This window comes from Alteromonas sp. 4NH20-0104 (assembly GCF_057547795.1).
Window position 1 is genome coordinate 1 of the sequence record NZ_BAAJLP010000016.1, and the last position, 57671, is coordinate 57671.

General features: G+C 50.3%; 50 protein-coding genes (1 of these 50 running past the window's edge). 26 read left to right on the forward strand and 24 right to left on the reverse strand.

Annotated features, from left to right (window positions below):
* Positions 1-40: 40 nt before the first annotated feature.
* Positions 41-2455, reverse strand: a complete 2415-nt coding sequence (locus tag AC27IB_RS12545; RefSeq protein ID WP_487121266.1) for a zinc-dependent metalloprotease — start codon at positions 2453-2455, stop codon at positions 41-43.
* 234 nt (positions 2456-2689) lie between these two features.
* Between AC27IB_RS12545 and AC27IB_RS12550 the strand changes: the two genes are divergently transcribed.
* Complete coding sequence (locus AC27IB_RS12550) at positions 2690-4150, forward strand: glutamate-cysteine ligase family protein (RefSeq protein WP_487121268.1); 1461 nt, start codon at positions 2690-2692, stop codon at positions 4148-4150.
* 2 nt (positions 4151-4152) lie between these two features.
* Positions 4153-5241, forward strand: a complete 1089-nt coding sequence (locus AC27IB_RS12555; RefSeq protein WP_487121270.1) for a M14 family metallopeptidase — start codon at positions 4153-4155, stop codon at positions 5239-5241.
* Here AC27IB_RS12555 and recD read toward each other — a convergent pair.
* Genes recD through recC form a run of 3 tightly spaced genes read right to left on the reverse strand, consistent with a single transcriptional unit; the run spans position 5231 to position 13952 of the window.
* A complete protein-coding gene (recD, locus tag AC27IB_RS12560; protein WP_487121272.1) occupies positions 5231-7099 on the reverse strand; it encodes an exodeoxyribonuclease V subunit alpha in 1869 nt (622 codons plus the stop codon). The two genes, AC27IB_RS12555 and recD, sit on opposite strands and share 11 nt — an antisense overlap.
* A complete protein-coding gene (gene recB / locus AC27IB_RS12565; RefSeq protein ID WP_487121274.1) occupies positions 7096-10668 on the reverse strand; it encodes an exodeoxyribonuclease V subunit beta in 3573 nt (1190 codons plus the stop codon). The genes recD and recB overlap by 4 nt, the downstream gene beginning before the upstream one ends.
* Positions 10665-13952, reverse strand: coding sequence for an exodeoxyribonuclease V subunit gamma (gene recC / locus AC27IB_RS12570; protein ID WP_296046667.1), 3288 nt, complete (start codon positions 13950-13952; stop codon positions 10665-10667). The genes recB and recC overlap by 4 nt, the downstream gene beginning before the upstream one ends.
* A 549-nt stretch (positions 13953-14501) precedes the next feature.
* On the opposite strand from recC, the gene AC27IB_RS12575 reads away from it, so the two are divergent.
* Positions 14502-15158 (forward strand): dUTP diphosphatase, encoded by a 657-nt coding sequence (locus AC27IB_RS12575; protein WP_296046665.1) that lies wholly within the window; start codon positions 14502-14504, stop codon positions 15156-15158.
* 50 nt (positions 15159-15208) lie between these two features.
* On the opposite strand, the gene AC27IB_RS12580 is transcribed toward AC27IB_RS12575, so the two are convergent.
* Together AC27IB_RS12580 and AC27IB_RS12585 are read right to left on the reverse strand one after the other, a co-directional pair.
* Complete coding sequence (locus AC27IB_RS12580) at positions 15209-15580, reverse strand: hypothetical protein (protein WP_487121276.1); 372 nt, start codon at positions 15578-15580, stop codon at positions 15209-15211.
* 14 nt (positions 15581-15594) lie between these two features.
* Complete coding sequence (locus AC27IB_RS12585) at positions 15595-17280, reverse strand: AMP-binding protein (protein WP_296046661.1); 1686 nt, start codon at positions 17278-17280, stop codon at positions 15595-15597.
* 239 nt (positions 17281-17519) lie between these two features.
* Between AC27IB_RS12585 and AC27IB_RS12590 the strand changes: the two genes are divergently transcribed.
* A complete protein-coding gene (locus AC27IB_RS12590; protein ID WP_296046660.1) occupies positions 17520-17987 on the forward strand; it encodes a (2Fe-2S)-binding protein in 468 nt (155 codons plus the stop codon).
* Positions 17984-20242 (forward strand): xanthine dehydrogenase family protein molybdopterin-binding subunit, encoded by a 2259-nt coding sequence (locus AC27IB_RS12595; protein WP_296046658.1) that lies wholly within the window; start codon positions 17984-17986, stop codon positions 20240-20242. The genes AC27IB_RS12590 and AC27IB_RS12595 overlap by 4 nt, the downstream gene beginning before the upstream one ends.
* Before the next feature lie 66 nt (positions 20243-20308).
* Here AC27IB_RS12595 and AC27IB_RS12600 read toward each other — a convergent pair whose 3' ends face one another.
* From AC27IB_RS12600 to AC27IB_RS12620, 5 genes are all read right to left on the reverse strand, one after another.
* Positions 20309-24538, reverse strand: coding sequence for an EAL domain-containing protein (locus tag AC27IB_RS12600; protein WP_487121279.1), 4230 nt, complete (start codon positions 24536-24538; stop codon positions 20309-20311).
* 279 nt (positions 24539-24817) lie between these two features.
* A complete protein-coding gene (locus AC27IB_RS12605) occupies positions 24818-26119 on the reverse strand; it encodes a ribonuclease J (RefSeq protein ID WP_296051549.1) in 1302 nt (433 codons plus the stop codon).
* A 285-nt stretch (positions 26120-26404) separates the two neighbouring features.
* The gene (locus AC27IB_RS12610; RefSeq protein ID WP_296051546.1) at positions 26405-26758 is read right to left on the reverse strand and encodes a DUF2750 domain-containing protein; all 354 of its coding nucleotides are present in this window, start codon (positions 26756-26758) and stop codon (positions 26405-26407) included.
* A 45-nt stretch (positions 26759-26803) separates the two neighbouring features.
* On the reverse strand, positions 26804-27646 hold the full coding sequence (locus AC27IB_RS12615) for a LysR family transcriptional regulator (protein ID WP_296051544.1): 843 nt from the start codon (positions 27644-27646) through the stop codon (positions 26804-26806).
* 100 nt (positions 27647-27746) lie between these two features.
* Complete coding sequence (locus AC27IB_RS12620; RefSeq protein WP_296051541.1) at positions 27747-27914, reverse strand: hypothetical protein; 168 nt, start codon at positions 27912-27914, stop codon at positions 27747-27749.
* A gap of 347 nt (positions 27915-28261) precedes the next feature.
* Between AC27IB_RS12620 and AC27IB_RS12625 the strand changes: the two genes are divergently transcribed.
* Both AC27IB_RS12625 and AC27IB_RS12630 read left to right on the forward strand, forming a co-directional pair.
* A complete protein-coding gene (locus AC27IB_RS12625; protein WP_296051540.1) occupies positions 28262-28618 on the forward strand; it encodes a MaoP family protein in 357 nt (118 codons plus the stop codon).
* Between the two features lie 221 nt (positions 28619-28839).
* Positions 28840-29514, forward strand: a complete 675-nt coding sequence (locus AC27IB_RS12630) for a PRC-barrel domain containing protein (protein ID WP_296051538.1) — start codon at positions 28840-28842, stop codon at positions 29512-29514.
* Here AC27IB_RS12630 and AC27IB_RS12635 read toward each other — a convergent pair.
* A complete protein-coding gene (locus AC27IB_RS12635; RefSeq protein WP_123323223.1) occupies positions 29511-29810 on the reverse strand; it encodes an ArsR/SmtB family transcription factor in 300 nt (99 codons plus the stop codon). The two genes, AC27IB_RS12630 and AC27IB_RS12635, sit on opposite strands and share 4 nt — an antisense overlap.
* 196 nt (positions 29811-30006) lie before the next feature.
* On the opposite strand from AC27IB_RS12635, the gene AC27IB_RS12640 reads away from it, so the two are divergent.
* The 10 genes from AC27IB_RS12640 to AC27IB_RS12685 all read left to right on the forward strand — a co-directional run bounded on the left by AC27IB_RS12640 (position 30007) and on the right by AC27IB_RS12685 (position 38858).
* Positions 30007-30354 carry a rhodanese-like domain-containing protein gene (locus AC27IB_RS12640; protein ID WP_487121283.1) on the forward strand — a complete coding sequence of 116 codons (348 nt, stop codon included), beginning with the start codon at positions 30007-30009 and terminating at the stop codon, positions 30352-30354.
* A gap of 75 nt (positions 30355-30429) precedes the next feature.
* Positions 30430-31341 carry a LysR family transcriptional regulator gene (locus tag AC27IB_RS12645; protein WP_296051530.1) on the forward strand — a complete coding sequence of 304 codons (912 nt, stop codon included), beginning with the start codon at positions 30430-30432 and terminating at the stop codon, positions 31339-31341.
* Between the two features lie 92 nt (positions 31342-31433).
* The gene (locus tag AC27IB_RS12650; protein WP_296051528.1) at positions 31434-32768 is read left to right on the forward strand and encodes a sigma-54-dependent transcriptional regulator; all 1335 of its coding nucleotides are present in this window, start codon (positions 31434-31436) and stop codon (positions 32766-32768) included.
* Between the two features lie 6 nt (positions 32769-32774).
* Positions 32775-33017 (forward strand): hypothetical protein, encoded by a 243-nt coding sequence (locus tag AC27IB_RS12655; RefSeq protein ID WP_296051526.1) that lies wholly within the window; start codon positions 32775-32777, stop codon positions 33015-33017.
* Positions 33014-34525: a sensor histidine kinase gene (locus tag AC27IB_RS12660; protein WP_487121284.1), complete on the forward strand. Its 1512-nt coding sequence runs from the start codon at positions 33014-33016 to the stop codon at positions 34523-34525. The genes AC27IB_RS12655 and AC27IB_RS12660 overlap by 4 nt, the downstream gene beginning before the upstream one ends.
* Complete coding sequence (locus tag AC27IB_RS12665; protein WP_296051523.1) at positions 34515-34967, forward strand: response regulator; 453 nt, start codon at positions 34515-34517, stop codon at positions 34965-34967. Before AC27IB_RS12660 ends, AC27IB_RS12665 begins: the two co-directional genes overlap by 11 nt.
* Positions 34968-34980: 13 nt before the next feature.
* Positions 34981-36933 carry a response regulator gene (locus AC27IB_RS12670; RefSeq protein ID WP_487121286.1) on the forward strand — a complete coding sequence of 651 codons (1953 nt, stop codon included), beginning with the start codon at positions 34981-34983 and terminating at the stop codon, positions 36931-36933.
* Between the two features lie 181 nt (positions 36934-37114).
* Positions 37115-37690 carry a CC0125/CC1285 family lipoprotein gene (locus AC27IB_RS12675; RefSeq protein WP_487121288.1) on the forward strand — a complete coding sequence of 192 codons (576 nt, stop codon included), beginning with the start codon at positions 37115-37117 and terminating at the stop codon, positions 37688-37690.
* A gap of 40 nt (positions 37691-37730) precedes the next feature.
* Positions 37731-38153 (forward strand): hypothetical protein, encoded by a 423-nt coding sequence (locus AC27IB_RS12680; protein WP_487121290.1) that lies wholly within the window; start codon positions 37731-37733, stop codon positions 38151-38153.
* Between the two features lie 168 nt (positions 38154-38321).
* Positions 38322-38858, forward strand: coding sequence for a DUF2569 domain-containing protein (locus AC27IB_RS12685; RefSeq protein ID WP_487121292.1), 537 nt, complete (start codon positions 38322-38324; stop codon positions 38856-38858).
* Between the two features lie 81 nt (positions 38859-38939).
* On the opposite strand, the gene yfbR is transcribed toward AC27IB_RS12685, so the two are convergent.
* On the reverse strand, positions 38940-39587 hold the full coding sequence (gene yfbR, locus AC27IB_RS12690; RefSeq protein ID WP_296053556.1) for a 5'-deoxynucleotidase: 648 nt from the start codon (positions 39585-39587) through the stop codon (positions 38940-38942).
* A 236-nt stretch (positions 39588-39823) separates the two neighbouring features.
* Here yfbR and AC27IB_RS12695 point away from each other — a divergent pair, with 236 nt between their 5' ends.
* Together AC27IB_RS12695 and AC27IB_RS12700 are read left to right on the forward strand one after the other, a co-directional pair.
* Entirely contained in the window at positions 39824-40000 is a 177-nt protein-coding gene (locus tag AC27IB_RS12695; RefSeq protein ID WP_296053567.1) for a DUF1328 family protein, read from the forward strand.
* Between the two features lie 37 nt (positions 40001-40037).
* A complete protein-coding gene (locus AC27IB_RS12700; protein WP_296053569.1) occupies positions 40038-40238 on the forward strand; it encodes a hypothetical protein in 201 nt (66 codons plus the stop codon).
* A 66-nt stretch (positions 40239-40304) separates the two neighbouring features.
* Here the strand turns inward: AC27IB_RS12700 and AC27IB_RS12705 are convergent, their stop codons facing one another.
* On the reverse strand, positions 40305-40796 hold the full coding sequence (locus tag AC27IB_RS12705; RefSeq protein WP_296053557.1) for a TIGR00645 family protein: 492 nt from the start codon (positions 40794-40796) through the stop codon (positions 40305-40307).
* A gap of 205 nt (positions 40797-41001) precedes the next feature.
* Complete coding sequence (locus tag AC27IB_RS12710) at positions 41002-42183, reverse strand: endonuclease/exonuclease/phosphatase family protein (protein WP_487121295.1); 1182 nt, start codon at positions 42181-42183, stop codon at positions 41002-41004.
* 87 nt (positions 42184-42270) lie between these two features.
* Here AC27IB_RS12710 and AC27IB_RS12715 point away from each other — a divergent pair, with 87 nt between their 5' ends.
* Positions 42271-42579 (forward strand): DUF1272 domain-containing protein, encoded by a 309-nt coding sequence (locus AC27IB_RS12715; RefSeq protein ID WP_487121297.1) that lies wholly within the window; start codon positions 42271-42273, stop codon positions 42577-42579.
* Between the two features lie 11 nt (positions 42580-42590).
* On the opposite strand, the gene AC27IB_RS12720 is transcribed toward AC27IB_RS12715, so the two are convergent.
* The 8 genes from AC27IB_RS12720 to AC27IB_RS12755 all read right to left on the reverse strand — a co-directional run bounded on the left by AC27IB_RS12720 (position 42591) and on the right by AC27IB_RS12755 (position 49445).
* On the reverse strand, positions 42591-43655 hold the full coding sequence (locus tag AC27IB_RS12720; protein ID WP_487121299.1) for an energy transducer TonB: 1065 nt from the start codon (positions 43653-43655) through the stop codon (positions 42591-42593).
* Between the two features lie 114 nt (positions 43656-43769).
* Entirely contained in the window at positions 43770-44219 is a 450-nt protein-coding gene (locus AC27IB_RS12725; RefSeq protein ID WP_487121301.1) for a hypothetical protein, read from the reverse strand.
* Positions 44212-46659, reverse strand: coding sequence for an efflux RND transporter permease subunit (locus AC27IB_RS12730; RefSeq protein WP_487121303.1), 2448 nt, complete (start codon positions 46657-46659; stop codon positions 44212-44214). Before AC27IB_RS12730 ends, AC27IB_RS12725 begins: the two co-directional genes overlap by 8 nt.
* Positions 46640-47506: an MlaA family lipoprotein gene (locus AC27IB_RS12735; protein ID WP_487121305.1), complete on the reverse strand. Its 867-nt coding sequence runs from the start codon at positions 47504-47506 to the stop codon at positions 46640-46642. The genes AC27IB_RS12730 and AC27IB_RS12735 overlap by 20 nt, the downstream gene beginning before the upstream one ends.
* Complete coding sequence (locus tag AC27IB_RS12740) at positions 47496-47870, reverse strand: hypothetical protein (RefSeq protein ID WP_296047110.1); 375 nt, start codon at positions 47868-47870, stop codon at positions 47496-47498. Before AC27IB_RS12740 ends, AC27IB_RS12735 begins: the two co-directional genes overlap by 11 nt.
* 118 nt (positions 47871-47988) lie before the next feature.
* Positions 47989-48129 (reverse strand): hypothetical protein, encoded by a 141-nt coding sequence (locus AC27IB_RS12745; RefSeq protein WP_296047109.1) that lies wholly within the window; start codon positions 48127-48129, stop codon positions 47989-47991.
* A gap of 53 nt (positions 48130-48182) precedes the next feature.
* Positions 48183-48746: a BON domain-containing protein gene (locus tag AC27IB_RS12750; RefSeq protein ID WP_296047105.1), complete on the reverse strand. Its 564-nt coding sequence runs from the start codon at positions 48744-48746 to the stop codon at positions 48183-48185.
* 159 nt (positions 48747-48905) lie between these two features.
* Positions 48906-49445 (reverse strand): hypothetical protein, encoded by a 540-nt coding sequence (locus tag AC27IB_RS12755; RefSeq protein ID WP_296047103.1) that lies wholly within the window; start codon positions 49443-49445, stop codon positions 48906-48908.
* Positions 49446-49918: 473 nt separating this feature from the next.
* Here AC27IB_RS12755 and AC27IB_RS12760 point away from each other — a divergent pair, with 473 nt between their 5' ends.
* Entirely contained in the window at positions 49919-51046 is a 1128-nt protein-coding gene (locus tag AC27IB_RS12760; protein WP_296047100.1) for a DcaP family trimeric outer membrane transporter, read from the forward strand.
* Here the strand turns inward: AC27IB_RS12760 and AC27IB_RS12765 are convergent.
* The gene (locus tag AC27IB_RS12765; RefSeq protein WP_296047098.1) at positions 51043-51948 is read right to left on the reverse strand and encodes a LysR family transcriptional regulator; all 906 of its coding nucleotides are present in this window, start codon (positions 51946-51948) and stop codon (positions 51043-51045) included. The two genes, AC27IB_RS12760 and AC27IB_RS12765, sit on opposite strands and share 4 nt — an antisense overlap.
* A gap of 226 nt (positions 51949-52174) precedes the next feature.
* Here AC27IB_RS12765 and AC27IB_RS12770 point away from each other — a divergent pair, with 226 nt between their 5' ends.
* The 5 genes from AC27IB_RS12770 to AC27IB_RS12790 form a co-directional block, all read left to right on the forward strand.
* Positions 52175-53875 (forward strand): L-lactate permease, encoded by a 1701-nt coding sequence (locus tag AC27IB_RS12770; protein ID WP_296047096.1) that lies wholly within the window; start codon positions 52175-52177, stop codon positions 53873-53875.
* Positions 53876-53920: 45 nt separating this feature from the next.
* Positions 53921-55621, forward strand: coding sequence for a D-lactate dehydrogenase (gene dld, locus AC27IB_RS12775; protein ID WP_296047094.1), 1701 nt, complete (start codon positions 53921-53923; stop codon positions 55619-55621).
* Positions 55622-55698: 77 nt separating this feature from the next.
* Positions 55699-56358 (forward strand): PepSY domain-containing protein, encoded by a 660-nt coding sequence (locus tag AC27IB_RS12780; protein WP_296047092.1) that lies wholly within the window; start codon positions 55699-55701, stop codon positions 56356-56358.
* Complete coding sequence (locus AC27IB_RS12785) at positions 56355-57356, forward strand: PepSY domain-containing protein (RefSeq protein WP_487121310.1); 1002 nt, start codon at positions 56355-56357, stop codon at positions 57354-57356. The genes AC27IB_RS12780 and AC27IB_RS12785 overlap by 4 nt, the downstream gene beginning before the upstream one ends.
* A gap of 141 nt (positions 57357-57497) precedes the next feature.
* A protein-coding gene (locus AC27IB_RS12790) for a TonB-dependent receptor plug domain-containing protein (RefSeq protein ID WP_296047087.1) crosses the window boundary here: on the forward strand, positions 57498-57671 show its 5' portion. Its footprint extends 2109 nt past the window's final position; 174 of the gene's 2283 nt are visible here — the first part of the coding sequence; it begins with the start codon at positions 57498-57500; its stop codon lies beyond the right edge, outside the window.

Genomic DNA, 57671 nt, shown 5'->3' on the forward strand with positions numbered 1-57671 from the left:
GGGCTAAAAAGCCCTCTTTCACTATACCTAAATCGCCGGATCAGATTGGCGAACCCGGTGGCAATGGCTTCACCTTGAAGTCCATCTGCCAGTCGCCAGTCTCAAGGTAATGATCCAGATAATGCTCCAGTGCCCGGTAACCCGGCACCTCATCTTCATCTTCCAGCCATTCCGTCAGCGTCATCAGTTCGGCGGTGATCGCCAGCTTCACTTCCGGTGAGGTAGCGTCATTTTGCAGCGACTGCATCACACTTTGTAACGCCACCATTTGAAGTCGCGCCACCAGATTATCACTGGGTTCCGGCTGACGATAAAAATGGACCGAGAAAATCTTGCGGATCAAGTCATCCACTCCCGGAATACTGGCCTGACGACTGTGCTGATAAGCCAGACGATTTAACCGTTCGGGATGTAACAGCAGTTCCAGACTAAATGCCGCGGCGCTTTCTGCAGCAGAAATGGGGTCGAACACCCGGCCTAACCGGCCATTAAATTGCTCGCGGGTTTCGGCTTCAGCAAAAGTAGGCGGGGGTATCAGGCCTAACAATTGCTCCGGCATTTTAAGCACTTCAGCACTCGACGCATCAATCAAGCGCATCATGGCCTCTACCTGGGTTTCTGACGGCACCAGCTTCACGCCCATGGGCTTATCCAGATCGCCCTTATTCTCGTAAAAATACTGAATACCGCCGACCTGCTTAGCCACTGCTTCCAACTGATAACGGTGTAACAAATAAACCGGTACCAGCGCATTTTCCAAAGAGGATAAACTGCTACCTTTAGCAATCGTGTTCAGTCCCATGTTGGACAGTGCTATGTCCCGAACCTGCAACAGATGATCGTATTCAGCCAGCGGGTTCGTTCCGTTGTCCCACATATGGCCATCGGCAGAAGCGTGACGAGAGGCTCTGGCATCGGCATCAGACTTATAACTAAGACCGGCTTCACGCGCCCCGACTACCATAGCCTTGAGCGCCTTTTCAGCATCGCTGTTTTCGGCGAAGTCCTGGTAACCATAAGCAATCACATAATTATCCCACTCCCCCATGCCGGTGTCGTAGGCATTAGCCAGCGACAGTTTATTGCCGGCGATTTCGATTTTAGGGTGAGGATAATCCATCACCGACTCACGACCGTTTTCACTGGCGGCAAAATTATGGGCAATGCCCAGCGTATGACCCACCTCGTGCGCAGACAACTGGCGAATTCGCGCCAGCGCCATTTCTTTTTGTGCGGTGGTCACTTCACTATCGCCGCTAAACGGACTGGTTAATCCCAATGCAATCAGATAATCCTGACGTACCCGTAATGAGCCGAGGGTTACATGGCCTTTAATGATTTCACCGGTGCGCGGATCAACCACCGAGGAGCCATAAGACCAGCCTCGGGTGGCCCGGTGTACCCAGTTAATCACGTTATAACGAACATCCATGGGGTCGGCATCTGCCGGTAACACTTTAACCTGGAAAGCCTCTTTATAGCCGGCCGCTTCGAAGGCCTGATTCCACCAGCTTGCACCGTCTTTCAGCGCACTCATCACTGGCTCCGGAATACCCGGATCGAGGTAATAAACGATCGGTTCAACGGCTTCACTGATGGCCGCTGAAGGGTCTTTTTTAGCCAACCGGTGGCGACGAATATAGGCCTGCTCCAATGGTTCAGTTATGGGCGCCGAGTAGTCCTGCCAGCTGTGTTTCCAATAACCGGAAAACGGGTGGAATTCGCGGGGCTCATAACCTGAATCGGGTAAGGCGATAAAAGAGTGATGCATGTGTACGCTAACGCTGTCGGCATCCGGCGTAACCTGCCGTAGATAAGCCCCGGTTCCTTTACCACCAAAGGTAATTAATGCTTCCAGTTCGGTATTTAACGGAAACGCTTTGGTCCGCGGTAAATAAACGCCACTGCGTTGCGGATCAGCCTTAAACGCTCCCTGCTGGCGGGCTTTCAGACGTTCGGCCACGCCGTGGATATCACTGAGTAACTGACTGGTATAGTCAATTAAAACGCTTTCATCATCGTTAGCCACAATGGTAAAACCGGCAATCACCGAGTCGGCAAACGCCTCATCAATACTGGCTCGCTCGGCAGCATTATCGGCACTGGCCCGGTATTCGGTGTTCAGCTGTTTGAGCAGCAATTTATTACCATATTGCTCAAATTGCACCAGCCGAGTAGCGCCTAACTGCCCGCGATCCAGACCAATATCGTTAGAACCTACGCCATGGGGCAAACTGGACTTGAACAATAAAGGTTCATCAACGGCATTGATTTGCAGATAAATTTTATCATCGTCGTGGTTGTAATACACGGGGATAAACCCCGCCTGCTTTTGCATATCTTTGGTAAAGGATGCGATGGATTCAGCCCATACAGGCGAAATAACCATCAGCGCCACACTGGCTAGCAAAACATGAACGCGCAACGGGATTCCCTCCGGATTCGAAATGATCATAAGTAAAACTTTACGCTACCCAAAGCAGGCGAATAAATCCAGTCGCGACTGACCAAACCGCCAGAACCACCGACCAATCACCCGCGCAGATATTTTTGATTTAACGCAAACATTATTTCGCAGCCGGGTCAGTTGTGATCTGGCTTGATCTGCATCAAGGAGCAATATGCTGCCCCTCGTTACTCTGCTAAGCGATAGGCTACACTTAATAATGTTAACTGACGCAGAGATAGCATGGGTCTTAATTTTCAACAGCATGATTTTACCGACGCACAACGCGCACTGTTCGACCAACGTGTGCAGGCACAGTTGTGTGAGGTCAGACACGAGCTCACCCGCGACTGTTATAACAGCCAGGCAGTCAGCCTCGGTGCAGAGCTGGAGTTTTACCTGGTTAATCGCCAGTTTAACCCCGCGCCCATCAATGAAGCTATTCTCGATAAAGCCCGTATTAAGGGTCTGCAGGAAGAATTAAATCAATATAATCTGGAGTTTAATCTCGATCCTGTTGATGCAGCCGGCACCCCGTTTTCGCAGCTTCAGCAACAGTTGGACAAAGCCAGTCGCGTGGTCGACCAGACCGCCAGTCTGTTTGATGGACACGCCATGGCAATCGGCATCCTGCCCACCCTGGCCAGCAGCCATTTAACCGAAGATTACCTGACTAACCGGCCCCGGTATAAAGCCCTCACCCACGAACTCAGTGAGCAGCGCGGTGCGCCTTTTGATATCGATATTCACGGCCAGGATGTGGTGCGAACCACCTGTGACGATGTGACCCTTGAAGGCGCGAATACTTCTTTTCAGTTGCACCACCGCATTGCCCATGACCGGTTTACCGACTGCTATAATGCGGCCCAGCTGATTTCACCTTTAGTGCTTGCCCTGGCCGGTAATTCGCCCTTTTTCATGGGCAAACGACTATGGCAGGAAACCCGCATTGCTTTATTTAAACAAGCCATCGATTACCGCGATACCAATGCTACCCAATGGCGTCAGCCTGCCCGGGTGAGCTACGGCCATGGCTGGTTACGCAACGGCATTACGGATTGCCTGACCGAAAGTGTCGCCCTTTACCCTGCGGTATTGCCCGTTGTATCCGAGCGCTTACATGGTGACAGTAAACCTTTTGCCGAACTGAATTTACATCACGGTACGGTATGGAGCTGGAACCGCGCGGTGTTCGAACCGGGCGAGAATGGTCACGTTCGAATTGAATACCGCAGCTTACCCGCGGGCCCCACAAATCAGGATATGCTGGCTAATGCCGCGTTGCAGATTGGCCTGGTCGAAGCCTTGTCCGATCACATTGAAGACTATCTGCAGCGCCTGCCCTTTCGCTATACCGAATATAACTTTTACCGCTGTGCTCAGTCAGGCCTGAATGCACACATCCTGTGGCCGCAAAAACATCAGCATCAGCTCAAGGAATACAAAGTCACCGCTATCCTGTCAGATTTAATTGGCAAGGCAGATGATGGACTGGCGAAGATTGGTGTGAGCCGGGAAGAGCGGGATCATTACCTGGGGATCATTGAACATCGTCTGGCTGCACGACAAACCGGCGCACTGTGGCAGTTGAACACGTATAAAACCTTGATGAGCCAATATCCTGAATCCAAAGTACTTAGCGAACTGTGTCGCCGGTACTATCAACTGAGCCACAGCGGTGAACCTGTGGCCTATTGGGAGTAGCAATGGGAACTGCCAGATTAGCCACACCCGTATTAACCGGCTTTAAAATACTGCACGCACCGGCGCCGCAGCAAATTCCCGACTCCAGCGTGAGTTTTCTGCAGATGCTGGGAGGCCCGGCGATTATTTTTATACCCGGCCGAACCCGCAGGAAACGAGCTGTCACAACGCTGTTACATGGCAACGAGCCATCCGGCTTTCAGGCCTTGCACCGCCTGCTAAAAGAAGGTTTTAAACCCTACGCCGACACCACTTTTATTGTGGTCTCGGTTGGCGCAGCCCTGCACGAGCCATTGTTTACTCACCGGGCTTTACCCGATACCCGGGATATCAATCGCTGCTTTAAACCTCCCTATAATGATGCGCCCGGGATGTTAGCCAAGCAGGTACTTGATTATCTGGTCGATTTAGCCCCGGAAGCCATCATTGATGTGCATAATACTTCCGGCAGTGGCCCGGCATTCAGCGTTTCCACCCGACTGGGCACGCAGTATACAGCGCTGGCTTCACACTTTACCCGCTGGTTTATTCATACCGATATCGAGTTAGGCTCACTGATGGAAGTGCCTTTTTGCTGCCCCATCGTAACCATTGAGTCTGGTGGCGCCATGGATGAACTGGCAACGCTGAACGCTTATAACGGATTACGTTCCTATCTGGCAGCAGAGGATGTCTTTATGCCACGCCAGGACGTTGAGCTACTGGAACAGCCCAAGCGCCTGGAAATTCATCGTCAGGCGACACTGGCCTATGCAGAAAGGCCGGTTTTCGGTGCCAATGTCACCATCCGTCAGGATATCGAACAACGCAACTTTGGCCTTACCCGCCCCGGCGAGGTACTCGGCTGGCTCGATCATGCCCGACTTGAACACTTCAGGCTGGCCGGTCAGCAGCCTCATGAGTACCTGAGCGATTATTTTTGTGCTGATAACAACGAACTGACCGTCACCCGTCCGCTGAAATTCTTTATGGTGACCACCCGCAGTGACATCGCCAAGTCAGACTGTTTGTTGTACTTTGTGGATATCAATAATCAACTGACCAACTCCAAACGTCAGCAACATCTCAGTGAGGTCCCGCTTAGCGACTAGCGCCAATCGCCTCAGCCAGTAACCGGGTTAACCCCGTTTTACGCTGCTGACGACGGGCCACTACGTCCTGCAGAATAGCCTGACTGGTGACCAGCACCGCGCCGGTTTTGGCCCGGGTCAGTCCGGTATACACCAGCTCCCGGCTATACAGATTTGCCGCCTGACGGGAAGGCGCTTGCGGAACCAGCAGCAATAAGCGGCTGAATTCAGAGCCCTGAGATTTATGAATTGTCATCGCATACACGGTTTCATGCTGGGGTAATCGCATAATAGGGATTGCCCTGTACGCTCCATCCTGCGCAGCAAACCAGGCTTTGAGCACACCGTTTTCATCAGGCCACAGCAGTCCGATATCACCATTATACAACCGCTGACCGTGGTGGTTTTCAGTGATCATGATCGGGCGACCCCGGTAAAAGCCCCGGCTATTTCCCGGCGACAACAAGCGTTCAATGCGCTGGTTTAGTCCCAGCGCTCCCCACTCTCCCTGCCTGAAGGGTGTTAACCAGCGGGAGGCTTGTAAACGGGCCATGGCAGCAGGCAATGAGTCGGCCTGACTAATGGCACCGAACCAGTTTGTCGCCAGTGACTCGAAGTGCGTTTCAAGGGCGCTAAAACTGCTCGTAGCAACCCCTTCAACCTGCTGAGTCTGACCGGCATCGACCTCATCCAACTGCGCCCAGACCGCGTCAATAGAGCCGTTATTCATTGCCCTGGCAACCTCGGCTAACTGGCCGCTGAAGCGTTGTGCGCGTTGCAAGGCAAAGTGCATTGCCGCTGGCCGGTTGTCGTGAGTTACCGGCAACGGCGGCAAGTGAGGACACAACGTAGCAAACTGTTGCGCCGATGCCTCATCAACGCTTTGTGGTGAGGCTGAGTCCAGCGCAGCAATAATATCACCCAGTACGTTGCCGGCTTCAACGGAGGGTAACTGTTTCGGATCGCCAACCAGTATGACCCGAGTGTGTGGAGCAAGTGCCCTGAACAGGCGGGTCATTAAGGCCAGGTCAATCATTGAACTCTCGTCAACAATGATCACATCTGCCGGTACCGGGTTATGCTGATTAAACCGGCTCTGGATACCCCAGCGTGGCATGCCCAGCAACCGGTGCAGTGTCATGGCAGGCTGCTGCATAGCAGTACTGTACTGCGCAAGCGTAGGATGACTGGCAAATTGTGACAGTGCGGTATCCACCGACTCGGTAAGTCGCTGTGCGGCTTTGCCGGTTGGTGCCGTCAGCACCACATTTAACTGGCCTTGCCAGGCAACCTGCAGTGCCATCAGTAACCGGGCGACAGTGTAAGTTTTACCGGTCCCCGGCCCCCCCGACAACATTGCAAAAGCACGATTAATACACAGCGCTGTCGCCACCTGTTGCCAGTCCTGCTCATCACCTTGAGAGGTTGAAAATAAACTGGGCCAGGCCTGCAATAAGGCTGATATCTGCCCGGATGATAACGGCTCAGGCTGACTGCGAACTGCAATACTGGCCACCAGTTGCTGTTCAAATTGCCAGTAGCGAGCCGTGTACAAACGCCCGTTATGCCAGTGTAAACGTCCGCCAAGCTGCGGCTGACTCACCAGGGCTTCAACTCGGGACTCAAGCGCCTGCAGTGGTGCAAAAGTAAAGCCCGATTCCACCTCATCGGGGTGTTCGAAATAATGCTGACCGGCCAGCTCACTGACTATAAGACAACTGTTACCCAGGCGCTGGGCCCGACTCAGGGCCAGTAACAAACAAAAATCATTGTCATGGGCGCTACCAGCCAGTTGCGTAAGCTCCCTGGCAAAAAAATAATCGATGGCTTCAATTTCTGCCAGCCGGGCCGTACATTGAGAAAAACTGGCAAACATCATAGCGTCTCCTGCAGGACTTTACCGGTTAGAGCCAGTTCCATTTCGCTGATCAACGCCGTGGATAAAGGATGATAAAAGATCCCGCTACCGAGCGGAAAATCGGCGCACATGCCGCGCAAATAAAAATAAGCCACGCCGCCAAAGTGCAGCGCCGGATCGTAGTCTTCGATACGCTGGGCTAAAAAGCGGTGCAGTGCCACACTGTAAATCAGATACTGCAGGTCGTAATAATGTTGCTGATTGTTTTGGTTAAGCTTATCCGGCTGATAGTCCTGAGGACTGTCACCCAGCATGGTTGACTTATAATCGGCCACAAAATAACGGCCCTCAACACAAAATATCAAATCAATAAAACCATGCATCATCCCCTCCAGTCTGACACCTTCAAGTACCGCCGGCAGACCTTCGCTGCCATGGGAGCGGCGATGTTGCTGCAATATCCGGCCAATAGCCCGGCGATTGGCATTATGTAACGGGAAGTAAAACTCGGCTTCACGAAGCGTATCCGTCATGGGTAAATCAGCAAGCGTCACCGGCGCAACACCAGGCAGTGCCAGAGGGGTGGTCAGCACTTCATCGAGCCAGCCAAACAACGCTTCATGGTCCGCTTCGGCTATGCCATAACGCCTGGCCACGGCAGTGCCCGTTTCCTCCCAATCGGGTGCACTGAAGTCGGTCACTTCGAGCATATCGTGCAATAAGTTACCACTTTGCGCACCCGCCTTTAACTGAAACCGCAGCGCGTCACTTTTCGCTGCAACCGGCAGGTTGCCGGATTCTGCTGGCAGCGCTTCGGCCTCGCGGTGACGGAACGTGGTATGGACGGCCTGACGGGTGAGTGCAGAAAAAGAGTACAGCCGCCAGTTATCTTCCAGGGTTCGCTCAAACTCGTCGCACGCCAGTGCTACGTCATCCTCCCGTGCTGCAGGCAAGGCCACTTTCGCTACATCACTAATTAAAGCAGAATGGCCGGCGCCTTCCTGCAACAGCGCTTCAATGGCTGCCCGCCAGTCATCAAAGTCGGCGCGACGCACAATTTGCCCCAGTGCTGACTGGTCGCTGAGTTTACCCTCACCCACGCCCAGATAGCAGCGATGAGATGCCCGGGTGATTGCCACATATAATAAGCGCATGGATTCGGCCTCACCTTCACGCCGTACCCGCTCCAGAACATCAGGAGTGGCGCCGAGCGCCATTTGCTGAGCAGCACTTTGCGGATCGTAATAGCGCAGCACTTCTGACTGACTGTTACCAAACTTCACCGGGTCGCGGTATTCACTGGCAAAGGGTACAAATACAATGGGATATTCCAGCCCTTTGGAGCCATGCTGAGTGACAATCTGAATCAGCCGGGCATCGCTTTCGAGCCGTTGAATATGTTCCTGAGCCTGCTCTGGCTGACGCACCTGACGGTGTAACCAGTTAAGCAAATGGCCCGGCTGACGGTAAGTTCTGGCGGTATCTTCGAGCACTTCTGCCAGGTGTTGGTAGTTAGTCAGACTACGCTCGGCTTCTTTGCGGTTAGGCAGATAGCTGTTTTGTAACATCGCCAGCAGCAATGCCATCACGCCACGGCGTGCCCAGATTTCCCGCCACTGGGCAATTTGCAACAGCAGCGCGTCCCAGTCACTGGCGTATTCATCGGTCAGCAACGTTTGGATCTGGTGCCGATTAAGTCCCAGTAAAGGACTCGCGATGATACCGTTAACCAACCGTAAATCATGAGCATGCCAGATGGCATTCAGCACCATCAGGGTGTCGGCCGCTTCCGCACTGGCAAACAGACTGTTGCGATTAGACAGATACACCGAAGGCAGCCCGGCCGCTTGCAACGCGCCCTGCACGATGGTGGCTTCAGTACCGGTCTGAACCAGAATGGCTATATCTGCGGGCTGTACCGGTCGCTCACCGAGTTGCGCCTGAGCGAGCAAACGCACCACTTCTCTGGTCAGCTGTTCGGCCAGACGCTGGCGGGTGGCGCCTTTGCTGGCACCGTCCTCTTCATCAGGCTCATCGGCAATAAAGGTCAGAGCGCTGCGGTCTGAGGCCGGATCGACCAACGGTATTTTCGCGGCTTTTGCGCCGCTACTGGCTTTGACCGGCTCATAACGAATGCCGAAATTAAACAGATCACGGCCATCGGCGTTCATGGCCGCGCCCCAGAACAAACGATTGTAAGCATCGACCATGGGTTTCACTGAGCGCCAGTTAGTATCCATAACCCAGCGGTACTCGACTTGCTCTGCTGCCTGCAGATAGGTAAATATGTCGCCGCCGCGAAAGCCATAAATGGCCTGCTTCGGATCGCCAATCATTAACAAGGTAGTTTGCAGTTTTTGAGAGCTACCTTGTGGCGGGTACACATTGGCCAGAATATGATACTGGTCGGCATCAGTATCCTGAAACTCATCCACTAAAGCCACCGGATAGCGCAGGCGCAGCTGTTGGCAAAGTGGCGCCTCCGGACTGTCGATTTGCGCGGCCAGTAACCTGATCAAATCGTTAAAGTCGACGGTATTTAAACGCTGTTTTTGCTTAACAACAGCGTCACGCACAAATTCCACCGCCTCACAGACAACGGCATAGACCGGCGCTTTGTCTAATAACGCCTGGCGCGCTTTGGCCAACTCATCCACTGCCTTGTTCAAATCGCTGCGCAACACTTTGACCGGCTCGACTATTTCTTTCGCTTCGGCAATCCCTTCGCGTTTGGCCCGGTAGCGATTGCCGTTTATAAACTTACCCAGCTCCTCGGGAACGCTGGTTAACGGCCCGTTATGCAACCAGTCAAGGATCACCTGCCACTCTCTGGCCCGCTCTTCATCTTTACCGATCACGGCAGTTAAAAACAGCGATTCATTATTCACCAGCGCGCTATACAACGCTTTCGCCTGCGACTGATAGCGCGCTGACACCGTATCCAGTGCCGCATCGAACTGTGCAGTAATTGTTTGCTCTGATGCCCGATGCGGTGGACTGGCAAATTCCATCAGCGGCAAAAAATTGCTTAGCAGGCGCTCAGGTGTATGCCAGCCATGAGCAGCCAGCAGCGCAAAGGCCTCATCATCCCGGCTCACTTTACGGATAAAATCTTCACAGCCTTGTAAATACATTGCCCGGGTATCGGTTGCCAGCGCCAGTTCCAGTGGCGCTGCTGAGGTAAACGCCATATCCGATAACACGTTATTGCAGAAACTGTGAATGGTAAATACGGCGGCATCATCCAGCTCTAACAGCGCCGCCTGCAACAAAGCCAGGGCGTCCTCAACTGGCAGGCGGTCATACAGAACGTCGAGCACCGGATCGGCCTCAAACACCTCGTTGTGACTGCGGGCTTGCCAATATGCCAGGGCATCACGCAGGGTCCCTGCGATACGTCCACGGATCTCTTCGGTTGCCGCTTTGGTAAAGGTCATGACCAGAATTTGCTGCACCGTGAGACGTTGCTCAAGCAGGCAGCGTAAATAGATACGGGTAATATTAAAGGTCTTGCCGGTACCGGCACTTGCTTCTATCAGATGCCGCCCGCTAAGCGGTAAATTGATGACATCAAGCTGTTGTGCGGTCATTTTCTGCCCCTTTTAAAATTACTCAGGAAGGCACTGTAGAGGTCGGCTAAATGCCCTAAAGGCAACTGCGTAGCCGGCGGTATATAGTTGTAAAACCAGTTAAAATAACCGTTACTGCCAAGCTTGCTAAACGCATTATTCGGATCAGTAATGTCGTCCCACCGTTTGCTGATTTCATGACTTTGGAACCAGTCATCGTGGTCGGTGGTCATCCCGGCATATTTATAAAACGCTTCAGCAACGGCCAGATAGAGTAAACTCGGCCCTTGTTCAATTTGCTTGATTGCTGTCACCAGCCTGGTTAACTGTGCCATGGCTTCGTCGGCCGTGAGGGGTTCATAGGTCTCAGATTTCAATGCCAGCGGCTGCTTTTTCCAGTCGATATAATGCAGCGTCAACGGCTTTATTACCCCCTGACTGTTAGCAATCAGCATGGTCAGCCAGGCGGTAAAGCTGCGTCTGATTTGATGCTGACCGACGTGATAGCTCACCAGCGCGGCCTCCTCCTCATAACAGGTGGAGAAAAGCTGCCAGTCATCCAAGGTCACCCGACTTGCCAGCAGATGCTCATCGTCCCCGGGCACGGCCTGGCGGAGTAACGTTGCCGCTTCCTGCCAGGTCGCCAGTTCGGCCCGGGTGATGGGGGTGTCAGGCAGATCACCACTTAGCAAAAACTCAGCAGTGAGTGTTTCGGCGCTGGTATTTGCCTGATTGGTCACCAGTTCATCAACGTACTGGTAGCGACTAAGCTTGTTCGTTTCAAACGGCTCACTGTCTTCTAACAACCGGTTGTCGAGTTCCAATCTGAGGCCAAGTTGTTTTGCCAGCCAGGCCAGTGGATCGTCGAAACAGCGGGCCATCTCGGTGGCGCTGAGCTGTCGGGTTTGATGCGCTGAGGCCGCGACCTGTATGACGCTATCGATATCTTCTTCCTGTAAACCGGCAATCGACTTCGCCAGCCTGTACCAGCCTTTGCTGTAAGCAGGTCGTTCGCTATTAAACACCGCCGGACTGAAAGGGTGCAGCGGCAGTTGACGCACCGCTTGTGGTTGCCAGTTATAGGCTTGCTCGAGAAAATCCATCAGCTCCTGAAGCACCAGACTGGGTTGGCGCTCAGCATTATTCAACGCACTGCGCCCCTGATAACTCAGATAAAGCGCCTGACGGGCTGATATTAATGCTTCCAGAAACAGGTAGCGGTCTTCCTGACGGCGGGACCGATCACCGAGGCGCCCCGGGTGTCGCGCCATCATATTGATACTGCCGGGCGGATTAGTGCGCGGGAAATCACCGTCATTGAGCCCCAGAATGCCAATCACACTAAATGGAATACTACGCATGGGAAGCATGGAGCAGAAAGTGACCTGTCCGGTCATAAAATGGTTACCCGCATCCGGAGTGGCAAAGCGCTTGGTTAAGATGTCGCGCACCTCAGCCAGACTCAGTTCTCCGCTGTACCCGGCTTGCTCGCACTGCAGCGCCATATCGGCAATCGTTTTACCAATACTTTCCCAGCTGTCAATATCATCACTGCCGGGTATAAAACAATCCTCCCGCAGCGTATTTAAGTAGGCCTGCCAGTCATCGGCGGTGCGAGAGCGACTCAGCTCGCGATTGTGAATTTGCAATTGCTCCACGATCAGCATCAACCGGCCCAGTTCAATACTTTCCTGCCCTTCAACATCGGGCACGGTTACACAGTTATCCAGCAACTGAGTGGCATCTTCACTGATCATTCCCAGCAACAAGCGCTGAAGCCCCCAGCGCCAGCTGTACATTGGACTGTCTGCGGCAGATGCGGTTATTTCTGCCTTATGCCGGCCATCCAGCCCCCAGTGAATATTGGCCCGTTCCAGCCAGTACTCAATCACCGTCAGACTCTGTTCGGTTAAACCAAATTTGCGCTGCAACGGTGCCAGACTCAGGTACTCGAGAATTTGCGTGACACTGAAACGACTATCAGGCAACGATAATAGCGACAAAAACGCCGCCACCAATGGCTCAGCATCCAATGGCGAACGGTCTGCAATGGTACAGGGAAGACGTGGCGAGGCGTCATCGTCGCCGCTTACCGTCCCGACTCGGGCAAAGACCGCTTCGATAGCCGGCGCATAGTCTTCAATGGCTGGGCACATCACCAGAATATCCCGAGGCTGCAACGCCGGATCGGCGGCTAATCGGTCGAGTAAATAGTCATGCAGCGACTGGACTTCACGCAGGGTACTGTGAGCAGAATTGATCAGGATACTGTCATCGCCATCAGCCCACACAAAGTTCTGACGGGGGTTATTCGCCTCCAGTATATCGTGTTGCATCTGGTTTAATACCGTGGTTTGAGCGGCTTGCTCATCCGGTGCAGGCATATCGAAGGCACTAATCTCATAGCTTTGTAGTTCGGTGAGCTGATTAAACAGATCGCGCCCCTGGCGCCCCAGATTAGCCAGTAAGGGGTTTTCCTGAGACTGCTCCAGCCAGGCGCTGATCCCTTGTTCCCGGAGCACCCGCGCCTGTTCACCACGGCTGGCAAGATTCCCCCAGTAGTTGACGCAGGGGTTTAAATGGAATAAATGGACATCCACCCATTCAGCCAATGCATCCAGAAACGCCACAAACTGTGGGGCCATGGTATTTATCGCAAACAGGATAATACGCCGGGGTAAACTATTGAGTACGGCCTGGGATGGCTGTTGCAAGGCAGCTACCATTTGTTCATGCAGCCGCGCCGGGTGAGCCGGCGTATCTTTTACCAACAGGCGCCAGATATGGGCCTGCCAGATTTCGTCGGCATCCTCGGCCACAACCTGCTGATGCTGTTCCCAGGCCAGCAACCAGTCGGGCCGGTATAATAAATACTGTTCCAACAGGTCGGCCAGGGCCACTGCCAGTTGCAGGGTTTGCAGATGACCACTACCATTGGCTTCACTTTTATCCAGAAAGCGCTGCACACGCTCCATCGCCGGGTGAGCTAATTGTTCTGTCTGCCTCAGTAAACCATAAATCCGCCAGCGCAGGGTTTCCCGCCGGAATGGTGATTCACGGGGCACGGCATCCGGGCCCAGCACAGCCCTGGCGGTATCCCACATAAACCTCACCGGTAAGGGATAGTCAATATTCATGGCAATACCACGACTGGCGGCCAGCTCCATACTTAACCAGTGTTGCATACCGGGGCTTTCCACCAGGATCACGTCCGCACTCAAACCCGCTGCGGGTTGACGGTCAAGCAAAGTGGCCAGTAAAAAGCTGAGATGTTCGAGTTTATTTGACGGATAAAGAGTGAGCAAAGCGTCGGTGTTCCTGTTACCGAATGAACGCCTAGTATGCACCTTAAGGATGAATTTAGAAATATGCGGGAAAATTAACTGGCCAAAATATGCGCAGTGGGCTATATTAACGCGCATCAGAATTCGGACATAAAAAAACCCATACAGACCTCAGGACACGAAAAATCTGTATGGGGAAGGTTACGGGCCACATTCTGACAACTTTGAGCCGGCGTTGCCTGGCACCGGCCAAAGTTAGCGCCAGAATTTAGCGCAGTTAACAACCTTGACATTGCAGAATAAGTGCCAACATTTAAAATCATAAAAATCAATAATTTACAAAAATCCTGCAAATCGTATAAATTCTAATGCTTCCTCATATTGGTGCACGCGCTCATTAAAAGTGCAGCGAAACCGGGCGCAACCCACCAAGAATGCGATTTTACCCACACGAACGTTCATCCGGTGAATCCACCGTGGTAGACTAGCCGCCTGAATACCAGGACAGCAATTCATGCCTCTTGCTTCGCATTGCCGCTCCGATAACTACCCCCAATAATTAGGTAAATTATGCTTACTCAACAACAATTAAACACCATGTTGTCGCTGCAGAATAAAATGAACTGTAAAGTGAACCCCCAGTGGTTAACCGCCGGATATGGCTATTTAAGAGCCGCCATGGTGGAGTCAGTGGAAGCAATTGAGCACCATGGCTGGAAATGGTGGAAGGCGCAGAATAAGGACCTTGCGCAACTGCAAATGGAACTGGTTGATATCTGGCACTTTGCCTTGTCGGCAAGCATCATCGACTATAGCGGCGATGTTGATGCTACAGCTCATGCCCTGGCAGCCCAACTCGCCCAGCAAGCCGATCCCATGGTGACCTTTGATGGTACAGATTACGCCATAAAGCAGCAGGACTTACTGGATAACCTGGAACTCATGGCTGGCTTGTGTGCTGCGAAACGTTTCAGCGTCCCTTTGTTTATGCACATTGTTGAACAGTGCGAAATGAGCGGTGACGAACTCTACCGTCAGTATGTCGGTAAAAACGTACTGAACTTTTTCCGTCAGGATAATGGCTACAAGGCCGGCACCTATCAAAAAACCTGGCAGGGCCGTGAAGATAATGAACATCTGGTGGATGTGCTGGACGCACTGGACATTAATAACCCTGATTATGCCGAAGAGGTCTATCAGGGCTTGCAACAACGTTACCCCGCCTGAATAAAAGCACCCTATCCGCAGCAGCGGTTAGGGTGCATTCTCGCTAGTGCTTAGCGGTAGGTTTCTGCGACGCGCTCATAGCGCTGGCAGGCGGCAGTCGTTTCTTCGCCATTTAACAGATCATCACAGCTTTTATCTGCCATAGAATTCAGGCACGCCGTTGCCGGCTCGATAATTTCGTGATGTTCACCCACCGTTGCAATAGACATATACTGCTTACATAGCTCTCCCATCATGCTATCGAGCATCGCTGCCATGCCCGGCGGTAAATCTTCGTTGGCGGCCATTTCCTGCTGCAGGCAAACCTTACTTTTTTCGCAAAGCTTGGTGGCGGCGTTATTTAACGCCGCGAGATCGGCCAGCGCCCCGGCCGAAAAGCCAATCAACAGACAACCTGATAACAATCCCTTGCTACGCTTCATAATATCTCCAGCCCTTAGTTTGAATGGTGTTGCCAGGCAACCTTTTCAGTATAGACCTGATGGATCACTTCTGGAAAGCGCTCCTCTAAAACGTGACGTTTCACTTTCAGGGTGGGTGTCAGAAGATCGTTTTCAATGGTCCAGGGATCAGCCAGCACAACCAGGTGGTCGAGCCGCTGATGACTCTCAAGCCCCCCATTCACTTTATTCAGCGTATATTGCAACGACGACGTAATTTGATTCTTTGACTGTTCCTGCGCTTCTTCCGATAACACCAGTAGCGCAACAGGTTGTGGCAAGCCTGCACCTGTCACGCAAACCTGCTCAATAAAATTATTCTCCATCAATTTAGCTTCTATGGGGGCGGGCGTTACATATTTGCCTTTGGCGGTTTTAAAAATATCTTTAATCCGGCCAGTAATTGAATAGTAGCCGTCGGCATCCACCGCGGCTTTGTCGCCGGTTCTTAGATACCCGTCTTCGGTAAAGGCTTCATTCGTGCGCTCAGGGTCGAGATAGTACCCCATCATATTACCCGGCGATTTACTCAGTAACTCCTGTTGCTCAGAAAGTTTGAGGGAAACGCTGCCCCAGGGGCGACCTATGCAGCCAATTTTATCTTTGCGGAACGGCAGGCACGCTGTACCCAGCGCAGCATTTTCTGTCATCCCCCACCCTTCGCAGATTTCAATCCCAAGCTTTTCAAACCACGCGGTGATCACCGGTGGTAAGGGGGCCGAACCACTGGCACATAATTTGGTTTCAGACAACCCCAGGCCATGGCGAATTTTCTTTTTAATTAAGGTGCTGACCACCGGTATTCGCAGCAATATATTGAGCTTTTTCTGGGCTAATTTATGCAATATACCGTGCTGGAACTTGGTCCAGAGTCGCGGCACTGACACAAACAAAGTGGGTTGGCACTGCTGAACATCACGCTGAAATGTATCCAGAGACTCTATGAAATAGAGGGTCATCCCGGATTGCAAAGCAGCCATTTCAATCAATACCCGTTCAGTAATGTGGGCCAGCGGTAAATAACTTAACAGCCGGTCCTGTTCACCAAGTGCCAAATCCGTTCTGGCCTGCGCGCCGGCCCAGGCCATTGCGCCATAGGAATGCATCACCCCTTTCGGGCTGCCGGTACTGCCCGACGTGTAGATAATGGTCATCAGTTCGTCAGCGTCAGGGAGTGGACTGTCGTTAAAACTTTCGCAATGACAAAACTCTGCCCAGCTGTACGTAGTTTTTACGCCCGGGTAAGGAAATGCCACCGTGGTAATGCTCTCATCAATGGCGGCCACCTGCCCGGGGCCATCATCCAGCTTACCCACAAAAACTAATTTTGCTTCGGCGTGTCCAAGCACATATCGGATAGTGTCTTCACCGGCGGTAGCGAAAATCGGCACAGAGACATGCCCGGCGAGCATAATTGCCAAATCGGCCATCATCCATTCCGCACAATTTTTAGATAAAATCGCGATACGGCTGCCCTTATCGAGTCCCATATTACTGAGACGCCAGGCCAGCTTGCGCACCTGAGTGGCCACGTCTGCCCAGGAATAGGTGTAGTAACTGCCCTCGACGGGTTGCACCAGACAAGGATGATCCGGGCTATGTCGTTCACGGTAATAAAAACATTCGAGGGGCGACATCACTTGAGGAGATGAGGGTACTGCAGTCGCATCTGACATTGTCATTTCCACCTTTTCTATCTATTGGTTATTATTATTTGTAAAATACTTAACAAAGACTTTACAAAAACAAGGACAATAAAGCTAACGAATTGTGCTTAAATGGGTTAAAACAGTTGTTTTAATCGGGCGGAATTAATCGTGGTTTCCCGTTGTTTAACCCGTTTTTATTGAATCATCAACGGTATCATGTTGATCTAATCTCAATTAGCGACACTACCGTCAGGGATAATAAGAGGAACGTTATGAAAGTCACTATCAATAAACAGGAGTTTGACTACCAGGGGGATCCCAGTATGCCGTTGCTTTGGTTCATCCGTGATGAACTCAAAATGACCGGTACCAAGTATTCCTGCGGTATGGCCCTCTGTGGTGCCTGTACTGTGCACCTGGACGGCGAACCCACCCGCTCTTGCCAGTTACCCATGGCAGCCATTGGTGACAAAGCGGTCACAACCATAGAAGGCCTTTCAGAAGATGGCTCGCACCCGGTCCAGCAGGCCTGGCGTGAACATAATGTACCTCAGTGCGGCTATTGTCAGAGCGGTCAGATGATGCAGGCTGCCTCGCTGGTCAATAAGCAGAAGCCAGTGACTGACGAACAAATCGAATCCCACATGTCGGGTAATATTTGCCGCTGTGGTACCTATCCCCGTATTCGCGCGGCGGTTAAGTCTGCTGCTGAGTCTATTGCTGTGAAGGTGACCGAATGAGTGATTCTACTGTTTCCCAATCCCGCCGGACGTTTCTAAAACGCAGTGTTACAGCCTCAGGCTTTACCCTGGGCGTGGCCTTGTTACCGGCCACTCGTGGGCACGCGATGTTCGCCAACGCGCCCGAGTCTGACAACTTTGCCCCCAACGTTTTCATTAGCTTTGCCGACGATGGCAAAGTGGAAATCACCTGCCACCGCTCAGAGATGGGTCAGCAGGTGCGAACCAGTATCCCACAGATCATGATGGAAGAGCTCGGGGCTGACTGGCAACAGGTCACGATTAAGCAGGCCACCGGAGATGCCAAATACGGCGATCAGAACACGGATGGTTCACGCAGTGTGCGACGCAACTTTCAGCGCCTCCGGGAAGCTGGTGCAACCGCAGCATTAATGCTGTGTACCGCGGCAGCCAAGGGCTGGCAGGTCGACCCATATGAATGTGTCACTGAAAATCACTTTGTTGTGCACAAGCCAACCGGCCGTAAAGTGCCATTTGCCGACGTGGTTGGCGTAGCGGCGAAACTGCCGGTGCCCAAGCAGGGTGATTTAAAACTTAAAGCCCGCGACAACTGGACGCAGATCGGCAAGGCCGTTCCCAGTGTCGATCTGACCGGTATGACAACAGGCACTGCCGTTTATGGCCAGGACATTGTCATGGACAATATGCTCTATGCCGTTATCCAGCGACCGCCGGTGTTATTCAGTAGCATTAAATCTTCCAATCAGGCTGAAGTCAAAAAAATGGCCGGCGTAGTGGATGTTATAGACATGCCTGCCGCGTCAGCTCCGGCACTGTTTAACCCACTTGGTGGTATTGCCGTCCTGGCAACCAATACCTGGCTGGCCTGGCAAGCCTGTAACGCGCTGAAAACTGAGTGGCAAACCAGTGACAATGCCAGTTATAACTCAGATGACTACCAGCAGGCTTTGCTCGACAATGCAGCAAAACCCGGTGAGGTAGTCCGCAAACTGGGCGATTTTGCTCAGGCCACCACCGACGCCGCCAAAGTAGTGGATGCCAGTTACTATGCGCCTCACCTGGCTCAGGCGCCAATGGAACCCCCTGCTGCCACAGCAGTAGTCACCGCAGACAGCGCTGAGATTTGGGCGTGTGTACAATCGCCTCAGACAGCTCGTCAGCAGGTGGCTGGCGCGCTCAAAATGCCGGTTGAAAATGTGACGATTAATGTCACCCTGCTGGGCGGTGGATTCGGACGGAAAGCGAAACCCGATTTTGCCGTGGAAGCCGCTTTACTTGCCAAACAAGCAGGCCGGCCGGTGAAGGTAGTATGGCGTCGTGAAGACGACATTAAACACGGCTATTATCATTCGGTCAGCGGTCAGCGCTTAAGCGCCACGCTCGACGCCGATAATCAGGTTACCGGCTGGTATCACAAAACCGTATTTCCGCCCATTTCATCCACCTTTAATCCGGCTGCGAATAAGCCCAGTGATGGCGAGCTGGATTTGGGCCATCTGGATACGCCTTTTGACGTTCCCAACCTGCAGCTTGAGCGCGGTGAAGCCAATGCTCATGTCCGCATTGGCTGGATGCGCAGTGTGGCAAACGTATACCATGCCTTTGCTAAAGAATCATTTGTTGCCGAGCTCGCCCATCAGACCGAGGTTGACCACAAAGACTTCCTGCTACAGTTGATTGGTAAGGACCGGCATATTGATTTTGCCGCGAGCAATGCCAAATATGGCAACTATGGTGACGACCTCAACGAATATCCGGTAGACACGGCCAGACTGAAAAATGTCATCAATAAAGTGACCGACATGGCAGACTGGGATAAGCGTGAGCAACAGGGCCGCTTTTTAGGTCTGGCAGCGCACCGTTCATTTTTGAGTTATTCAGCAGCGGTAATAGAAGTAAAGGTAAACAGTCGTGGCGAATGGACGATTCCTAAAGCCTGGATAGCGATAGATGCCGGAACCGTGGTGAACCCTGACCATGTTAAAGCACAGTGTGAGGGCGGCCTGATTTACGGTATTAGCTGCGCCATTGGCCAGATAACTGCACTCAATGGGGAAGTTACGCAGAGCAACTTCCACGATTACCTGGTTGCCCGGATGCCGCAAACACCGGTGAGTATTGATGTGGAAATCATTGAAACCGAGGCGCTGCCCGGCGGTGTGGGTGAACCACCAACGCCACCTGCGGCCCCGGCACTGGCCAATGCGCTGTTTGCTGCTACCGGCCAACGATTCCGTAATTTACCGATTCCGTTGAATATCAAAACGGCCTGATAGCGAAAAAACCAACAAGCCCGGTCACTTCCAAATGACCGGGCTTTTTTTGATCCAAATGAATGATTAATCTGGCGGCGACCAGGTTTTACACAGGCATGGCCTGATATCCTCGGCATTCACCGGCCGCGAGAAGAAGAAACCCTGCATACGATAACAGCCATGATTCAATAAATACTGAACCTGCTCGCTGTGCTCTATGCCTTCTGCGATACAGTCCATCTTCAAACTGAGCGCCAGGTTAATAGTGGTTTGAACCAACGCGTTTTCTTCAACACTTTCTTTCACGTCATCGATAAAGCTTTTATCGATTTTAAGCACATCCAGTGGGAACCGGCGCAGGTAACTTAACGAAGAGTAGCCGGTGCCAAAATCGTCCAGTGCCAGTTTAAAACCGGCATCCCTGATACGTTTTAACTCATGTAAGACTTCGTCAGATTTATCAATCAACACACCTTCCGTAATTTCAAAGCGCAGCGCAGAACGGGGTAACCCCGCCTCTTGAAGTCGTTGCTCTATATATTCCAAATCAAAGTGCGTTTTAAAGTGCAGTGCAGACAGATTTATCGAAACATACCCGGTATAGCCTTCTGCGTACCATTGCTGTAAATCTGTGATCGCCGCATCAGTGGCTTTACGCGTAATTTCAATAATATGGCGTAATTCTTCAAGCACCGGAATGAAAGCGGCCGGCGATATCCACTCACCGTTGTAAAAACAGCGTAACAGTAATTCGACGCCCTCGGTCTTCCCGGTTGTAAGGTTAACAATTGGCTGATAATAGTTTTCGAATATTTGCTCTTCATAAGCCGACTTCACCCGGTTTTCCAGTGCCAGTCGTTCTATCGCGCGCTCATTCATTTCCTTGGTGTAATAGATAAACGCACTCAGGGTATTCTTTTTCGCCGTGTACATGGCAACATCCGCCTGTTTCAACAGCTCAGCCGGATCGGTTGCATCATCCGGAAAAAATGAAATGCCAACAGAACAGGACACCCGCAACACTTCTTTGCCGAGTGAAATGGGCGTTTCGATGGACTCAATCAGTTGCGCGACAAAGCTGGAAACTGCCGATTCACTCTCAACCTCTTCCATCACAATAACAAATTCATCGCCGCCTAAACGGGCAACCGTGTCACTTTTTGATGCCTGATTAAGCATGCGGTTGGCGATAACTCTGAGCAGCTTGTCACCGTAGTCATGGCCCAGCGAATCGTTTATGCCTTTAAACCGGTCCAAATCAACAAACAGCACCGCAACGGTATGATGATGAGCGGCAGCAGAGTCAATGGCATGCTCCAGGCGATCGAGCAACAGGCTACGATTCACCAGCCCGGTAAGATTGTCAAAGTTGGCAATTTTAACCAGTTTGCGCTCGGCATTTTTTTGTTCGGTGATATTGGAAATCACCACCAGATAATGAATATCCTCGCCGCTTTTTTCATCCATCATACGATTAATGTCAATCAATACATCATACTGACGTCCATCCGGCATCTGGATACGCTCTTCCCCTTTCCAGACCGCATCATCACTGAGCAGTTTAAGATGCCCCGACAGTTGTGCTTCCAGTTTCGGCACCTGCTGATAGACCCGGTAGAGTTGCCGGTCAAGGCGCTCTTTGTCGCTGATACCAAAGGCTTTCTCAAAAGCCGGATTGGCCGCAACCGGCAAGTGCGAGTCATCAAAGATAACCACCCAGTCACTGGTATGGCGAAACGCATTACCAAACAACTTAACTTGCTGCTGGGCTTGTTTTAACCGCAATATTTGCAGATGACGACTCACCAGGTAAGCACCCAGTAATCCCACCACAATCAGGGCGTAAACCGTGTATGCCAGAGGTGACCAAAATGGCGGATATGCCATGTGAATAGTCAGACTGGCCGGTAAAAGTGTCCGCTCCTGGGCCTGAGACACCGGCATGACCTCAAACCGATAGTCGCCAGCCGCTAAAGAAGGCAATATTACCCGGGTATCCTGGGTAATATCTTCACTCAGAATCTGTTTGCCCTTGCTAAGCACATACTTATATTGCGCGTCTCGATCCTGATGGTACTGAAGGGAAGAAAACTCAATGGTCAGGCCGTAATCATCATGGGACAGCTGCAAATGCGTATTGGCCAGGTTTTGTTTGGGAAGTTTTAATTTTCGCGACGATAACTGGATTCCGGTGATCACCATTTGCCGCGACTCATCCGATAACAGCTGTGATTGTTTGATTTGGTTTAATTGATGGGGGTCAAAAAATACCAGCCCTTTCGGCGAGCCAAACACCATACGGCCATCTTTTAATTTAGCATTGGCCCCCTGGTTGAACTCTGCAATGATGAGCTCCCGGCCGTATTCATACTGCGTAAAAGTAAGCTCGGTGGATGAAAAGCGATGGATGCCGTTGAATGAGCTAAACCAAAAATAGCCGTCATCATCTTCCAGCAGATCGAATAACACAACGGCCTGTCCGAGGGTATCGTGGCCAAAGTGATAACGCTCTTTATAGGTAGTCGCGTCGAGACCAACGAGCCCATAACCGGGGTACCCAACCCACAGTACATGACCGTCGAGATTCACTGCATCCGGCCACAACTCCGTATTAACCATTCGTTCAGGTAAATGGTGTAACTGGCGGGCTTCCTGTGTGTTGATATTAAAACTCCACAACCCATCGTAGGTCGCTAAAAGCAATTCCTGATCATCAAGGGGATTAATACCAATAAAGTTACCGACGGAATTAAACACAATCTGATCTTCGAGGGAGTCCAGGCGTGTCAGGGTCTCAGTGTCAAAGTTATAGCGGTAGAAGTGATTGGCGTAAAAATACAGCTGTCCATCCGCTGCGAATGTGGCGCCGCCCACGTAATCTGCTTCTTCAGGGCTGAGACCAAAGTTCAGACGTTCATAGTCACCGCTCACTTTGTCGAAAAGCAGTATGCCGCTATAGGTAGCAAGCAAGAGCTTGTCTGGCTCGGGCGCTGGCATTATTTTATCAATGGTGTGGATACTATAAGGCTGGGGAATGCCGTCCAGGACCACATAAAACTGACTTTCTCCGCTAACCGGGTCGTAGCGGGTAAGTCCATTATCTGAGCCTATCCACAGCACCTGATCACTGTCTTCATAAATCGACCACACCACATTGTCACTGAGTGGTTGTTTAGCGCCCTGATTTTGTACCACTGTAAAATTGAAGCTACTTGGAGACCAAAACAAAGCACCGTTAAGGTAGGATCCAATCCACAGATTGTTATCTGAAGTCAGCGCAATTGAGCGTACATCAGAGCGTGACAGCGCCACATCCCCGGTGGATGGTTCGAGCACGTAAGAAGACTGCCATCCGTCGTCCGTCCGCACCATTTGTAACAAACCAATGTCTGACCCCAACCAAATTAAATCATTGTTCTGAGTTTCCATATCCCAGATGTTGCGCTCACTGATGAGTAACTTAGCGTCCTTAACCAGACCATCACCGCGAAGTGCCTGCTTAACTGACTCCCAGGGCATAGTAAATAAGCCCGAAACGGTTGCCACCAATAGCTCCCCGCTATCGTCCAGTAGTAACCTTTTGGTGTTACCATTATCCTGGTTAAATTCCATATCAGAACGGTGTTCGAGGTGCTTAAAACTCAGCTTTTGAGCTGAATAATCTGCCAGCATTAATCCTTCGGAGGATGCAATCAGCAACATGTTGTCGACTAACAACATATCCCTTAAATACCGGATACGACCTTTCTCCTCCACATTAATTTCGTAAAGCACCTCGTGTGACGCTCTACTGGTATCGTAAAGCACCACAGACTGTCCGAACAAAATCAACATATCGCCATTGGCTAACTCGATAAATTGCTCTGCGGACTGCTTATAATCGGGGATATCCAGTTGCGGAAGTTCCAGTACGACCCTGAGTTCATTGGTCGCCAAATCCAGCAGATAAAGGCCGCGGTAGTAGGTACTTATCCATAACCGGTTTTTGCTGTCCAGAAACAGTTTTTGAATGGGCGTGGAAGCCAGTAATCCGTCTTCCCCGGCAATATGTTCCACCCGATGGCCGTCAAATCTGTCGAGTCCGCCATCGGTGGCTACCCACAGAAAATTGTCATTATCAATGACCAAATCCTGAATATTGTCTTGTTTAAGACCCTGCTGGGTAGACAAAACGGTCCCCAGCGGTTGCCCTACCAGAGGCTCACTGTTCAGGTTGTCAGCCTGAGCCGTTTGCATCGCCCCAATCACCAGGCAGCAAAACAGCAGACAGCGACACACTTTGGAAAACAACCAACTACTAACCATTAATATCATCAACCTTCCCCGTTTGCCCGGGATATTATTATTTGTTCCTGGAATAATGAAGCTATGCAGTCTGAGGCGTGAATGCCTTATCAGACCTATTATTCATAGCATATAAACGCCATTAATTGTATTTGTTAGGCCTATAAAACGCGGCTTGGGAGTAATTTTTATACATTGGGCGTAAAAATCCCCCTCAACCAGCCGCTCAGCGACTAAAAGTCTCACTATCAGGTATTCATAATTTATAGTCAGGAAAGGGATTAAAACTCACCGGCATCAGCCGGATAATCAGGACTGGTCGAGGGCAATCCGTCCGGTTTTTACCCGTGAACGGCGGATCCCCGGTTGTGGTGCGAGTAAATACAAGTCGCCATTGCGACCAACATAGGTTCGCTTTACCCCCATTTCGCGGGCGACCGTTGCATGGGCTTCAAGATGCTCAGGTTCACCATGCACCGGGATGGCAATCTGTGGTTTGGTCCACTGATACATCAGTTTTAACTCTTCAACACAAGGATGGCCGCTGGCGTGAATGGGCACGTCACTGTGTTCCGATAAAACCACCTGTACGCCTTTTTTATGCAGCTTTTCGAGCAAGCGCTCCACCGCTTTTTCATTACCGGGGATCACGATACTGGAAAAGATAACGGTGTCACCAGCTTCCAGTTCAAAATACGGCGAGGCATCGATTGCCATACGGTTGAGCGCTGCCCGGGGTTCGCCCTGACTACCGGTTGCCACCACCAGCACTTCCTCCGGCGGCAAATAGCCAATATGTGCTTTCTCTATCACTTCCAGATCGTCTGGCCAGTAACCCGTTTTTCTGGCTACGCCCAGCATGTTTTCCAGCGAACGGCCCAACAACGCCAGGTAGCGTCCGGTTTTTTGTGCAATCTTAGCTAACGAAATCAGTCGGGCAATATTACTGCCGAAACAACTCACAACCACCCTGCCGGTGCTTTGTTTAATGACGGTGTTGAGGCCTTCAGCACAAATGCGTTCAGAAATGGAAAAACCCGGTTTAACAGCGTTGGTTGAATCACCCACCAGCGCCAGTAAATTGGTTTCGCCCAGTTGTCGGTAAAGCCCCGCATCGAAAGGCTTCCCGCTAATGGGTTGTGCATCAATTTTCCAGTCTGCAGTATGTAGCACGGTACCTGCTGACGTCGTCAGTAACAACGCCTGAGGCTCAGGAATGGAGTGGGTAATCGCCAGCCACGACAACTTAAAAGGCCCAACGGTAAGTGTTGAGTCTGGTTGCACCACCTGCACGGGCACTTTGCCGGCAAGTCCGGCCTGGCCGAGCTTTCGTTGCAATATTTCTGCGGTAAATGGGGTAGCATAGACCGGGCACCGCAAACGAGGCCACAGCGCCGCCACCGCACCAACATGGTCTTCATGACCATGGGTAATAATCAGCCCGGCCAGTTTATCGCGCTGCTCAACAATAAAAGCCGGATCGGGTGCAACCACATGATGTCTGCTACCGGCATTCGGCTCAATATAGGGGGGGGTAAGAGGTTCATCAAACGTGACACCGCAATCGACCATCAACCACTGGCCATCGTGGCCATACAGATTAAGGTTCATGCCAATCTCACCCGTTCCGCCCAGGGGCAAGAACCACAAATCGTTAGCACCGGGTATTAAGGTTGAAAAGCTTGAAATGGTCTCCTCCTGAGCGCTCTGCTGCCGTCTGTCTGTTGTTGACGAATGTTGCCCGCCGGAATATTTCACCGCGCCAGTTAAAACCGGAGATTACGCGACAATGAACACCGTGATTATGTGGGTATTAACCAAGGATGTCGTTGACTTTAATCAGTAAAGTCAACACATCCTGGTTCTTAGTACGATGAATGCAGATTATAGTTCAGCTCAGGCGAGCTTCTCTGCAAAGTCTTCCGGTGCCATAAGTTCGCTTTCTTCCGCTGGCATAGGGGCAATGATGACATTGAGGAAGTCACGGGATAATCCACCTGTCCAGCGTGCCAGCCAGACGTCCAGACTAATTGATTTTGGTTCGCAGTGCTCCCACTCCTGGTCGGCCCACATGCTGGCCAGGCTGGCAGTCGGCCAAACCGGTACCCCTTCCTCATCGTCTGAGGTTAGCATGACGCAGCCATCGGCATCATTAAGAATAAATAACTCACCCTGCTCTTTCACGGTAGCAAAAAACGTTGCCAGGCGTTGATCGGCATTGAGGTTAATAAATTCGTCGTCTTTGAGCATTGTTGTTCTCTTTATATTCATTTCAGGCTGAGCATTCCGCTCTGTTTAACTGTCCTGGGTAAAGTGTTGACTCACCACACTTACCACATCAGGTACAATCGATCGTCTGACAGACTTCATGTAATACATATAAAGCTTACACTGTGCATGGGTAAAATGATCAATGCAACGTACATTTTCCAATCCCCACTGAGACCAGTCCAGGCCCACGGGCAACACAGCTACCCCGCCCTCCTGCTGCAATGTGGCTAAGGCCAGACGCAGCGAGTTAGTGGTGAACTTGGCATCGCGGTATTCGGTAAAACGGGTCAACAATTCATCGCGGGCTTTGCTTCCCCAGTCTATCGACACAAACTGTTCCGGTGCCGTATCCACTTCAACCTGATTAATACTGAACAACCCCAGAGGTATGGCCTTGAGGAGTTGTCCGGTAAATTCTTCCGATTTAAGCGGCTCGCTGGAAAAAGCAATATCAATACTGCGGTCGTGCAGCTGCCGGGAAATCTGCTCAGAAGGCAAGACCTCCGCTTTTATCGCCCACTCGGGAAACGCAGCGTGGATTTGCCTGAGTAATTCCGGCATCCAGATTTCATTATTTAACTGGCCAGCCCCGCATACCAGATACTCGCCGGCTTCACGTTGCAGTTCTTGCTTAGCTTGTTGCAACGTAGCACTAAGCTGCTCAGCATAAGGTAACAAGCGCTCACCAGCAGGTGTAAGCTGGATACTATTACGATGGCGCACAAACAAGGTCGTATGGAAATACTCTTCCAACTGCTTGATTCGGGCACTTACCGCCGACTGGGTTAGATATAAATTCTCGGCAGCTTTGCCGAAATGACGTGTTTTTACAACTTCTACAAATGTGGTCAGAAAACGAATGTCCATGCTTATACGTACTATGACTCTCGTCCATACGCATAAGCTGGCATAAGTTGCCCGTAAAGTAAAATAAAAACGTGCTGGGAAGCACGTTTTTATTTAGCGCCTATTCGAAAGTATCGTGCTGAGCACGCCGCTGTTTATCGCGTCGCTGTAACGCCTTCTTTTTGTCTTTCATAGATTGCTGACGTTTATGGTCTTTGCGGTGATCACCGCTATCCTCGTCATCTACCGAGTCCCATTCTTCCCGCTGGTAACGATAGTCTTTACTCATTGTCTTCTCTGGTTTGGTTGAACACTAACCTAGTTATTATTCCTCGCTGTTAAAAAATAGGAAATGAATAGTTTTTATCGTCACGACAAACTTTATTTCTGATTGTTTTTTAACCAACCCGGGTATTCCTGCCTCACATCGTCGCTGGTTAAACGGACTCATCCCAGCTCTGCAAGGGGCTGTGAAGCCCTTACCATGACTGGTTTACACCGTTAATTTTCTGCGCAGAAAGATGGCAGTTTTGTGAAACAATTTTTTTTATTGTGAAGGCAAAAATTTTTTGTTTTTCATTTGCTGTTTTATAAATTAAAAGTGCACGAAATTACTCAACTAAGAGAATTCGTATCATGAAGACGACAGATATACGTGTACCAGCAAAGCAATTTATTGACCGCCAGCACTTTCCTTACGGTTTCCGTAAGTCAGGCGACTTTAGTATTCCTGAAGCCGATGTACTGAGTGCCTATGGCAAAAGCCTGGCCGGTTTGGAATCCGGCGAACTGAGCCCTGAAAACGCCGAAGAACAACGCTTCATTGCGGTGTTAAAAGGCGAAGAGCAAGCCTCCAGCCTGCTGGAGAAAGCCTGGTTGAAATACATCAGACTGGCGCGTAACCGCAAGCAATTTTACACCTTACACAGTTCAGCAAGTAATCAGTCTGATTACGATGAAGATTATTCTGACGACGAGTTTGATGTAGCTTAACAGGCACCGCCGTATACCCGTCATTCATCATACACCCGTCGGCAGTCAACCGACTGCCGGCTGTCTTTTTTTATATCTCCTGTCTACACTCACAGTAAAGACGAGATCAAGACCATCATCTGAGCGTTTTATTGATCCGTCCGGTGCGCCACACCTTATCAATTTGTGTCCGATTAGTTTGCTAAGCCAGGCGTGATGATAAGTAAAGCAAGGAGGTAATTATGGAAACGCGTTTCTCGCAATTAAGTCATTATTCTATTCATGCAACAGACGGCGACATTGGCGCTTGTCAGGATCTTCTGATTGACGATGAACAGTGGATCGTCAGATACATTGTCGCCGACACCAATACCTGGTTGCCGTTAAGCCGCAAGGTGGTCATTACGCCAATATCGATTGATAATCTGCAAGCCGACGAAGAAACCATGGCTGTTTCCCTTACCCGCGAAGCGTTAAAAAACAGCCCTTCTCTTGAGGAGCACCAGCCAGTTTCCCGCGAATACGAATCGTTGTTTTATCAGTATTTTGGTTACGGATACTACTGGACAGGTCCGGGCGCTTGGGGCGAGTACGCCCATCCGCTGGAGCTGGTCAATAGTGACATCGAAGACCACATAGCCGAGCGGAAAGACAACTCTCACCTGCGTTCCTGCGACGAGTTAACCGGCTATACCATAGCCCTGAGCGATGCTCAGACAGGTCATGTTGAAGACTTTATCATTCAGCTCCCGCAATGGTCGGTCAGCCATTTAATCATCAACTTAAACGATTGGTTACCCGGCGGTAAACGGGTCAAAATAGACAGCCGGCACATCAGGCACATTGACTGGGCCGGTCATGTAATAGAGTTGGATATCAGTAAAAAAGAACTTGAGGGCGCGGTGAGTGCAGACTAATCGTCTGCACAGAAGAAACCGTACAACAGATTCATAATCTGAATAATACGATTGTCCGCCAGACGGTAATAAATAGTTTGGCCACTGCGGCGGGTCGCAACAAACTCGGCTTCACGGAGTAACGCCAGATGCTGCGACAGGACCGGTTGCGTCACCGGCACATCGTCGAGTAATTCGGTTACCGAGCGTTCGCCCTCCAGCAGAGAACAAAGCACCATTAGCCGCGTCTTATTGGAGAGTTGTTTTAAAAATTGCTCAGCTTCTTCGGAGCGGCTAAGCATTTGCGTTGGATCCATAGCTATTACCTTGTATTGTTCAGGCTGACTGCACGCTATGGGCATATTGAACGCCAAAGCGTTCGCCTAAGCAAGTACTGGTTATCATTTAATATCACAAAATTGGCGTTAGTTATCTCATTAACAATTGCTGTTGACAAGAACAACCCTCAATATTAGCTTTAGCTAATATAATTTCATTGTACAAGAGGATACCATGCTATTAACCATTCCTGAGCGTTTAGCGGCCATTGAGCCCGCACCACGCAAGATTACGGCTGCAGAAGCCGCCAAAGAACGTGCCGAGCTTAATGGCTATGTCATTGACGTCAGAGAACCGGCGGAACATGCCAACTCACCGGCAAACGGCGCAATCAATATTCCCCGCGGCGTACTGGAAATGAAAATGCTGGAACTGGTTAAAGATCCCGGCACCCCCATATTTCTCCACTGTGCTTCCGGTGCCCGGGCCATGCTAGCTGCCGAACAGCTTGCGAAAATGGGTTACCAGCACGTAGCGGTAATGACTTGCGATGTTCCGACCATTCAAAAGGCATTTAACTAATCTGAGAACCGGTGTAAGCTCGCAAAAAACAATAAGCTGATGGCTTAAGTCAGTTTTTCGTGGAGTTTACCCGGTATGTTAAAAGCCACCCTTGAACAGTGGCGCATGTTTAAGGCCGTCGTCGAAGCCGGCGGTTTTAATCAGGCCGCTGAGCAGGTCCATAAAAGTCAGTCCAGTATTCACCATGCGGTGCAAAAGCTGGAACATGCCCTTGATCTCACGCTATTTCTGAACGAAGGTCGCCGGGTCACGCTAACCGAGGCCGGTGAGCTGATGTACCGCCGGGCCTGTTTCCTGCTGGAAGAAGCCCACAAAATAGAAAGCGTCGCCAGCAGTCTGACTTCCGGCATAGAAACCTATTTGCGTGTAGCAGCGGATATTATCTTCCCGCCACAAATGCTTTACCACGCCTTAAACAAGGTATCCCAGGAATACCCATTACTGCGTATCGAGCTGATGGAGACCGTATTGAATGGCGCCAACACTCTGCTGAAGGATGGCGATGTTGATATTGGCATTTCCCCATTCCCCTACCCTAATGGCTTTAGTGAAGACCTGTGTGATATTGAGTTTATTGCCGTTGCTCACCCGTCGCACCCGTTACACGAATTAAACCGCACCCTGAACCTCGATGATTTAAAAAGTTACCGCCAGATTGTGGTTCGCGACTCGTCCACCGAGCGCAAGGCTGAATCAGGCTGGCTGGGCGCTGAGCAACGCTGGACGGTTAGTCACGTACGCACCTCCATTGATATCATCAGTCAGGGCCTCGGTTTTGCCTGGTTACCCCTTGCAATTATCAGCGATAAACTTGAAGATGGCATCTTAAAGCCACTTCCCATGGAACAAGGCGGTCTGCGCAAGGCCATGTTACACCTGTGTTTTGCTGATGGTGATCGGCTCGGTCCGGCCGCCCGGGCATTCATTGGTGAGTTACGTTATCAAACTATGCTGCTACCCAGTGCAGACTCACTCGAAAACAACTGATCAAAAAGATTTTGTCAACACTGATGAACTTAATGTAACCCATTGTCGTATCAGTTAAATTGACCAAAAAACCGACTTACAAGGATGCGATAATGTTAACCGTACTTTTAGTGGATGATGACGCGGAATTTACCGATGTTGCCTGCACAATTATTGAATTTCTTGGTCACGAAGTATTAACCGCGTCAACGCTCGCCGAAGCCCGCGACTGGCTTTCAAAAGAAACCTTTGATCATATTCTGTTGGATTTTATGTTGCCGGATGGATCAGGTTTGCACCTGATGGAGTCTCTGCAACCTGAGCAGCAAACCCGCGTTACTTTGATCACCGGACACCCTTCGGTGAAAGGGATCATCAAAGATATGTGCGGTCCCAATATCGACTATCTGGTTAAACCCATTCAACGGGAAGACTTAGAGTCTGTGCTAAAAGGCAAGAAGCAACCTGCTAACAAGCGCGCAACTACCGCAATAACCAAACACTTTGGCCAACTGATCGGCGAATCAGCACCGATGCAGGAGCTGTACAAACTGATTGGTCGGGTGAGTAAGACTAAAGCTAACGTGATGTTGTTGGGTGAAAGTGGCGTGGGTAAAGAAGTCGTCGCAGCGGCTATCCACGAAGCGTCGGAATGCGAAGGCACTTATGTGGCCACCAACTGCGGCGCATTTTCAAAAGAGCTTATCGGCAGCGAGCTGTTTGGGCATGAAAAAGGCGCATTTACCGGCGCTGTGGGGCGCAAGGAGGGCGTGTTCGAGCAAGCTGAAAACGGCACTCTGTTCCTCGACGAAATTACCGAAATGCCCATTGATATGCAGCCCAACTTATTGCGGGTACTGGAAAATAAAGTGGTGATTCGGGTTGGCGGTACCAAGGCGATGCCAGTCAATTGCCGGGTGGTGTCAGCCACTAACCGCAACATGGAAGAAATAGCAGAAAGTAAGGTGCTGCGCGAAGACATCTATTTTCGACTGGCCGTCTTCCCGATTACTATACCGCCGCTGCGGGAACGTAAAGAGGATATCCCTCTGCTCGCAGAGTATTTTATTAACCAGTTAAATGAAGAGAACGACAGTCAGTTCCGCTGGCAGGCCGTTCAGCTGGAAAAATTACAAACCTATGATTGGCCCGGCAATGTTCGCGAATTACGCCATTTTGTTCACCGTGCGGCCATTATGAGCGATCCACAAGGTACTGATATCGAATTACCCAAAACCATTGAGTCACCTTTTGCTAAAAAACAGACGCTGTCGACTGGGCTAAAAGCAGGCCGAACCATCGAAGAAGTTGAAAAAGAGTTAATTTACGCCACCTTAGAAAAAGTAGATGGCAATAAAACCACGGCGGCAGAAATGCTTGGGATCAGCACAAAAACCTTGTATAACCGCTTACATGCCTATGGCGATTTAAACAGCGATTCGGAATAACACGATATGGATGAAGGTGAATTTGCACAATTACAAAAGGCTGTGCACGATGCCCGCCGGCCTTTAAACCGCATAACCATGCAGTCTGAACTTATCAAACTAGCCCTCGAGGGGGCGGTGCCTCCGGACAAAGCCATGGCGGCGCTGGATAAAATTATTGCAGGATGTAAGGACTGCAGTGACAGTCTCAGCGACATGGTGGCCGGGTTTTCACCGAATAACAACGATGCAGGCAGTTCTATAGAATGAAGACCTTAATCCGCAATACAGCGTCTTCGATATTGCTGGTTACCCTGGTCATCATAGTGATAGCCGCAAATTCTACGTATACCATTCATACCATGGATGAGCTGGCGTCACTGGAGCGGCGGCTCTTTACGACCAATCAGGTTATCAATTCGATTAATACCCTCCACCTTGCCGTGCTGCGAACCGAATCCGGTCAGCGCGGCTTTTTATTAGCCGACCGGGAACGCTACCTGGTTGACTATGAAAAGACCCTCGATAAAGTTAACAACATCATAGAGCAGGTGGAAGCCAACGCTATCCGCTCAGATTTTACCGAGCAGGAAGTCCGTCTTCAGCAACTGATTGATCTATCGAAAGCCAAGCTGTCTGAGCTCATTGAAACGGTCGAACTGACCCGTCAGGGCCGCAAGGATGAAGCCCTTGCTATTTTTCAGTCGGATGTCGGACTGGCGCTTTACCGAGAATTCGAAAACGTGTTCGCCGACATTGTCGGGCAGGAATACGAATTACAACAACAGCACATTGACTCACTGCTCAAACTCCGCTCAGACTCGGTGACCAACCTGATCATCTCCTCGCTAACCACTGGCTTGCTGGTGATCAGTATTTTTGTGTTGCTGCGCATGAATATCCGGGAAACCATCAGACACAGGCGTGAGCTGCAACAACATAATCTGGTACTGGAATCCCGGGTAAAAGAGCGCACCGTAGAACTGCAGGTGTTCGCCGAAGAATTGTCCCGCAGTAATCGCGAGCTCGAGGACTTTGCATTTGTTGCCTCCCATGACTTACAGGAACCACTGCGTAAAATTCGAGCTTTTGGTAACCGGATCAGCACCGGTTATGGAGACGCACTGGATGAACGTGGGCAGGACTTTTTGCGCCGCATGCTCAATGCCGCCGAACGCATGTCCATGCTCATCAGTGATCTGTTGTCCTTCTCACGGGTCACTACCCGTGGTAAGGACTTTGAGGAGACAGATTTAAATGAGATCGTGCGTTCCGTGCTTGAAGATCTCGAAATCACCATTGAGGAGTCTCAGGCCAACATCGAAATTGATACTTTGCCGGTTATGAAAGCAGACGCCTCACAAATGAACCAGCTGTTTCTGAACTTGCTGTCGAATGCGCTGAAATTTACCAAGCCTGACCAGCCGCCACACATTACCCTGGGCTACGAAGCTATCGACGACAACGAGGCGGAAACGCTACATTTATTACCGGGACTGAGCTGGTTCAAACTCACCTTACAAGACAATGGCATTGGTTTTGAGCAAACCTTTGCCGAGAAGATTTTTGCCCCGTTCCAACGCTTACACGGGCGTTCTGAATACAAAGGTACCGGTATTGGCCTGGCCGTTTGCCGACGCATTATCGAACGCCATAATGGTACCATCGAAGCCTTTAGTGAGCCCGGACAGGGAGCGAAATTCGAACTTTTCCTGCCTGAAGACGGCCAACCATTTACTAATTTGCAACAACAGGGAGTGATAAGCCATGCCGAATAGTAGCTTACCCATAACGATATTAATGGCCGATGATGACGAAGACGACAGATTGCTGGCGTTCGACGCGTTAAAGGAAGGCCGGGTACTCAACAACTTACACTGTGTTGAGGACGGCATTGAACTGCTTGAATACCTGCGACGGGAAGGTAAATTTTCCGATCCGGCATCCTCGCCCCGGCCAAGCTTAATTTTACTGGATTTGAATATGCCCCGCATGGATGGCCGGGAAGCATTACAGCATATCAAGGCAGACCCCAACTTACGCAGTATCCCGGTTGTGATCCTGACGACCTCAAAAGAAGAGGAAGACATGGTCAGAGGCTATGACCTCGGTGCAGCGTCATACATTACCAAGCCGGTCAACTTTGAAGGGCTGGTGGATCTGATGCGCGCTATCGGCCGCTACTGGATAGAGTTTGTTGAACTTCCCCACAATAAATAGGCATTGATGACCCATGACTGACCACGTCCGCATATTGCTGGTTGAAGATGACGAAGACGATTATTTTCTAACTGCTGATTCACTCTCGCAATGTCAGTCGCCGGTGTTCGACCTGGTATGGGCCAAAAACGGTGAAGAGGCTATCGAGCACCTCAAAACGGATGCTTTCGATTTATGTTTGCTCGATTACCTGCTGGGCCAGGAAAACGCCATGGACGTCCTGGAAAAATTAAAAGGGTTATCGGTTACCATACCGGTGGTTGTGCTGACAGGACAGGCCGACAGCATTGTTGACGATCGGGTGATGCGGGCCGGCGCCGAGGACTTCCTAACGAAAGCCGAAATCGACACCCCACGTTTTATGCGCACTATTCGCTACGCGCTGGTGCGGCGTGAAATTGAAACCGAGCGCCTGGAACGTAATCGCATCGAACAGCAAAATAAAGCCAAGGATAAATTTCTGGCCCACCTCGGCCATGAGCTCAGAACGCCGCTGGCCTCCATTCTTGGCTACACCGAACTGTTGCTGGATAGTCCCGGCAATGAACGGATTAACGGTGAGCTGTCGACCATTTTTAATAACAGTAAACACTTATTAAGCCTGCTCAACGACCTGCTGGATATGTCGCGGATCATGGCAAACAAGTTAGAATTGGTACCACAGCCCCTTAATCTGAATGGCTTTTTAACCGACCTCTACAGCCTTATGGTGATGCAAGCCAGTGAAAAAGGCCTGGTGTTAACCGTTAGCGCTAATTCGTTAATTCCCGAGTATATCAAGGTCGATCCTACGCGCTTAAGACAAATCCTCATCAACCTGGTCAATAACGCCATTAAGTTTACCGCCACCGGCGAAGTAGCCATTAACGTTGAATACGACAAGGCCAGCGAGCGGGTGTGCTTTTCCGTCAAAGATACCGGCATTGGCATGCCGCAGGATAAGCTTGAAACTATTTTTAAACCCTTCGAACAAATCGAGGATTTGATCCACGCTAACCATGGCGGCGCCGGCCTGGGACTGGCCATTTCCAATGAGTTAGTCAGCCGTATGGGCGGGCAAATTAAGGTCGAGTCCCGTCAGGGCGAAGGCAGTCGATTTTGGTTTTGTATAAAAGCCGAAGGCAGCATGGAACAAAATCTTATCCAGTTGAATTTGGAAGCCCCGGCACGTCCTCCAACGCAGTTTAAAATTAACCAACAACTCGATGGCCGCGTGCTCATTGTTGATGACTTACGGGAAATACGCCGGCTCACCGGCCGCCTGGTCAGCATGAGTCAGGCTCAGGTTACTTATGCCCAAAACGGTGCCGATGCACTGGAGAAAATCCGCAGTGCTGAACACAACGAACAGCCTTTTCACCTGGTGCTGATGGATATTCATATGCCGGTGATGAACGGGATTGATTGCTTAAAGGCCATGCGTTCGTCAGGCATTCAAACGCCGGTAGTAGCCGTAACGGCCGCCAGCCGCAAGGGACTCAGAGAATCCCTGCTAGCCGAAGGTTTCGACAATGTCATAGCCAAACCCATCGATCGCAAGGATCTCAGTGAAGTGCTCAGTACTTTCCTGTTGCCTGCCAGCCAGCCCGCGCCAGCCAAAGAGGTCACTGGGGCGCAGCAAAAATCTTCCCTTTTAGTGGTTGAAGATGATGAAGACGCCGCCGAACTAATGAGCCTGCTGCTTAACTCACTCAACTACGAAGCAGATATTGCACTCAACGGCCAGCAAGCGTTGGCGAAAATTGCCCGGGCCCCTGAACATTATGCCCATGTGCTGATGGATCTTCACTTGCCGGATACTGACGGCTACGAGCTTGCCGCAGCGATCAATGAAGTCGCTCCGGCGTTAACAGTCACCATTATTAGTGGCGCTGAACCCGACAAAGACCGGCTCACCGACCTGCCGGTGACTCAGGTATTGCTCAAGCCGGTTAGTAAAGATGATTTAGCCATGCTGAATTTTTGAAATTACTGATCGGCAAGATTTACAATAAGTGTGGTATCAACCGTTAGGATAACGCTTAAATTATCAAAAAAATAATTAAAAATCATAATCTTAGTATAAATTTAAATACTGGCATATCCGTTGCTATCTTCTCTGTATACAACGTACTACTTCTGATAATGACGTGAACAGGACGAAGATAATGGAAATGCAACTTTTAGTCAGATTATTCAGCGACGCCACTTTGGTCAGGGCATTAATCTTTGCCGTCGTCACCACCTGTATGCTAACCGGCTGTGCTGGTTCCAACATGACTGCTACCCCTTATAAAGCGGCTGCTACGGCCGGCGAGGAAGGCTACTCTTCACATCGTCTTTCTGAAGATAAATATAAAATTCTGTTTAAGGCGAATCCGGCCACCAGTGAACAGACGATGAAACAATACAGCCAGCAACGGGCACAGGAGATTGGGTTACAGCAGGATTATACCTGGTACCGTATCGTTTCCAGTGAGTCAGTTTCCATGCCGGCGATGACTGACCAACAGGTTCTCACAGCAGCGCCCCAGTCAAACACTGTTGATGGCGCTGTAACCGGAGAGGTCGACGCCACGGCTTTACCTGCTAATCAGCAGTGCACGATGTCGGGATGTGAGCAAGTAACAACACCCAATCCGGTTGCTGGCGAAGTAACAGATACCGGTGTGCAGTTTTACGCGATGACGATCCAGTTTGGTCGTTTCAAACCGCTCCCACAAGATGCTATCCCACTAAGATAAGTATTTTTTAGGTCAGAAAAGCTAAGGTGTAAATGTGGTTATGTCGAACACCGAAAAATGTGCCATCAAAATGTTTAAAGACCTTTTCAACAAAGGCGCTGAGTTATACCAAACGGCTCAGCAAAATACCCTGCATCACCAACAGCGGGCATGCCTGCGGGTATTACGCGCCGAAAAGCTCCGCGCTCTGCGCCTTATGGAAGCAGAAGGCAACAGCCAGCATGATTACTCCCTATCGGAAGAGGCAGGGCAACTATTTCAGTCCATGCGGGAGCATTATCCCTCGATTCGTCATGTCAGCGATTTTATTGAAATAGAGCAACGCCTGCTGGCGAGTCTGAAGGAAAACCTCAGCGCACTGCCCCCCTCCCCGCTGTCGTTAAATTTACGCACCATTGCAACCCGTCACCAGCAATGTCTGGAAAAGCTCAGTCGCGAACTCGCCGGCCATTCAGACAACTGAGCCGGTGGGTATCTTCCCCACGGTTATTACCTAAAGTCCTTCAACCACGGTGTTTTTGGCAACTAAAATTAACGCGACAGTGCAGTCTTTTTATCGTAAGCTACTGAAATTATGTAAGTCCTGCCACTCGCCGAGTCAATTTACACAGAACAGTGTTGAGGAGAAATCATGGAAGAACAACATAACGCCCCGCAGAATGAAAAGCGGCGATTAGGCGGATGGTTAATTTTAGTCGGACTGGGTGTGGTATTTTCCCCTGTGCGGCTGCTAATGACTACGCTGCCTGCCTATCAACCGTTGCTGCAAAGCGATGTCTGGTCAGCGCTTACCAGTGAGGATTCTCCCGCGTATCACCCGTTATGGGGGCCGCTGCTGGTTGGCGAAATTACGGTAAATCTGGGGATCTTTCTGGCATCGCTGTATTTAATCTATTTGTTTTTTACCCGACACTGGCTGTTCCCCTCTTTTTACATAGGTATTGTACTGACCTCACTGGTGTTTATCCCCGCTGATGCCTGGTTGGTCTCCATCGTGCTACCGGAACAACCCATGTTTGACGCCAACACCACCCGCGAGTTGGTTCGAACACTGATTGGAGCTCTCATCTGGATCCCCTATATGCTCATGTCAGAGCGTGTTAAGACGACCTTTGTTAAAGACGATGAGGGCGCACCGCCGGCGTTACCGGCGGTGCCATCTCACTAAACCAAAACGGCGCCTTCAAGGCGCCGTTTATCGATAATCTCGTGCGGTTCTATTTGCCCGCCCGGGCTAGTCTGGTCACAATCAGGTATGCTTCAAATTTGCCTGATTGGCGTTTTCCACCCAGTCCAGATCCTTAGTTTGTTCATCCAGCGTGCCTTTGGCATCTTCTAAAAACACTTTACAGAAATAATCCACGCAAGGATGCATTTCTCGGTAGCGTTCTAACTGAATTTCCATTTCTTCCATGGCATTGGAAAACTCATGATTCGATTTAGCCAGTTCATAGTCACACTTCAAATAAGCACATAACACATCAGCCGCTTTGGCTAAGCGTACATGCACGTCATTTTTATCCTGTAAAATCAGTGGTTCGTAACTCGACTGCAGCGGTTCAGGCAGCGTTTTAATCAGCATCTGCTCAAACCGACGTTCTAGTTTTTTAATTGCCTGAGTCGTTTCCGGATCGTGATATTTTACCGGACTGGGGATATCACTCATTCCCGCAATTTCACTGCCTTCATGAAAAATTGCCATCGCCGCGACCCGGTCCGGCTCAATGGCTTCACCATAGACCTCTTTAGCAATCACACCGAGCATGTGAGCAATCACCGCTGCCTCGTAAATATGGGTAGACAACATTTCTGACTGAAACTGTGCCATAAGCGGCCAGCGTTTCACATTGCGCGCGCGCTGCATAAGACCGATAAAGGCGGAATGACTGTTAGCCATGAGTTCTCCAGGTGAATTTTGCCAATAAAACCAGATCCTAAACCTTATTGCCGGCGATGTCAGCCTGCCCCTGTTGGTTAGTCTGTAAAAAATGCACTCACTCCTGTAACGAATTGTCACCCCTCCTCTGACAGCTCAGCACAGAATTAAATTTAACCATATTTATCAACAACATAGACATTGGCACAAGATAAGCATATATCATTGTGACATTAGATGAAATTAAAGGAGACATCATGTTAGGTTGGGCAATTACATTTTTTATCATTGCCATCATCGCAGCAGTTTTCGGTTTTGGTGGAATCGCAGGTGCAGCAACTGGTATCGCACAGTTTCTGTTCTTCTTATTTGTAGTATTACTGGTTATCTCTTTGGTTGCTGGCGCCATTCGCGGCAAAGCCCCAAGAGCTTAGTAAATTACAGACTCAATAACCAATCAGGGAGATTATTATGAAAACGTTGAAATTACTTGATGTACTGAAAATGACCGTTATCGCAGCATTCGCATGTTCTGTTATTGCCTGTGGCGACGGTGAAGCCGAAGATGCTGGTGAAGCAATCGATGAGGCAGTAACCGATGCAGGTAATGCCGTAGAAGACGCCTGTGAAGACGTTAAAGAAGGCGTGGAAGCAGAAGACGACGATTGTTAATCTGCTGCCACTAAAGAAGGGCAATGTGCCACCACACTCTGTGGTCGCCCATTGCCCTTTTTGCATTTAATGCTTTTTACTTTTCTTATCCAGCACGCCCATGGCAAAAGCCGAAATAACAAATGTTAAATGGATAAGGACATACCACATTAACTTATCGTTTTCGATATTCTTGGCGTTCATAAAAATTTTGAGTAAATGAATCGACGATATCGCCACAATTGATGCAGCAACTTTGCTTTTTAAAGTCCCGGTGTCCAGGGTTCCCAGCCACGCCAGTTTTTCCGTGCCTTCCTTTAAATCAATGCTCGACACAAAATTCTCATAGCTGGTGAACATCACCATGACAATCAGTCCTGACACCAGGGCGATATCAATTAACGACAATACCACCAGCACAATATCGGCTTCGCTGATTTCAAGTACATGGGGTAGCAGATGAAAAATTTCCTGAAAAAACTTAATGCCAAGGGCAATAAGTGCCAGCGACAAACCAAAATAGATCGGCGCCAGTAACCAACGCGATGCGTACATAACACGCTCAATTAACACTTCCAAACCAGGCCTCCTGCGTTGGAAAAACATACTTGTAAGAGAATAAATAATAGCGTCTGCCACTGAGCACGCAGTGGCTTAGCAGACAGCGCTGAATGTCAGCCGCTCTGGCAGTGCCAGGGCGGCATAATTTTATCAGAGCCGTAAATTTTGAGGTATCTTTTCTTTTGCCTGTCCGCTGTCCGGCAAATCAATGCTCCTGTCGGCCTTAATCGTCTTCAATGACGAGGTCCATCCAAACCAGTCGATGATCCGAACTGCTCTGGCGGTCTTTCACCAGACGGTATAGTGACGACGATTCCGACGGCCAGAATACCCCGCCCCCCTGTACTTTCAGGCCTTGTGAAGAAGGTAATACATAATCAGCACGAGCCCCCCAGTAAGCGGTATAACGGCTGCTGAATGGCTCCTCTGTCGCTTCACTGCCGCCCTCACTTTGCGGGATCAGGCTGCTGTTAACCAAAGGATGATGGGTTAGCTGTTCAATCACGCCCGGCCGGTGCTTTTCGCCTATGTCGGCGGCATTGAAATCACCCACCAATACAAAGCGCGAACCTTCAAAACCACCTTTTTTGCCGTTGTCATCATAGATGTAGTCTGCCCGCTCAGGTGACAAGTAATCAGCCATCAGACGGATTTCATCATGATTCCGCTTACCATTACGGTCTTCCGGCCCGTCAAAGGTTGGCGGCGTAGGATGCATGGCCAGTATGTGAAGAACTTCGCCATTAATCGAAACCGGAATATCCCAGTGTGATTTAGAACTGAGCCTTACCGCTGACCACTCCTGCGGGGTAAACCAGGGGTCATCGGTGGCCGGGTCACTGATCTTTAGTGCGCCAGGCATATCGCGCCACAAAAAGCGCTGAAAAGTACGCACCGCTGCCACATCAATCGGATAACGGGAAAGCAACGCCATACCAAACTGACCGGGATACATCCCCCAGCCATAGGCATCACCGGCATTTCCGGTTTGCTTGCCGTTGTTGTCTAAATCAAAGGGCGTCGCCACACCGGTATTCACCGGCGCTATATACTGATAAGGGTAATCAATTGCTGCCTGACCATGCTGACTTTTATTCAGGTACTTACTGACAAACAGCGAGATGGCCGTGGGCGTTGCACTCGGGTAATAGTCAAATTCGTTGAGCAGAATAATGTCGGGGGCCACCCGTTGGATAATTTCGGCAATATTGCGAATTTGCGGATGCTCGCCTGACTGTAACAGGGTCAGTAAAACGTCACCGGAGTTGGCTGAGACCCCTTTCGGTTGATAATTACTGGCCTCCATGCTGACATTGAAAGTTGCAACACGCAACGTATCGGCGTAAACATAATGCAGGGAGAAAAAAGCCAGCAGTAGTGTGAAAAGCGTTTTATTCATAAACATGGACGATAGCAAACAGAAAGGCTTAGTGTACGCTAAATCACATTAATAAAATAACCCTACTGCTATTAATAAGTTAAGGAGAATCTCTTGCTCGTTTTAAAGCCCAATTGCGAAGGATGTGATTGCGATCTGCCGCCCGATGCGACAGAAGCGATGATTTGTTCTTATGAATGCACCTTTTGTTTAGACTGTGTCAATGACTTACTGAGTAATGTTTGCCCGAATTGCGGAGGCGGTTTTACGCGGCGGCCCGTCAGGCCAAAAACAGCGCGCCGTGATGGCGTTAGCCTGTCTCATCAACCGGCCTCCACAGCGCGGGTAAAAACCACTAAGAGCCCGGCCGAAATCAAAGCCTTTGCGGCGCAGGTAAAAGCGATTCCGCCCTGGCAGCGTTAAGGCGCGACGAATTAAATTTCGCCGATGTATTCACCCAGTTCAACCACCTCAAACTGCGCGCCGGGAGAACCGGATACATACACAGAGCATTGACCCCATGATGAGGGGATGTGCCATTCTGACTTGCTCACCGCCGTATAGCGAGAGAGCTTGTTATCACAACGGATCTGCACTTCATCCAAATCGCCCTCGGCAATATCAAGCGCAAAGGCATTACGACTAAGCTGATGGAATAACCGCCCTTCCTTGTTAATACTCGCTTTACGCACCATGGGCTCGGTGCCCTGCACCAACGCTTTTACTTTCTCGGCATAAGGGGCCAGTTGCGCCAGTTTTTCCGGCTCGTCATCAAGCAGGGTTTCCAGCCTGGAATAGGCTTTCATTGCTTCGTTGTACTCACTTTTTGCAATGGACAACACAAACTCGCGTTCCAGCAAATAATGGGCGGTTGATTCGCGAATGGCATCATTGTCGATAGCCCGTGCGCGACGCACACTTTTTAGCTCGCGGTCCGGATCATCAATGGCTTTGGCATAATGAGAGTCTGCCAGCCAGAAATAGGCGCTCTCGGTATGATTCCACAGCTGGTCGTCCTTCATCTCGGCAATCAAGGCTTCAGCCAGGGCCAAATCTTTATTGTTTATAGCCTCTGCAACGTCCTTATAACGCCGCATAAACTTGCGGGTAACCCCTTTGGAACCGGACAGTCTGAAATCAATTTGCACCATGTTTCGGCATTGTTGAATCACTTCGCCATCCTGGGTGGCAGGACTGTACTGCCAACGTTTAATGGCTCGCAGTGTGGCTTTTTCAAAGGCTTTTAATCCGCTGGAGTCCTGTACTACAGGATCTTCCACTTCGCCATCCTTGTTGATCACGAAACTCACTTTCACCCAGCCTTCCTGACTTTTTCGGGCCGACGAGACCGGATACTGAGGGTCCACCCGTTTAAGCGGCTGGGCCTCCACAACGGTAGCGATATGTTCTGCAACTGGTGCTTCTGACTGTGCCAGGCTGGCGGCAGAAAACAAGGCGAATGCTAAGGGAGCAATTTGATAAGATGAGGGGCTGCGCATGGAATCATTCCTTCCTTAAAATGATTTAATAAACATCACCATAGCTGATAAAAGCGGTAACTTCAACGACCCTGACTGAATGCGCGGTTTTTGCCTCAATCTCTAACGGCGGGATCAGATATCACGAGACCAGCGTAAAAATAACCCCAGCGACATCAGCAGCAAACTGGCTGCCACTACAACCGCTACCGGATAGAACAGGTTGCCGGCAAGATCCAGCTGACTGTACTTAATAATCATAATCAGGCCTTCCAGCACCAGAGCAATAACCACCACGCTGACAAAGCGGGTAACGGTGCGGCGAATGGACATAAACAGGTCGTCTTCCTGATTGTGCCGGTACTCCTTAAAAATGCCCATAGCCAGCTCGTAGGTCGCCAGGGCAATAAATAAATCATTCACGGCCTTAATCACCGCCGACACAAAATCCTTGTCCGGAGCAAAGCCCTGATAAAAATGCAGCCCCGCCATCACAATCATCGTAGCCGATACGCACATAAAAAGGCCGGCAAAAAATCGCGCTGAGATATCTTTCAGCCATCCATTACGCAATACATCAGACATTTGCTTTATCTCCTTGTGGTTCAGCAGGATCAGATTGGCTAGCCACCAGCTTGTTTAGCAGTGCTGGCAATAACGTGAGGTCAGCCACCAGCGCCATAATCATGGCAAGCGCCGTCAGCAGTCCGAAATACACACTGGGCAGAAAATCAGAAAAACCAAACAGTGAAAACCCTACCGCGATGACCGTAGTCGTCATTAAAATGGCCAGTCCACTGTGTTTAAAGGCTTCTTCTGCAGCAGGCACCGCCTGCCCACTCCCGGCCTTTAACCCGGCCATGTAGCTATGCACAAAATGTAAGGTGTCGTCCACTGCGATCCCCATGGCAATGGCTGCAATGGTAATGGTCATAATATCCAGCGGAATACCGGCACAGCCAATCACGCCAAGAATTGCCAGGGTGGTTAATACGTTTGGCAGCAAGGCAATAAGCGCCACTTTAACAGAGCGGAAAATCAACAAAAACACCAGCCCCAGAGCCACATATACCAGCCCCAGCGTAGTAATTTGCGAGTCAAATAAGCGACTCAGAATATCCTGGTATAACACGAATAAACTGGTTAACTGATACTGTTCACTCTGGATACCCGCCGTAGCCAGATCCTGTTTTAAATTATTCAGAAACTGTTCGCGATCAAGGCCTTCGGTGGTGTCCTGTACGCGAATGGCCACTCTCAGGCGCTGGTCCTGTTCAGAGAAATACGCACCGACCAACTGATTAACCACCTTCTCGTTAAGCAAATAGTAAATGCTGGTCAGTTCGTATTCGGTAAGCGGGCGGCCATTATTAAGCTGGGTGGCCAGTTCGGTAAAATTCGCCAGCGACGTTACGCTACCAGTGGCTTCAAAAGCCGTCACGGCTTGCTGCACTAATTGCAGTTGATTCACACTGTCGGCACTGATGATTAATGACGGATCGTCTGGTTTATCGGTAACATCCAGAATGATATCCAATGCCGTAGTACCGCCAAATTCCTGATCAATATACGCCAGCTCACGGTGCACCTGGGTATCGTCAGCGAAATAATCAATAAATGAGTTTTCCACGTTAAGCCGGGTGATCCCTACACTCAGGGCAACAAATACCAGACCCGTACCAACAATGGTTATACCCGGTTTATTAAGCGTTAGCTGACGGCTGCGATGTAAAATGGTACGGATAAAGGAATAATCATCAGCTTCGCTGCCGGCGGGTAATAAGGCTAATAATGCCGGAAACAGAATAAGACTCACCAGTTGTGAAATCACCATGGCTATTAGCATCATCAGGCCAAAGGAAATCACCGGCTCCAGGCCGCTGAATAGCAAAGCGGCAAAGCCTACACTGGTGGTAAGCGAGGCAAAAAAACACGGGCTGAGCTTGTCTTTAAGCATCAGCTCAACGCGATTATGCTGGTCGGTTTGCGGTTTTTCACGGGCGATGTAGCGATAGCTGCCAAGCATATGGATCATAACTGCCAGGGTCAGAATAATCTGGAGCGCCACAAAGTTAGCCGAGATCACTGTCGCCCTTAAATCTGCCCAGCCCAGTGCGCCAATTGTCAGGGTCACACTCAGGCCACAACTTAATAAGGGGAACACCACCCATTTCACCCGGCGGAACAATATAGCCAGAAGTAACGCCACCACCAATGCAATAGCGAGACCAAAGATCACCAGATCGGATTTGATAATGTCAATCAGATGCTGTCCGACCACGTAGGAGCCGCCCAGGTAGGTATTTGCCCGTTGATTGATGGGCTGAGTGATTTCGTTAAGCTGTTTGATTTCCTCCTTGCGGGTTTGGGTTAACTGCTCCCGCAAGGGTTCCGCCTGCGCTTTCAGGGCTTCGAGCTGTTCCTGCTCCTCTGCACTGAGTTCGCGGCTTAGCAAATTTGCCTGGATAGCGGTAATTTGCTGCTCAATGTCGACCAGCTCAGGGTTCGGCTTAAACACTATCTGAATAGAGGTTGCCGTATTGTCGCGGTTAATCAGCAGGTCGGTAAAAATAGGATGGCCACTCACCAGAGCTTTCATCTTTTTGGCGGAATAGTGCTGCTGCTGCCAGGTTAACTCACTGACTTCGGTCTGACCGGTCAGCGCCTCAGCACTGTCAATAAGGGGAACTGTCAGGATTGAAGTAACACTTTCAACCCGTGGGATCTGTTTGATTTCCTGCTGCAACTGGCTCAGATCGCTGAACGTTTGCTCACTGAACACATCGTGCTCGCGAGGTTCATAAGCCAACAGGATAAACTCGTCGGGACTAAAAGTTTGCTGCGCGACCTGAGTCTGGATGTAGAGTTTATTGTCTTTTACCAGCAAAGTGTCGGCCGATGCCGCAATTTTAAATTTACCAACGCCGGTTAAGGCTCCTGCCAGTAACACGGTAAATGCAATTACCACCGCCCAGCGCCATTTTACAATGCCTGTAGCAAGCGTACTAATCAGTCGATTCTTCATACAACGAGTCCCTGGCCTGGCCCTGCAAATACTGATTACGGAAGTACAAATAGGGATCGTCGGCGTTTTGATACAAATTTTGGTAGGTTTCTGACTGCTCGGAAAAATCGTCGACACCATCAAAGGCTCTGAGTTGATAGTTTTGCGGCGAATCTGCCACGTGATTAACCGGGTGAATAAACCCTTCCGTCATCACCGAAAAGCCGCCTCTGACATCACTTTGTCCGAGCAAGGGCAATACCAGATAGGGGCCCGAACCAACACCGTAACTTGCCAGCGTATCCCCCACTGAGCGTCGTTTTGGATCGATTTCAAACCAGCTCGTGGCCGGGTCAAATAAGCCGAGCAGCCCGACCGTTGAATTAATTAAAAACCGCCCCAGGTTTGAACCCGCATCAGACACTTCGCCGGAAAACAGGTTATTTAAAAGATTCAGAGGCTCACGCAAATTAGCGAAGAAATTACCTACAGAAGAACGCACGGGACCTGGTACCACCGTTTTATAGCCGTCGCTAACCGGAATTAAGACATATTCGTAGGCCGCATGATTGAAGGCAAATACCGAGCGATTAAAACCTTCCCATGGGTCATTGTATACTGGCGCAGTGGTTGGATTGACCGCCGGAGCATTGGCTACCGACACCACCGCAGGTGTGATATTCAGCTCCCCCTGAGAAGTTTTCAGGGTGACGTTCTGGCCGGCGCTAAGCTGCTCTTGTGGGGTAGCCTGAGAACGGTTGGCCTCCCTGGATGAGACGGCCTTTTGCCCGTTCTCAGGGGGGGGCGGTACCGAAGAACATCCCGTTAGAGCCAGCAACGCGGCCGGGAATACAACTTTATAAAACATAACTGCCCTGTCCGGTTTTCATCTGATGATGACGCAAAATATTGCTGGCCCGCTGCACCGCATCATCGCGGTTATACTGCCAGTTCTGCTGTTCGTAGGCCCGCGCCTGACTGATGTAATGCATAATCCGTTTGAGCCGCAAAGTGTGCATGCGTTTGGCGCTGTCAAATTGCGTAACAGCAACGCTCGCCTCCAGTTCCTGAAGGGCCGCTGAATGCAATCGCATCTGCATTGCGGTGTCACTGCCAGCCCATTCGGATACCGAACGATTGACGGTTTGTGACACGGTTGTTGTTTGACTGGCTGCCAAAACACCGCTGCAAACCAGTAGAGATCCTAATGCCCATTTGGTTAAATTTCGCATAGTTATCACCACGGTTGTTAGAAAATTAGTGCTTACAGAGCGTCGGCTGTTTGCGTCCAACTGCGCTGCTCAATGTTTTGCTACTCACGGATTCTTGCACTTGCTACCGACGATTTTGCTAGTCGGCTTCCTGCTTCTCTGAAGCTGACAGATTAACTTCATACTCACTGGGATGGGCCGATTCTTCGTATCGTGCAAACCAGTTGAAAATGCCAGGTTTATGATCAGGTGTAGCGGGATTTTTTTCGGTATTATTCATGTGCAGTTCCATGCAAAAAGGCGGTCAGCCAGGATGACTCACCGCCATTAGATTTATTCTGATTCGACCACTGAAAGCTGATCGTCTACGGATTTAACTTCAGAAGCGTTTTTGGCAATTTCTACCGCCAGAGCGCGCTCTGCTTCACTACCAACGGTCCCTTTAAGAGTGACTTCGCTGTCTTCAACATCGACGTCGATGTCCAGACCCGAAATGTCACTGTCCATCAGTAAGCGGGATTTCACTACCGTGGCAATTTTGGCGTCGGTTAAATCGTTTGAGGTTTCTTCACTGATCATTTCCTCGTCATCGTCCTCAAGGATGGTCAGACGGTTATCAACCGAAGCAACTCCCTCGATGCCGGTGACCAGTTCTTCGGCCAGTTTCTTATCAACGCTGCTGTCGACTTTACCGGTCAGAACAATGACGCCTTCCTGAACGTCGGTATTGATGTCGAAAGAATTGAGATGAGTATTGAACAACAGTGTCGCTTCAGCTTTACCATCGATCCAGGCATCCTTGGCCTTATCTTCCCATTTTGAGTCAGCTAAAGCCGGACCAGCGGCTGATGCCGTAATAACACCTACAACCATTAAAGAAAGTACTGAACGTTTCATAATGTCGCTCCGATTGAGAATTCGAAGTGACTGTTGCGAGATTCAGGCCAATATTTAAGGTATTGTTTTAAAAGGATTTAATTAAAAAGAAAGATTTGGGTACGCAATTAAGTGTAGCGATTTCTCGACACTATGAAGAAATTACCCAAAAGTATAAGGTCAGTCGTTACCCACGATAGCTTTAACCGACGCGCAGATATTCTCACGCTTCTTAAAATAACTCAGCGCAATAAGGCTGTTGTCTTCCGGCCAAATGGCTTGTTGCAACAGGGATTTATCTTCATCGGTTAGCTGACTGTCATCAATCTGTATCGCTACTGCTTTTTTATTCGGCGTTAGCACGTGAGGCTTAGCATCTGTCACCAGGTGATCGGCCACAAATAAAAATCGCCGGGCCACTGGGTCCTGAACCACACCAATACGCTTGTGGTAATGAATAATCGCTGGCCAGCCTTCTGCAATTCGACTTTGATAAAAAATCAGGAAGGTAAATAGCAGCAGGACTCCTAAGGTCATTGTCACGAAGGTATCAGATAAATCCGGAGCAACCGTGACCAGACCGCCAATAGCCGCCACAAACACAACCCAAAAGCCAAACACTCTGCGCAGTACATAGGGTGACACGCCAGCAATCACTTTTGCGTGTTTAATTTCTTGTGGTGCTAACTCCAGTAGAGAGACCTGACTTTTTGCGTTCACTTTAGGTGCTTCAGCGGTTTAGATAGGGTGATGCTTGTATCTTACCTAAATGACCGTCACGCACAATGATTATTGCTCGGCAATTTAACGCCTAACGCATGTTTTTACAGGAAATTATGACAATGTGGTCAACTCGTTAACATAACTGCTGCGCATTTAAGCAATCACACTGAGTGCGGGTGAATTTGAGCGACAGTGGTCGGCAGAGCAGTTAAGCTCGCCGCGCAAAATGAAGTCCTTTGATTCCTGTAGCTTTTTTGACCTGCATCAGTATGCCTGTTTTCTTCTTCGGTACACTGAGGTCATGCCTGAAGTCAGCGAAACCGACTCAGGTGTTTCTTCTTTAATGACTCCGTCCGGATTCATTTATGCATTTTTAGAAACAATGTGTTCTTCATTAAGCATATATCGCCACTGTGAATATTCGTACATTACGTGGCTGATTTTTCATACTCAAATTAATGGTTTTTTCTATGCATGCATTCAACATCAAAACCCTTGCTGCAGCGGGGCTAACCTCGGCACTGTTTACTTCGCCAGTGTCTGCCGTCGAAATCTATAATCAGGGCGAAGGCGAAAACAAAGCCGTGGTCGCCATCGGCGGGTATGTCAAGATGGACATCCGTCATGTCAATGGTGACATCGCCTATCAGGATTACTGGGTAGCCAATTACCCCGGCGGCGAGCCTACCGAAACCTCTCATACCGGCTTTAACGTGCGAGAATCCCGGGTCAACCTGAAAGTCGATTATGGCGATATCACCGGCTTCGTTGAAATTGACTTCTACGGCGGTGGCGGCAACGAAATTATCAGTAACTCTTCAAATCCGCGCCTACGGCATTTGTATTTCACTTACCAGAACTGGACTGCTGGCCAGGCCTGGAGCACCTTTATGCCGGTTCGTTCGATGCCCGAAACACTGGACTTCGGCGGCCCGTTTATTGGCGAAGCCTTTATGCGGGCGGTGTTGGTGCGCTACACCTACGACAATTGGGAATTCGCCCTGGAAAACCCCGAAACCTGGGGCGATGGGGATATTGGTACGCCTTCCAGTGCCATCGGATTGAGCGGCGATGACGCCGATGCGGATGAGTCGATACCCGATCTCGTAACCCGTTACACCCATACCGCAGAATGGGGTTGGGTAGCCGTGGCAGCAATGCTTCGCCAGGTAGATGAAGGCGGTATCGATGAAACGGCATTTGCCGCGAATCTGGCTGGCGTAATCAACATCTTCGAAGGCGACGATTTTCGGTTTCAGGTAACTGGTGGCAAACCCGGTCGCTATGCTTCTGCCGCCATGACACCGGATATTGTGCGCAACCCGGCCAACGATGAAATTGAAGTGGAAGAAACCCTGGCCTACAGTTTTTCATTTCGTCATCACTGGAGTGACACCCTGCGTTCAACGGCCTATTTTGGCACGGCAGAAACAGAGGTACTGGAAAAGAAACGGTCACAATGGGGTATTAATCTGATTAATCAGGTTAACAAACACCTCAAAGTGGGTGTGGAATATGGTAACTACGCCATAGACGATGAAGGGATTATCGCCGTGGATTCAGACTACCTGCAGCTTTCGGCACAAATGTCGTTTTAAGCAAAATACTGCTTTTTACGCTGCAGTGCCTGACGGAAATGCTCAACCAGCAGGTTGAGCTTTTTGTCGGGCTGGCGTGACCCCGGATACACAGCATAAATGCCAAGCTCCTTGGCAACATATGGCGACAGCACCGACACCAGTTTGCCCGCCTCCAGTTCTTCATGGATAAGCGCTCTGGGTAAATAGGCCAGGCCAAAACCGGCCAGCACGCCATGCTTGAGGGTATCGAGAGTATTAGTGCGATACCGACCCTGCACGGCCATCAGTTTATCTTCACCATCCAGGCGAAATAACCAGGCTTCGGGTTTAGTCCCCTCATACTTGTACAACAGGCAGTGATGCTTTTCCAGCTCGTCCGGATGTGCCGGTTCTCCATAGGTTTGCAGATATTCTGGCGTTGCACATACCACCCAGTTAGAATCCACCAAACGCCTGGCGACCAGCGACGAATCTGCCAGGTTAGCGGTTCGGATCGCCAGGTCAAAGCCTTCATCAAGAATATCTACCACCCGGTTAGTCACCCGAAGTTCTACTTCAATGCCCGGGTATTGTTCGCAAAACTCAACTAATGCCTGATTCAGCACCAGGTTGGCCGTTACCACCGGCATCGTCATTTTTATTCTACCGCGAGTGTCACTGCTGTAACCCGCCACTACATCCTGAGCGTCTTGTAGTGCCTGCTGAGCGAGTTTGGCTTTTTTATACAGCGCCTGACCGGCGTCAGTAAGGCTCAGCTTGCGAGTAGTGCGATACAATAGCTGTACGTTGAGGGCTTTCTCCAACCGGGCCACCCGCTTACTGACCACCGACATGGTAATTTCATACTTAGCCGATACCCGTGAAAATGAACCTTCTTCCACCACGTGAACAAACAGCAACATGTCATCGGCTTTGAACATTGAATTCACCCTGGCTCATTTATTAGTGCAAAAAAGGAAACAATCATATTGCATCTGAATATAGATTAACAGCCGGCACAATTGTAGAGTCCACAGCACAAAGCAAAGTCTGTTACATTATTTCTACACCGCAGAAACATTAAACTTTGGTAGCAGACCACGACAATAAATACGTACCCTTTCCGCTAAATTCACCCCGGGGTGATAATGATTCAGGAGAAACACTATGAGTGATGTCACGCTGGGCTTGCTGGCATTGTTACCAATCGGGCTTTCGGCGCTGTTACTGCTGGGCTTTCAGTGGCCGGCCAGAAAAGCCATGCCCGCGGTGCTCATCACTACCGCGCTACTGGCGTTGCTGGTGTGGGACATGAGTGGTCAACGTGTGGCAGCGTCCATTATTCAGGGGCTCATTGTTACCGTTTCGGTCCTGTGGATTGTTTTTGGTGCGATATTTTTACTTAATACGCTGAAGTATACCGGCGCGATCCAAACCATACGACAAGGCTTTGCCCAGGTTTCCCCCGATCGCCGGGTACAGGCCATTATTATTGCCTGGTGTTTCGGCACTTTTCTGGAGGGGGCTTCTGGCTTCGGTACGCCCGCCGCGATAGCAGCCCCACTCATGGTAGCTTTAGGTTTTCCGGCACTGGCAGCGGTAATGATCGGCATGATGGTACAAAGCACACCGGTTTCGTTTGGCGCAGTAGGGACGCCAATCATCATTGGCGTCAATAACGGCCTGGATGGCGCATCGATTAGCCAGCAACTGGCTCAGGAAGGCTGGAGCTGGGAACAATTTATTCAGTTGATCACGACCCAGGTAGCCATTATCCATGGCATTGTTGGCACGCTTATGCCGCTGTTAATGGTTATTTTCCTGACCCGCTTTTTTGGCCCGAATCGCAGTTGGAAAGAAGGCTTTGCGGTATTGCCCTTCGCCCTGTTTGCGGGACTCATGTTTACCCTGCCCTATGCGCTGACCGGTATTTTTCTGGGTCCTGAATTCCCGTCATTGATCGGCGGTCTGTTCAGCCTGCTGGTAGTGGTTAATGCAGCCAAGCGCGGCTTTCTGATGCCCACACAGCAATGGGACTTTGCCCCCAAAGCAGAATGGCCAAAAGCCTGGCTGGGGATGCTCGAAATCAACGCCAACGATTACGTGGGCAACCAACCTATGTCACAGTTTAAAGCCTGGACACCTTACGTACTGGTAGCGATTTTACTGGTTATATCCAGGGTATCAGGTGAAGTAAAGTCGTTACTGAGTGGTCTTAGCATTGGTATGACCGATATTCTTGGTGAAGCGGGCGTCAGCGCTGCATTCAGTCCACTCTACCTGCCCGGCGGCCTGCTGCTGATTGCCGCATTGGTCGCCATAATCTTTCAGAGCCATGGTCAGAGTCGCCAGCATACTTTTACCACAGCCTTAAAAGATTCGGGTAAAACCATTATTGGTGCCGGCTTTGTATTGATGTTTACCATCCCCATGGTGCGACTGTTCATCAATTCCGGGGTTAATCTAGCAGACCTGCCCAGTATGCCAATGAGCAGTGCGCTGTTGTTTGCCCGTATCTTTGGCGACGCATTCCCGCTCATCAGCCCTACTATCGGCGCATTAGGCGCATTCATTGCCGGTTCTAATACGGTATCGAATATGATGTTCAGTCAGTTTCAGTTTGAAGCCGCGATAAGTCTCAATCTCTCGCCAGCTGTCATAATTGCCGGCCAGGCTGTTGGCGCCGCGGCAGGTAACATGATTGCTATCCATAATGTAGTGGCAGCCAGTGCCACGGTTGGATTACTCGGTCAGGAGGGCACCACTCTACGTAAAACACTGTTACCTACGCTCTATTATGTGGCACTATCCGGCGCCATTATAATGCTGGCCATATATGGCCTGAACCTGAGTGGTCCGTTAAGCTGACATGATAATTACCGATATTCCGGGTCTGAACACAGGAGTTACACCATGAGTCATTCGCCCATTCTCTCGCAGTTTATTCAGCTCCTCGGAGAGGATAAGGTTGCTACAGGCGACCGCCGTACCGAACATTATCGTTCGGGTTGGCGCTCAGGCTCAGGCGCAGCGCTGGCCGTATTGTTTCCTGATACCCTGCTGAAGCTGTGGCAGACCCTGCAGATCTGTGTCGACAACAACTGCATTATTATTATGCAAGCCGCCAAAACCGGCCTTACCGAAGGTTCAACCCCCAGTGGCAATGATTACGACCGTGAAGTGGTGGTCATTAACACCCTGGTCATGGATGACCTTATGGTGCTTGGAAACGGCGAACAGGTGCTGAGTTTTCCCGGTACCACCCTGCATAAACTGGAAACCACATTGAAACCGCTATCCCGCGCGCCCCACTCGGTGATCGGTTCATCGTGTTTAGGCGCTTCCATTGTGGGCGGTGTAGCGAATAACTCGGGCGGCGCGTTGGTGAAACGTGGTCCGGCCTATACCGAGCTGGCCCTGTTCGCTCAGGTAACCGCTGAAGGCAGGCTCGAATTGGTTAATCACCTCGACATCGAACTGGGCGATACGCCGGAAGAAATCCTTACCAACTTAGAAAGTGGCCGTTTTGATTGCACTATTACCGCTACCAATAAAAAGGCCAGTGCGTCAGATTACAGCGAACGCCTGCGCGATGTGGATGCCGATACTCCCAGCCGCTTTAACGCCGACACCAGCCGCCTGTTTGAAGCCAGTGGCTGTGCCGGTAAACTGGCAGTGTTTGCCGTGCGATTAGATACTTTTGAGGTTGCCAAACAGGAAAAAACCTTCTACATCGGTACGAATAATCCCGATACACTGACCCGTTTGCGCCGCCATATCCTGGCTGAATTTACCCAGTTGCCGGAAGTGGGCGAATATATTCACCGTGACATTTTTGATATCGCCGCAAAATATGGCAAGGATACCTTTTTAAGTGTGAAACACCTGGGCACCGACCGGTTGCCGAAAATGTTCGCGCTTAAAGGTCGCATTGACGCGGTGCTTAATAAGATCTCCTTCGTTCCTGACTTCCTTACCGATCGTATTATGCAAGGTGTATCAGGCCTACTGCGAGAACACCTACCCGATCGTATGCTGGCGTTTCGTGAAAAATATGAACATCATCTGATTTTAAAAATGAGTGACGAAGGCATTGCCGAGGCCCAGGCCTTTTTACCCGCCTTCTTCAGTGACAATGAACAGGTAGGCGACTTTTTTGAGTGCACCGAGCGCGAGTCAGGCAGTGCCTTTCTGCATCGCTTTGCCGCCGCTGGCGCCGCCGTGCGTTACCAGTTGCTGCATCAAAAAGACGTCGGTGAAATCCTGGCGCTGGACATTGCGCTGCGTCGTAACGAACATGACTGGGTCGAAAAACTGCCCGACGAGCTGGCCGGTAAAATTGATAAATCACTCTATTACGGGCATTTTTTCTGCCATGTATTCCATCAGGACTATGTTCTGAAAAAAGGTGTGGATGCCAAAAAGGTTAAGGCAGAGATGCTACGAATACTGGACAGCCGGGGCGCTAAATACCCGGCGGAACATAACGTCGGTCATCTGTACAAAGCCGAAGAAGGCTTAGCGGCGTTCTATCAGCGAATTGATCCTACCAACACCTTTAATCCTGGTGTGGGCAAACTGGAAAAACATAAGCGCAATTGCAGTTGCTGCTAAATTGTGGTTTTCTGACGCTTTTGGGCTACAGCCGTTAAACCGTGATAAAAAAGACAAGAACACTTCATAAATGGTTGATGCGATTTGTGGGCCTGCAGTTTATTCTGTGGGCCGTTACCGGCCTTTACATGGTTTGTCTGGACATCCATTTTATTCATGGCGAACCACTTACCCACCCTTCAAGTGTGCCTCTACAGCTTAATGACATTACTTATTCAACGTCGCATCTGCTTGAGGACTACCCGGACGCTACCGCTATTACATTGGTAACCCTGCTGCAAAAACCGGTGTACCGTTTTCGTTCAGCCAGCGGTCAGCGTACTGTGCATGTAGTGGATGCGATAACCGGCTTGCCGGTAGACTTACTCAGCCAGGCTCAGGCCCGAAAAATTGCCGAAGCCGCCTATACCGGCTCAGCGGTAATCGAAAAAGTGTCGCCTTTAATCTCCCGTGCGGCCGACGGTGCATTAAACCCTTTATGGGTAGTCAGGTTTGATGACTTCGCTTCATCCACTTTGTATATCGAACAGCAAAGCGGCCGTATTATTCGCCGGCGGCATAATTACTGGTATGTATTCGACTGGATGTGGCGGCTGCATATTATGGACTATGACGATGGCGAAAATGTCACTAACGGCTGGTTACGAACGGTATCGCTGGTCTCTGTGCTGGCAGCCCTGAGTGGCCTGACATTGCTTATATTGCGCCTGGCAAGACGCAGGAGACCCGCATTATGATGCGCCTGTTGATGGCCAACTGGCATAAATGGCTGGCACTACTGGTGTTCATGCAGCTGCTCATCTGGCTGACTACCGGTTTGTATTTTAACAGTCTGATGGATAGCGCTGACAATGTCACCACTGAGCGGCTTGTTCAGCATGAAGGCTATTTACCCGGACGCCAGCTTTACCCTGTTCAGGCAATAGCGGCACCACCGCCGGTGGCCATTTCCCTTGTCTGGGTACTGGGTTCCCCCTATTACCAGTTTGATTACAATCAGCCTCTGCATGATTACTATTTAAAACAACGCCGACTCTTCAACGCCACCACCGGAGTACCCTGGCAAATCAGTCCTGAGCAGATAGCCAAAATAGCCGCGCAGGCCTATTCTGGCCGTGCTACAGGCAGTAAGCCGGTGCTAATCAGCCCGCCCATTGACGATCTGCCGCGCCAGCAAAACCCTTTATGGCAGGTTCGCTTTGCGGATGAATACAGCACGGCAATTTATTTAGATGCATTAACCGGCCACGTTATTAAGCACACCAATGATCGACAGCGCTTTGATGACCTGATGTTTACCTTACATTTTATGGACTATTCGGGCAGCGGTTTTTTTAATCATCCGCTGATCATCGTCTTTGCCACTGCCACCTGCCTGTTATCATTAAGTGGCGGCTACCTGTTGATTTTTGGTTCGCGCCAACGGCCGGCTGCACAGTCGGCAACGCCCGTAACGCTAACTATTAACTTTGCATCCACTGCAGAGCCTGCCAGACTTGAGGTTCGACCAACCGACACCGTATTTAATGCCCTCAGCAAGCATAATATTGAGCTGCCCTCAGAATGTGGCGGGGCCGGCACCTGCGGGAAGTGCCGCGTACAATGCAGCGCTGATACTCCGGTAAATGACGTTGAACACTATCACCTCAGCGAGCAACAACTCGCCAGCGGGATCCGCCTGGGCTGTCAGCAACTAACGGGAACATGTCAACAACTCCAACTACCCTACCGTTAATCCGCAAGGGAACCGGCCACCATCCGGTGCGACAATATGCCGCATTGGCTAACCCCCTGTTTTCGCTATTATTACCTGACTTAAATCAGGCGAATAACAACCAATAACACCCGCGCCTGACACTAATACTCAGGAGCAACAATGACACACCCCTTGCCTGTTAGGTGGCGGCCTTGCCAGCTTGCCATCGCGATTGGACTGGCTTTCAGTTCACTCTCTGTACCGATTTACGCCAGCCCCCAGTCTGATGATGAGGCTATAGAACATATTACTGTGGAAGGCAGTATCGGACAGTCACTCGCCGCGCATACTGCG

Bases quoted from the DNA above. Each gene is read 5' to 3' on its own strand.
- AC27IB_RS12545 (WP_487121266.1), bottom strand. From the start codon at position 2,455: ATGATCATTTCGAATCCGGAGGGAATCCCGTTGCGCGTTCATGTTTTG.
- AC27IB_RS12550 (WP_487121268.1), top strand. From the start codon at position 2,690: ATGGGTCTTAATTTTCAACAGCATGATTTTACCGACGCACAACGCGCA.
- AC27IB_RS12555 (WP_487121270.1), top strand. From the start codon at position 4,153: ATGGGAACTGCCAGATTAGCCACACCCGTATTAACCGGCTTTAAAATA.
- recD (WP_487121272.1), bottom strand. From the start codon at position 7,099: ATGATGTTTGCCAGTTTTTCTCAATGTACGGCCCGGCTGGCAGAAATT.
- recB (WP_487121274.1), bottom strand. From the start codon at position 10,668: ATGACCGCACAACAGCTTGATGTCATCAATTTACCGCTTAGCGGGCGG.
- AC27IB_RS12575 (WP_296046665.1), top strand. From the start codon at position 14,502: ATGCTTACTCAACAACAATTAAACACCATGTTGTCGCTGCAGAATAAA.
- AC27IB_RS12580 (WP_487121276.1), bottom strand. From the start codon at position 15,580: ATGAAGCGTAGCAAGGGATTGTTATCAGGTTGTCTGTTGATTGGCTTT.
- AC27IB_RS12585 (WP_296046661.1), bottom strand. From the start codon at position 17,280: ATGACAATGTCAGATGCGACTGCAGTACCCTCATCTCCTCAAGTGATG.
- AC27IB_RS12590 (WP_296046660.1), top strand. From the start codon at position 17,520: ATGAAAGTCACTATCAATAAACAGGAGTTTGACTACCAGGGGGATCCC.
- AC27IB_RS12595 (WP_296046658.1), top strand. From the start codon at position 17,984: ATGAGTGATTCTACTGTTTCCCAATCCCGCCGGACGTTTCTAAAACGC.
- AC27IB_RS12600 (WP_487121279.1), bottom strand. From the start codon at position 24,538: ATGATATTAATGGTTAGTAGTTGGTTGTTTTCCAAAGTGTGTCGCTGT.
- AC27IB_RS12605 (WP_296051549.1), bottom strand. From the start codon at position 26,119: ATGAACCTTAATCTGTATGGCCACGATGGCCAGTGGTTGATGGTCGAT.
- AC27IB_RS12610 (WP_296051546.1), bottom strand. From the start codon at position 26,758: ATGCTCAAAGACGACGAATTTATTAACCTCAATGCCGATCAACGCCTG.
- AC27IB_RS12615 (WP_296051544.1), bottom strand. From the start codon at position 27,646: ATGGACATTCGTTTTCTGACCACATTTGTAGAAGTTGTAAAAACACGT.
- AC27IB_RS12620 (WP_296051541.1), bottom strand. From the start codon at position 27,914: ATGAGTAAAGACTATCGTTACCAGCGGGAAGAATGGGACTCGGTAGAT.
- AC27IB_RS12625 (WP_296051540.1), top strand. From the start codon at position 28,262: ATGAAGACGACAGATATACGTGTACCAGCAAAGCAATTTATTGACCGC.
- AC27IB_RS12630 (WP_296051538.1), top strand. From the start codon at position 28,840: ATGGAAACGCGTTTCTCGCAATTAAGTCATTATTCTATTCATGCAACA.
- AC27IB_RS12635 (WP_123323223.1), bottom strand. From the start codon at position 29,810: ATGGATCCAACGCAAATGCTTAGCCGCTCCGAAGAAGCTGAGCAATTT.
- AC27IB_RS12640 (WP_487121283.1), top strand. From the start codon at position 30,007: ATGCTATTAACCATTCCTGAGCGTTTAGCGGCCATTGAGCCCGCACCA.
- AC27IB_RS12645 (WP_296051530.1), top strand. From the start codon at position 30,430: ATGTTAAAAGCCACCCTTGAACAGTGGCGCATGTTTAAGGCCGTCGTC.
- AC27IB_RS12650 (WP_296051528.1), top strand. From the start codon at position 31,434: ATGTTAACCGTACTTTTAGTGGATGATGACGCGGAATTTACCGATGTT.
- AC27IB_RS12655 (WP_296051526.1), top strand. From the start codon at position 32,775: ATGGATGAAGGTGAATTTGCACAATTACAAAAGGCTGTGCACGATGCC.
- AC27IB_RS12660 (WP_487121284.1), top strand. From the start codon at position 33,014: ATGAAGACCTTAATCCGCAATACAGCGTCTTCGATATTGCTGGTTACC.
- AC27IB_RS12665 (WP_296051523.1), top strand. From the start codon at position 34,515: ATGCCGAATAGTAGCTTACCCATAACGATATTAATGGCCGATGATGAC.
- AC27IB_RS12670 (WP_487121286.1), top strand. From the start codon at position 34,981: ATGACTGACCACGTCCGCATATTGCTGGTTGAAGATGACGAAGACGAT.
- AC27IB_RS12675 (WP_487121288.1), top strand. From the start codon at position 37,115: ATGGAAATGCAACTTTTAGTCAGATTATTCAGCGACGCCACTTTGGTC.
- AC27IB_RS12680 (WP_487121290.1), top strand. From the start codon at position 37,731: ATGTCGAACACCGAAAAATGTGCCATCAAAATGTTTAAAGACCTTTTC.
- AC27IB_RS12685 (WP_487121292.1), top strand. From the start codon at position 38,322: ATGGAAGAACAACATAACGCCCCGCAGAATGAAAAGCGGCGATTAGGC.
- yfbR (WP_296053556.1), bottom strand. From the start codon at position 39,587: ATGGCTAACAGTCATTCCGCCTTTATCGGTCTTATGCAGCGCGCGCGC.
- AC27IB_RS12695 (WP_296053567.1), top strand. From the start codon at position 39,824: ATGTTAGGTTGGGCAATTACATTTTTTATCATTGCCATCATCGCAGCA.
- AC27IB_RS12700 (WP_296053569.1), top strand. From the start codon at position 40,038: ATGAAAACGTTGAAATTACTTGATGTACTGAAAATGACCGTTATCGCA.
- AC27IB_RS12710 (WP_487121295.1), bottom strand. From the start codon at position 42,183: ATGTTTATGAATAAAACGCTTTTCACACTACTGCTGGCTTTTTTCTCC.
- AC27IB_RS12720 (WP_487121299.1), bottom strand. From the start codon at position 43,655: ATGCGCAGCCCCTCATCTTATCAAATTGCTCCCTTAGCATTCGCCTTG.
- AC27IB_RS12725 (WP_487121301.1), bottom strand. From the start codon at position 44,219: ATGTCTGATGTATTGCGTAATGGATGGCTGAAAGATATCTCAGCGCGA.
- AC27IB_RS12730 (WP_487121303.1), bottom strand. From the start codon at position 46,659: ATGAAGAATCGACTGATTAGTACGCTTGCTACAGGCATTGTAAAATGG.
- AC27IB_RS12735 (WP_487121305.1), bottom strand. From the start codon at position 47,506: ATGTTTTATAAAGTTGTATTCCCGGCCGCGTTGCTGGCTCTAACGGGA.
- AC27IB_RS12740 (WP_296047110.1), bottom strand. From the start codon at position 47,870: ATGCGAAATTTAACCAAATGGGCATTAGGATCTCTACTGGTTTGCAGC.
- AC27IB_RS12745 (WP_296047109.1), bottom strand. From the start codon at position 48,129: ATGAATAATACCGAAAAAAATCCCGCTACACCTGATCATAAACCTGGC.
- AC27IB_RS12750 (WP_296047105.1), bottom strand. From the start codon at position 48,746: ATGAAACGTTCAGTACTTTCTTTAATGGTTGTAGGTGTTATTACGGCA.
- AC27IB_RS12760 (WP_296047100.1), top strand. From the start codon at position 49,919: ATGCATGCATTCAACATCAAAACCCTTGCTGCAGCGGGGCTAACCTCG.
- AC27IB_RS12765 (WP_296047098.1), bottom strand. From the start codon at position 51,948: ATGTTCAAAGCCGATGACATGTTGCTGTTTGTTCACGTGGTGGAAGAA.
- AC27IB_RS12770 (WP_296047096.1), top strand. From the start codon at position 52,175: ATGAGTGATGTCACGCTGGGCTTGCTGGCATTGTTACCAATCGGGCTT.
- dld (WP_296047094.1), top strand. From the start codon at position 53,921: ATGAGTCATTCGCCCATTCTCTCGCAGTTTATTCAGCTCCTCGGAGAG.
- AC27IB_RS12780 (WP_296047092.1), top strand. From the start codon at position 55,699: ATGCGATTTGTGGGCCTGCAGTTTATTCTGTGGGCCGTTACCGGCCTT.
- AC27IB_RS12785 (WP_487121310.1), top strand. From the start codon at position 56,355: ATGATGCGCCTGTTGATGGCCAACTGGCATAAATGGCTGGCACTACTG.